The sequence below is a fragment of the Actinokineospora sp. PR83 genome (assembly GCF_021056305.1).
In the GTDB taxonomy this organism is placed as follows: Bacteria; Actinomycetota; Actinomycetes; order Mycobacteriales; family Pseudonocardiaceae; genus Actinokineospora; species Actinokineospora spheciospongiae.
On sequence record NZ_JAJCXD010000072.1, the window covers coordinates 1 to 43,940 of the forward strand.

At 72.3% G+C, this 43,940-nt stretch carries 38 protein-coding genes; 14 read left to right on the top strand and 24 right to left on the bottom strand.

The genetic code is table 11. The features are described 5' to 3' along the window. Window positions 1-27: 27 nt before the first annotated feature. Genes L6E12_RS23405 through L6E12_RS23415 form a run of 3 tightly spaced genes read right to left on the bottom strand, consistent with a single transcriptional unit; the run spans window position 28 to window position 1,756 of the window. Window positions 28-213 (bottom strand): hypothetical protein, encoded by a 186-nt coding sequence (locus tag L6E12_RS23405; protein ID WP_236230077.1) that lies wholly within the window; start codon window positions 211-213, stop codon window positions 28-30. Then, window positions 198-380, bottom strand: coding sequence for a hypothetical protein (locus tag L6E12_RS23410; RefSeq protein ID WP_236230078.1), 183 nt, complete (start codon window positions 378-380; stop codon window positions 198-200). The genes L6E12_RS23405 and L6E12_RS23410 overlap by 16 nt, the downstream gene beginning before the upstream one ends. Before the next feature lie 32 nt (window positions 381-412). Continuing rightward, window positions 413-1,756: an acyltransferase gene (locus L6E12_RS23415; RefSeq protein ID WP_236230079.1), complete on the bottom strand. Its 1,344-nt coding sequence runs from the start codon at window positions 1,754-1,756 to the stop codon at window positions 413-415. A gap of 234 nt (window positions 1,757-1,990) precedes the next feature. On the opposite strand from L6E12_RS23415, the gene L6E12_RS23420 reads away from it, so the two are divergent. From L6E12_RS23420 to L6E12_RS23430, 3 genes are read left to right on the top strand one after another with little or no spacing between them, the layout of a single operon-like run. Beyond that, on the top strand, window positions 1,991-2,836 hold the full coding sequence (locus tag L6E12_RS23420) for an ABC transporter substrate-binding protein (RefSeq protein WP_236230080.1): 846 nt from the start codon (window positions 1,991-1,993) through the stop codon (window positions 2,834-2,836). Next, the gene (locus L6E12_RS23425) at window positions 2,833-3,663 is read left to right on the top strand and encodes an amino acid ABC transporter permease (protein ID WP_236230081.1); all 831 of its coding nucleotides are present in this window, start codon (window positions 2,833-2,835) and stop codon (window positions 3,661-3,663) included. Before L6E12_RS23420 ends, L6E12_RS23425 begins: the two co-directional genes overlap by 4 nt. Continuing rightward, complete coding sequence (locus tag L6E12_RS23430) at window positions 3,660-4,403, top strand: amino acid ABC transporter ATP-binding protein (RefSeq protein ID WP_236230082.1); 744 nt, start codon at window positions 3,660-3,662, stop codon at window positions 4,401-4,403. Before L6E12_RS23425 ends, L6E12_RS23430 begins: the two co-directional genes overlap by 4 nt. Window positions 4,404-4,481: 78 nt before the next feature. Here L6E12_RS23430 and L6E12_RS23435 read toward each other — a convergent pair whose 3' ends face one another. Both L6E12_RS23435 and L6E12_RS23440 read right to left on the bottom strand, forming a co-directional pair. Further along, on the bottom strand, window positions 4,482-4,964 hold the full coding sequence (locus tag L6E12_RS23435) for a hypothetical protein (protein ID WP_236230083.1): 483 nt from the start codon (window positions 4,962-4,964) through the stop codon (window positions 4,482-4,484). After that, window positions 4,955-6,052 carry a hypothetical protein gene (locus L6E12_RS23440; RefSeq protein ID WP_236230084.1) on the bottom strand — a complete coding sequence of 366 codons (1,098 nt, stop codon included), beginning with the start codon at window positions 6,050-6,052 and terminating at the stop codon, window positions 4,955-4,957. Before L6E12_RS23440 ends, L6E12_RS23435 begins: the two co-directional genes overlap by 10 nt. A gap of 234 nt (window positions 6,053-6,286) precedes the next feature. On the opposite strand from L6E12_RS23440, the gene L6E12_RS23445 reads away from it, so the two are divergent. Further along, window positions 6,287-6,487 carry a hypothetical protein gene (locus L6E12_RS23445; protein ID WP_236230085.1) on the top strand — a complete coding sequence of 67 codons (201 nt, stop codon included), beginning with the start codon at window positions 6,287-6,289 and terminating at the stop codon, window positions 6,485-6,487. Between the two features lie 68 nt (window positions 6,488-6,555). Next, a complete protein-coding gene (locus L6E12_RS23450) occupies window positions 6,556-7,188 on the top strand; it encodes a class I SAM-dependent methyltransferase (RefSeq protein ID WP_236230086.1) in 633 nt (210 codons plus the stop codon). 34 nt (window positions 7,189-7,222) lie between these two features. Here L6E12_RS23450 and L6E12_RS23455 read toward each other — a convergent pair whose 3' ends face one another. The 7 genes from L6E12_RS23455 to L6E12_RS23485 form a co-directional block, all read right to left on the bottom strand. Further along, complete coding sequence (locus tag L6E12_RS23455; RefSeq protein ID WP_236230087.1) at window positions 7,223-8,227, bottom strand: TerC family protein; 1,005 nt, start codon at window positions 8,225-8,227, stop codon at window positions 7,223-7,225. Between the two features lie 253 nt (window positions 8,228-8,480). Further along, window positions 8,481-9,473 (bottom strand): alpha/beta hydrolase, encoded by a 993-nt coding sequence (locus L6E12_RS23460; protein WP_374201936.1) that lies wholly within the window; start codon window positions 9,471-9,473, stop codon window positions 8,481-8,483. A 135-nt stretch (window positions 9,474-9,608) separates the two neighbouring features. Then, window positions 9,609-11,210 carry an acyl-CoA carboxylase subunit beta gene (locus L6E12_RS23465; RefSeq protein ID WP_236230089.1) on the bottom strand — a complete coding sequence of 534 codons (1,602 nt, stop codon included), beginning with the start codon at window positions 11,208-11,210 and terminating at the stop codon, window positions 9,609-9,611. Between the two features lie 60 nt (window positions 11,211-11,270). Next, on the bottom strand, window positions 11,271-17,822 hold the full coding sequence (locus L6E12_RS23470) for a type I polyketide synthase (RefSeq protein ID WP_236230090.1): 6,552 nt from the start codon (window positions 17,820-17,822) through the stop codon (window positions 11,271-11,273). Further along, complete coding sequence (locus L6E12_RS23475; protein ID WP_236230091.1) at window positions 17,819-19,612, bottom strand: fatty acyl-AMP ligase; 1,794 nt, start codon at window positions 19,610-19,612, stop codon at window positions 17,819-17,821. Before L6E12_RS23475 ends, L6E12_RS23470 begins: the two co-directional genes overlap by 4 nt. A 363-nt stretch (window positions 19,613-19,975) precedes the next feature. Beyond that, window positions 19,976-20,872 carry a R2-like ligand-binding oxidase gene (locus L6E12_RS23480; RefSeq protein WP_236230112.1) on the bottom strand — a complete coding sequence of 299 codons (897 nt, stop codon included), beginning with the start codon at window positions 20,870-20,872 and terminating at the stop codon, window positions 19,976-19,978. Between the two features lie 112 nt (window positions 20,873-20,984). After that, window positions 20,985-22,604: a CocE/NonD family hydrolase gene (locus L6E12_RS23485; RefSeq protein ID WP_236230092.1), complete on the bottom strand. Its 1,620-nt coding sequence runs from the start codon at window positions 22,602-22,604 to the stop codon at window positions 20,985-20,987. Window positions 22,605-23,123: 519 nt separating this feature from the next. On the opposite strand from L6E12_RS23485, the gene L6E12_RS23490 reads away from it, so the two are divergent. Continuing rightward, entirely contained in the window at window positions 23,124-23,405 is a 282-nt protein-coding gene (locus L6E12_RS23490; protein ID WP_052021076.1) for a hypothetical protein, read from the top strand. A 142-nt stretch (window positions 23,406-23,547) separates the two neighbouring features. Here L6E12_RS23490 and L6E12_RS23495 read toward each other — a convergent pair whose 3' ends face one another. The 4 genes from L6E12_RS23495 to L6E12_RS23510 form a co-directional block, all read right to left on the bottom strand. Continuing rightward, the gene (locus tag L6E12_RS23495; RefSeq protein ID WP_236230093.1) at window positions 23,548-24,156 is read right to left on the bottom strand and encodes a TetR/AcrR family transcriptional regulator; all 609 of its coding nucleotides are present in this window, start codon (window positions 24,154-24,156) and stop codon (window positions 23,548-23,550) included. Window positions 24,157-24,307: 151 nt separating this feature from the next. After that, window positions 24,308-27,241 (bottom strand): M28 family peptidase, encoded by a 2,934-nt coding sequence (locus tag L6E12_RS23500; protein WP_236230094.1) that lies wholly within the window; start codon window positions 27,239-27,241, stop codon window positions 24,308-24,310. 187 nt (window positions 27,242-27,428) lie between these two features. After that, entirely contained in the window at window positions 27,429-28,130 is a 702-nt protein-coding gene (locus tag L6E12_RS23505) for a helix-turn-helix transcriptional regulator (RefSeq protein WP_236230095.1), read from the bottom strand. A 121-nt stretch (window positions 28,131-28,251) separates the two neighbouring features. Next, a complete protein-coding gene (locus L6E12_RS23510) occupies window positions 28,252-28,968 on the bottom strand; it encodes a hypothetical protein (RefSeq protein ID WP_236230096.1) in 717 nt (238 codons plus the stop codon). A 274-nt stretch (window positions 28,969-29,242) separates the two neighbouring features. Between L6E12_RS23510 and L6E12_RS23515 the strand changes: the two genes are divergently transcribed. After that, window positions 29,243-30,829: a carboxylesterase/lipase family protein gene (locus tag L6E12_RS23515; RefSeq protein ID WP_236230097.1), complete on the top strand. Its 1,587-nt coding sequence runs from the start codon at window positions 29,243-29,245 to the stop codon at window positions 30,827-30,829. 30 nt (window positions 30,830-30,859) lie between these two features. After that, window positions 30,860-32,128: a DUF3089 domain-containing protein gene (locus tag L6E12_RS23520; RefSeq protein WP_236230098.1), complete on the top strand. Its 1,269-nt coding sequence runs from the start codon at window positions 30,860-30,862 to the stop codon at window positions 32,126-32,128. 395 nt (window positions 32,129-32,523) lie between these two features. Here L6E12_RS23520 and L6E12_RS23525 read toward each other — a convergent pair whose 3' ends face one another. Continuing rightward, entirely contained in the window at window positions 32,524-32,673 is a 150-nt protein-coding gene (locus tag L6E12_RS23525; protein WP_236230099.1) for a hypothetical protein, read from the bottom strand. A gap of 251 nt (window positions 32,674-32,924) precedes the next feature. On the opposite strand from L6E12_RS23525, the gene L6E12_RS23530 reads away from it, so the two are divergent. Then, complete coding sequence (locus L6E12_RS23530; protein ID WP_236230100.1) at window positions 32,925-33,566, top strand: class I SAM-dependent methyltransferase; 642 nt, start codon at window positions 32,925-32,927, stop codon at window positions 33,564-33,566. Here L6E12_RS23530 and L6E12_RS23535 read toward each other — a convergent pair. After that, window positions 33,543-34,598 carry a cation diffusion facilitator family transporter gene (locus tag L6E12_RS23535; RefSeq protein ID WP_236230101.1) on the bottom strand — a complete coding sequence of 352 codons (1,056 nt, stop codon included), beginning with the start codon at window positions 34,596-34,598 and terminating at the stop codon, window positions 33,543-33,545. The genes L6E12_RS23530 and L6E12_RS23535 overlap by 24 nt on opposite strands. 44 nt (window positions 34,599-34,642) lie before the next feature. Beyond that, window positions 34,643-35,299: a TetR/AcrR family transcriptional regulator C-terminal domain-containing protein gene (locus tag L6E12_RS23540; protein WP_236230102.1), complete on the bottom strand. Its 657-nt coding sequence runs from the start codon at window positions 35,297-35,299 to the stop codon at window positions 34,643-34,645. A gap of 129 nt (window positions 35,300-35,428) precedes the next feature. On the opposite strand from L6E12_RS23540, the gene L6E12_RS23545 reads away from it, so the two are divergent. Next, window positions 35,429-36,790, top strand: a complete 1,362-nt coding sequence (locus L6E12_RS23545; RefSeq protein ID WP_236230103.1) for a DHA2 family efflux MFS transporter permease subunit — start codon at window positions 35,429-35,431, stop codon at window positions 36,788-36,790. A gap of 7 nt (window positions 36,791-36,797) precedes the next feature. Here L6E12_RS23545 and L6E12_RS23550 read toward each other — a convergent pair whose 3' ends face one another. Both L6E12_RS23550 and L6E12_RS23555 read right to left on the bottom strand, forming a co-directional pair. Next, entirely contained in the window at window positions 36,798-37,973 is a 1,176-nt protein-coding gene (locus L6E12_RS23550; protein ID WP_236230104.1) for a kynureninase, read from the bottom strand. Beyond that, window positions 37,970-38,746, bottom strand: coding sequence for a tryptophan 2,3-dioxygenase (locus L6E12_RS23555; RefSeq protein WP_236230105.1), 777 nt, complete (start codon window positions 38,744-38,746; stop codon window positions 37,970-37,972). The genes L6E12_RS23550 and L6E12_RS23555 overlap by 4 nt, the downstream gene beginning before the upstream one ends. 91 nt (window positions 38,747-38,837) lie before the next feature. On the opposite strand from L6E12_RS23555, the gene L6E12_RS23560 reads away from it, so the two are divergent. From L6E12_RS23560 to L6E12_RS23575, 4 genes are all read left to right on the top strand, one after another. Next, window positions 38,838-39,392 carry a DUF4240 domain-containing protein gene (locus L6E12_RS23560; RefSeq protein ID WP_236230106.1) on the top strand — a complete coding sequence of 185 codons (555 nt, stop codon included), beginning with the start codon at window positions 38,838-38,840 and terminating at the stop codon, window positions 39,390-39,392. A 58-nt stretch (window positions 39,393-39,450) separates the two neighbouring features. Then, complete coding sequence (locus L6E12_RS23565; RefSeq protein ID WP_035280458.1) at window positions 39,451-39,933, top strand: cation:proton antiporter regulatory subunit; 483 nt, start codon at window positions 39,451-39,453, stop codon at window positions 39,931-39,933. A gap of 22 nt (window positions 39,934-39,955) precedes the next feature. Beyond that, window positions 39,956-41,137, top strand: a complete 1,182-nt coding sequence (locus tag L6E12_RS23570) for a cation:proton antiporter (protein ID WP_236230107.1) — start codon at window positions 39,956-39,958, stop codon at window positions 41,135-41,137. 66 nt (window positions 41,138-41,203) lie between these two features. After that, window positions 41,204-41,830, top strand: a complete 627-nt coding sequence (locus L6E12_RS23575; RefSeq protein WP_236230108.1) for a thiopurine S-methyltransferase — start codon at window positions 41,204-41,206, stop codon at window positions 41,828-41,830. An 87-nt stretch (window positions 41,831-41,917) separates the two neighbouring features. Here L6E12_RS23575 and L6E12_RS34850 read toward each other — a convergent pair whose 3' ends face one another. From L6E12_RS34850 to scpB, 3 genes are all read right to left on the bottom strand, one after another. Continuing rightward, window positions 41,918-42,265, bottom strand: coding sequence for an Imm1 family immunity protein (locus tag L6E12_RS34850; protein WP_236230109.1), 348 nt, complete (start codon window positions 42,263-42,265; stop codon window positions 41,918-41,920). A gap of 473 nt (window positions 42,266-42,738) precedes the next feature. Next, window positions 42,739-43,494: a pseudouridine synthase gene (locus L6E12_RS23585; protein ID WP_236230110.1), complete on the bottom strand. Its 756-nt coding sequence runs from the start codon at window positions 43,492-43,494 to the stop codon at window positions 42,739-42,741. Next, window positions 43,484-43,940 (bottom strand): SMC-Scp complex subunit ScpB (scpB, locus tag L6E12_RS23590; protein ID WP_236230111.1); only part of this gene is annotated, 457 nt, incomplete at its 5' end. The genes scpB and L6E12_RS23585, both read right to left, overlap by 11 nt.

Genomic DNA, 43,940 nt, shown 5'->3' on the forward strand with positions numbered 1-43,940 from the left:
GGCCGTTGTCGCGTTCGGGGAACCCGGTCAGCCGACCGGGCGGACCCGCCGCACGAGCAGCCCGCCGACCACCGCCACGAACACCTCGCGCCTGCCGACGCGGTCGGACCAGCGGCCGGTGACCAGGGCGGAGACCAGGGCGCCGAGCACGGTGACGGCGGTGACGACCAGCACGCCGCGCTGCGGGTCGTCGAGGGTCAGGTGGTAGAGCACCGGGTGACCAGGGCAAAACCGAGGGTGATCAGGAAGCGGCCTGCCCACGCCCAGGCCAGGTCCGGGGTGATCCGGATGGTCGACTTCCGCCCCGCCCCCACCAGCGCGGGCAGGTCCTCCGGCTCCCGGTACCCGAGCAGGAACGGCACGACCGCCAGAACGGCCACCGCGGCGCAGGCCAGGTAGCCGGGGGCGAGGATCAGGCCAGTTTGCGGATCCGGGCGGCCAGTTCGGGGACCTCGGTGCCCGCCGGGCGGTGCGCGTGCAGGAGGGCCTGCCCGGCGGGGGCGCGGAGCCTGGCCGCCAGCCTCGCCGGGAGGGTCAGGGTGCACAGCAGGCCGGAGTCGTCGAAGCCCTCCACCAGCCAGCCGACCCAGGGCAGGGCCAGGTTGGTGGTGGGGCTGAAGAACGCGGGCGCGGTGCCGTCGAAGACGACGCCGTAGACGCCGAAGCGGCTCCAGTTGGTGATCGACAGGGTGCGGTTGCCCGGGTCGAACCCGGTCGGCACGCACTCCAGCACCCTGGCGGGGCCGACGCGGCGGACGAACTCGCGGTTGGCGCGCAGGTTCAGGTGCCGGGAGGCGAAGGCGTCGACCTCGGTGCGGATGGCCACCGCGTGCGCGGTGCGGTCGGCGGGGGCGGGGAGGAAGACCTCGCTGACGAAGTTGCCGACGACGTCGTCGGGCAGGCCGAGGGTGCGCCGGACGTTGACCGGCATGGCGAACCAGCGCACTTCGGTGTCCTCGTCCAGGGCGCGGACGGTGCTGGCGACGTGCGCGCAGACGACGTCGTTGGTGGACAGCCTGCGGCCCGCGTCAGCGGTGACGGCGGCGCGCAGGGCGTCGACCTCGGGCCGGGGGAAGTGGATCTGGGTGGTGCGGTTGGCCCGGGTGGCGGCGGCCAGGTGCCGGTCGAGTTCCGCGGCGTGCTCGCCCTCGGGCAACGTGAAGCCGGGGCGGTCGGCGCCGCCTTCCGGCAGCACGGTGTCGAGGTAGGTCTCGCGGTCGGTGACCAGGTCGGTCGCCGGGGGTTCGCCGCCCTCGGTGAAGGCCGACCAGGCGCGCATGAAGACCATGAACGCCGCCATGTCGCCGACGGCGTGGTGCCAGGAGCAGCCCAGCGCCATGCCGCCGTCGGAGAGCAGGCTGACCCGGACGGTCAGCAGCGGGTCGGCGCCCGCGCGGGCCCGGGGCGCGTCGACGTGGTCGACCTGGCCCGCGGCGGGCAGCGTGGCCCTGGCGATGGCCTCGGGCAGGGTGTCGTCGAGGTCGTAGACGGCCAGCGGCACGCCCGCGTCGTCGCAGACGATCTCCAGCGAGTCGCCCGCCTGCCGCAGCCTGCCGCCGAAGGCGGGCACGTGGCCCAGTGCCCTCGCCAGCCCGTCCGCGAGGCGCCCGAGGTCGGGGGCGACCCGGTAGAAGAACACCACCGACACCGGCAGGCCCGACAGCATCATGTCGGTGAGGCTGCACGACACGACCGTCCCCAGTGGACTTCCCGAGCGCACCACCCGGGTCTCGCGCAACTCCGGCCAGGCGCTCACCGGCTGCTCCGAACGGCTGCCAGCCGAACGGATGCACCTGTGCCACAACGGTTCCCGGCGTCCACGGGCCCTCCTCCTGCGCGAAGTACGCCGAACCTAGACCGCCCGGCCCGCCCGATCCAGACCCCCGGCGCCGAAAACTCCCGACCGACTCGGCGCCCACCCCGGGACGTGCGGCCGACGCGCCGTCCCGGAGTGCGGGCACCCGGCCGCGGGTGCGCGATGATGGCCCACATGCGTACGACCGCTCTGCTCCTCGCCGCCGTCACCCTGGCGGGCGGGGTCGCCGCCTGCGCCCCGACCGACGAGGGCACCGCCCGCTCCGGTGGTGACTGCGCCAAGTCCTCGCTCAAGACCCGCACGGCGGGCAAGTTCACCTTCGCCACCGACGAGCCGGTGTACCAGCCCTGGTACGTCGACAACGACCCCACCTCCGGCAAGGGCTTCGAGTCCGCGGTGGCCTACGCCGTGGCGGGCGAGCTCGGCTACAGCCGCGAGGAGGTGGCCTGGACCAGGGTCACCTTCACCGCGGCGATCCAGCCCGGCCCCAAGACCTTCGACGCCAACCTCACCGAGTTCTCCATCACCGACGAGCGCAAGCAGGCCGTCGACTTCTCCACGCCGTACTACGACGTGGCCCAGGCCGTGGTGGCGCTCAAGACCTCCCCCGCCGCGGGGGCGAAGTCGCTGGCGGACCTGCGCGGGGTCAAGCTGGGCGCCCAGGTCGGCACCACCTCCTACACCGCGGCGACCGCGCTCGACCCGGAGCAGGAGGTGGCCGTCTACAACACCAACGACGACGCCAAGGCCGCCCTGGGCAACGGGCAGGTCGACGCGCTCGTGCTCGACCTGCCGACGGCGTTCTACGTGACCTCCGCCGAGCTGACCGACGGCGCGATCGTCGGCCAGCTCCCGCGCGGCGGCGGCGAACCGGAGCGGTTCGGCGCCGTGCTGGACAAGGGCAGCCCGCTGACCGCGTGCGTCTCCGGCGCCGTCGACGCCCTGCGCGCCGACGGGACGCTGGCGCGGCTGGAACAGGAGTGGCTGGCCGCGGCGGGCAACGCCCCCGAGTTGAAGTGATCAGCGACCTGCAGCGGGAGCGCCTGGCCTACCGGCGCTCCCGGGCCCGGCGCTCCACCCTGGTCGCACTGGCCTCCACGGTGGTGTTCGCCGCCGCCGTCTGGTTCGGGGTCACCGGCGCACCGGGCTGGCCGCGGGTGCGCGACTCGTTCTTCGACTGGCGGGTCGCGCTGCGCTCCCTGCCCGCGGTGGCCGAGGGCCTGTGGCTCAACGCCAGGGTGCTGGTGGTGTGCGAGGTCGCGGTCCTGGTGCTGGCCCTGCTCGTCGCGGCGGCGCGGACGCTGCGCGGCCCGGTGTGGTTCCCGCTGCGGGCGCTGTCGACGGCCTACGTCGACCTGTTCCGCGGGCTGCCGCTGCTGATCTGCCTGTACCTGGTCGGCTTCGGCCTGCCCGGGCTGCGGCTGTCCGGTGTCCCCACCGACCCGGTGGTGCTGGGCGGGATCGCCCTGGTGCTGGTGTACTCCGCCTACGTGGCCGAGGTGTTCCGCGCGGGCATCGAGTCGGTGCACCCGTCGCAGGTGGCGGCGGCGCGGTCGCTGGGCCTGGACCACCGCCGCACCCTGCGCCTGGTGGTCCTCCCGCAGGCGGTGCGGCGGGTGCTGCCCGCCCTGCTCAACGACTTCGTGGCACTGCAGAAGGACTGCGGGCTGATCTCGGTGCTGGGCGCGGTCGACGCGGTGCGCGCGGCGCAGATCGAGTCGTCGCTGGCCTACGACTTCACCCCGTACGTGGTGGCCGGGCTGCTGTTCGTGCTGTTGGCCGTCCCCTCGGGCAGGCTGGCCGACTGGGCGTCGCGCCGGGCGGCGCGCAGGCAGGGGGCACTGTGACCGTGCTGAGCGTCACCGGACTCGTCAAGGAGTACGGCGGCAAGCGGGTGCTCGACGGGGTGGACCTGGAGGTCGCCGAGGGCGAGGTGGTCGCCCTCATCGGCGCCTCCGGCTCCGGCAAGTCGACCCTGCTGCGCTGCGTGAACCTCCTGGAGGACATCAACGACGGCCAGATCCACCTGCTCGGCCGCGACGTCTCCGACCCCAGGGTCGACCCCGACCTCGCCCGCCGCGACATGGGCGTGGTCTTCCAGGCGTACAACCTGTTCCCGCACATGACGGTCCTGGACAACATCACCCTGGCCCCCCGGGTGGTGCACGGCGTGGCCCCCGCCGAGGCCACCGCCACCGCCATGGAGCTCCTGACCCGAGTCGGCCTGGCCGACCGGGCCACGGCCTACCCCGACCGGCTCTCCGGCGGCCAACAGCAACGGGTGGCCCTGGTGCGCGCACTGGCCTACGACCCGAGGCTGCTGCTCCTGGACGAGATCACCAGCGCCCTCGACCCGGAACTGGTCGGCGAGGTCCTGGGCCTGGTCCGGGAGATCGCCGCGGCGGGCCGCACCATCCTGATGGCCACCCACGAGATGGGCTTCGCCCGCCAGGTCGCCGACCGCATCTGCTTCCTCGACGGCGGGCGGGTGGTCGAGTCCGGCCCCGCCACCCAGGTCCTGGGCAACCCGGAGCAGCCGCGCACCCGCGAATTCCTGCGCCGCGTGATCGACGCGGGCCGTCTGTAGGACGCACGGTGGGGTCGGTCGCACCGGGCGCTGTGCGAACCTGTCGGAGAGCGTTGTGGGCGCGTCTGGCCGCTGCCGTCAGCGGCTGCGTTCCGCGCCCGCGGGCCAGACGACGGTGACGGGTACACCGCGTCGGTGTGCGGCCTCGACCACGTCACCTGTGCCGCCGCTCCCCGCCGACGGCACGCCGTCCCAGACGGCCACGATCGCCTCGACGGTGCCGAGCACGTGTTCGCTCGCCGCCATGTAGGCGGAACGATCCGAGGTGTCGAAGGGCATCGTTCGCACCAGGTGCGCCGCGCCGACGAGGGCGTCGAAGTCGGCGGTGTTGTCGGGTTTGACCTTGCGCTCGCGGTAGTCGGCCGCGGGCAGCACGACCTCGACCACCCCGCCGAGTTCGAGGACGACACGGGCGAAGACCTGATCGGCGCCGCGGGCGAGGCAGGTGACACCGACCAGGTTCGAGCCCCGGTGTGCGCCGAGGGTGTCGCGGAGGGCATCGGCGACGAGGGTGGTGGTGGCGGCGGTCAGGTTGCTGTGACCGGTGATTCCTATGCGCACGGGGTTCCTCGGGAAGGGCGGTGGGTGGGAACGAGATCGGTGATCGCGTCTCGGATTCCGCGCACGGTGGGGTTGCTCGCCAGGACCGCCGATTCGCGGTGGAAGTCGACGAGCCTGGACCCGACGCGCCCGGTGACCCGGGGGACGGCCAAGGGCAGTACCCCGTCGATCAGACCGGTGGCACGGTCGGCGTCTCGGAGACCTTCGCTGTGGTGATCCTCCGCCACGGCCACCGTACGCAAGAAGGCCTTTGACTGGCCTTGACGGGCGTATGCCACTCGGGTGGCCAGCAGCGCCCGCAGGCGCGGGGTGGCGGTGCGCCGGGTGGTGTACTGGGCGAGTTGGACCATCTCAAGTCCGTCATCGGGACTGCCCTGGTCGAAGCACTGGCGGGCCAGGGATGCCAAGGTGACCGCGGCGAGCGCGTCGTCACCGGCGACGTGGGCCAGTTGCACCGCCAAGACGAAGTAGCGCTGGGCTGTGACGGGTTCGGTGGCGTCGGCCGCCATCGAGGCCACGATGTCGGCCAGTTCCGCACCGACCCGGAAGGCTCGGCAGGTGGAGGGCGTCCCCTGCGGCGCTGTGCGCAACCCGCCCATGTGGGAGTGGAGCTGGGCGATCACCGCCGATCGGGCCAGTACCGCGTTGGCGGAGTGCCACGACCGCAGAGTCCGCACCAACTCCTCGGCAGCGATCAGCTCATCGGAGGTGAACGCACTGGTCCCCGCCGCCGCGCGGTCGAGCAGGGGACGCAGGGTGGTGAGCAGCGCAGTCCCCGACAGGGCGGCGGTGCCGGTGAGCAGAGCGCGTCGAGTGGTGGGCATCAGGTCGTCCTGGGTCAGCGTGATCGCGTTCTCCGCCATCGTCGCCGCTGTCCACGTGGCCGTCGTGGGCACCCCCGACCGGGCCGTGTGCCTGCTCGAAGGCCGGAATCCGAGCGCGGCGTCGGTGCGGGCGCCCAGCGCGTGACGCAGCGCGGCGCGATAGTGCGCCCCCGGCCAGCGCACCGCTCCACGCTCATAGCGGGCGATGACACGTGCATCCAATTCGTGAAGTGTGCCGGCTGTCGCCCAGAGCCAGGCGTTCACGGCCTCCGCCAGTTCCCGCCTCGACATCGCCTCGCCCGGCGCACCCCAGAGGCTCGCGTACCCGCCAGGTGTGGGCGTGAAGTACCGCTGACCATATGTGATCACGACATGGACCGGGCTCCCGCAGAGCGAGCCTTCGGGCAGACCGTGGCGCGGCACAGACCCCCGACACCCCGTGGGCCCCACGCCACAGGTCGACAAGGGCATCCACTCGTTCGTGCTCGACACACCCCGGTGCATCGCCTTCTGCCTGGAGCACGCGGCACGTACCCGCACCACCTGCCCGAGGAACGCCCCGGGCAGCCGAAGGTCCTGAAGACCACCATCGCCGCGATCCGGGCCGCGGGCTTCCCCCTCGACGCCGAACTGTGGGGTGCTCCGGACGTGGACTGCCACCAGTGCCACGCCTGCTGCCACGACAGCCCCGAGAAGTAGTCCCCGATACCCTCGCCGCGTGCCCGGACAGTCGAGCACGCGGCGAGGAGTCGGCGAAAGGTGACACCGTGACCTCACCCACCGACGCCTGGGAGCGGTTCGCCCGCAAAGCCACACCCCGCCGCGCGACCAACGCCGCAGGTGCGGACACCTGGTTGAACTGGACCCAGTACCCCGACCACGGCCCCGACGAATCCGTCCTCGGACCGCCTGCGGGCAAGCGGGTGGTCGAACTCGGCTCCGGGGCGGGCGCCAACCTCGCCCACCTCGCCACCCTGGGCGCCGACTGCGTGGGCGTCGACATCGCCCCGACCCGCACCGCCACCGCGAACCACACCTGGGCAGACTTGCCCGGGATCGAGTTCGTCACCGCCGACGCACTCGGCCACCTCGACGCCCACCCGGACACCTACGACATCGCCTACTCCATCTTCGGCGCCATTTGGTTCACCGATCCCCGCGTCCTGCTCCCCGCCATCCACCGCGCACTCCGACCCGGCGGCATCCTGGCCTTCTCCCACCTGCCGCCCAGCAGCACACCGCCACCCGCCGACCGCGTCATCACGCCGCAGCACCTGCCGATCCAGCAGTGGGCGAACCTGCTCGACTCCGCGGGCTTCACCCGGATCGCGGTTGAGCTCATTCCCCCACCCGCGCCCCACCGGACCGGCACGCTGCTCGGGCGCGCCATCCGGAAGTGACCCCCACGGCAAGCGGTGAGGCGGGAACCAGGGGTCAGCTCCGCTCCCCCTCGCGGGGCTTCGAGGCGCGCAGCGAGCCCGGCTTGGCCTTCGCCGCCGGGTCGTTGCGGGTCTTGACCAGGCTGGCCACCGTCACCACGACCAGGATGCCGATGATCACCGTGAGGCTGACCGGGGTGGAGATCTCCGGGACGCTCGGGTTGATGTCCACGTGCGCCCAGTGCAGCACCAGCTTCACCCCGATGAACGCGAGGATGATCGCCAGCCCGGTCGAGAGGTACACCAGGCGGTCGAGCAGGCCCTTGACCAGGAAGTAGAGGGCGCGCAGGCCGAGCAGGGCGAAGGCGTTCGCGGTGAAGACGATGTAGGCCTCCTCGGTCACCCCGAACACCGCCGGGATGGAGTCGAGGGCGAAGAGCAGGTCGATGCCGCCGATGGCGACCAGCACCAGGAACAGCGGCGTGGCGACGCGCCTGCCGGTGACCCTGGTGAACAGCTTGCCGCCGTCGTACTCGTCGGAGACGGGGAAGGCCTTGCGGGCGATCTTGACGACCGCGTTGTCCTCGATGTCGGGTTCCTCGTCGCGGTGGCGGAAGAGCTGGACCGCGGTGAACATCAGCAGCAGGCCGAAGATCAGGAACATGAACGAGAACAGGTTGAGCAGGGCCGCGCCGAGCACGATGAAGATGGCGCGCATGACCAGCGCGAGCACGATGCCGAAGGTCAGCACCTTGTGCTGGTGCTCCTCGGGGACCGCGAACGTGGACATGATGATCACGAACACGAACAGGTTGTCGACGCTGAGGCTCTTCTCGACGATGTAGCCCGCGAAGTACTCGGTGCCGAATTCGCCCCCGGCGACCACGGTGAAGACCACCCCGAAGGCGATGGCCACCAGGATGTAGAACACCGACCAGGCGACGGCCTCCTTGAAGCCCACCCGGTGCGGTCGCCACGCGGCGACCGCCAGGTCCAGGGCCAACAACGCGACGATCACCGCGATGGTTCCCGCCCAGGCGAGCCCACTGACCTCCAGCACCGACAACCTCCGCGTCCGACCTGCACCGACGCTGCCGAGGGTAGTTGAATTCGGACAAATGTGCCGCGCCCGGGGGTTGACACGGCCCGTTCGGGTGCCCCGGGCGGCGAGTCCTTGATCGACTCGGGCAGGGGCGCGAGCGGCGGGGAGGACACAGGCGGTGAGAGGTCGGTGACCGGGCGTCCACACCGGACTTCCCCGGCGGGTCCACGAGACCTCCACCCGCGACCGGCTCCGCGTGGTGCGGGTGGGCTCAGATGCCGAGGCCCTTGGCCAGGACCGGCCAGGAGTTGTGCAGTGCGCGCTCCCAGTAGGGCCAGCTGTGCGTGCCCTTGCCGTAGTAGTCCACAGTGGCCGGGATGCCGAGCTGCTTGAGCCGGTCGGTGAAGCTGCGCGAGGTCAGCAGCGTGGAGGCGTCCAGCGGGTCGCCGCCCTTGCCTGGCGGGTCCAGCGGGCCCACCTCGCCGTTGCCGGAGCTGATGTAGAGGTTGGTGCCGCGGAACTTCTCGATGTTGTTGTACGGGTTGTGCGCCTGCCAGATCCAGAAGGTGACCATCTCGTCACCCCACAGGTCGGCCGGGTTCCAGAAGCCTTCGCGGACCAGGATGCCCTTGATCACGCCCGCGGTGCCGACGAACATGGTGTTCGGGATGCCGCTGTAGGAGGCGACCGAGGCGAAGGTGCCGGGGAAGCGGAAGCCGTAGGCCAGGGCGCCGTAGCCGCCGATCGAGACGCCCGCGACGGCGCGCTTGGTGCCGCCCTTGTAGCCGCGCTCGATGATCTGGAGGACCTCCTTCATGTGGAAGGCCTCCCAGTTCGCCGTCTTGCGCAGGCCGAGGTTCCACCACTCGGAGTACATGCCCGCCGGGCCGTCGGTCGGCATGACCGTGATGACGCCCTTGTCGGCGGTGAACGCCTTGGCGTCGGTCATGGCGTCCCACGACTTGTAGTCGAGGTCCTCGCAGCAGCCGTGCAGCAGCCATAGCTGCGGCCAGGTGCGGGTGGCCGTCGCCGACCAGTCGGTGGGGAGGTAGACGCGGACCATGCCGTTCTTGAGCAGCGCCGGGCTCTGGATCTCCAGGTCCAGGGTGCGCTCGTCGATCCGGGTCTCCTTGACGACCTTGGCACCGTCGTCGGCGGTGACCTGGGGGGCGCCGGAGGGGAGGGTGGCCGCGGGGGCCGCGGTGGTGGTGGGGGTGGGCTTGGTGGGCCACCACGGCCACGCGGCGTTCGCCGGGCTCTGCACCAGGGTCGCCGACACCACAGTGGTCAGCACGACCGCCGCGCCCGCGATCACGCTGCGGCGTAAGCGGCGTGGGCGCGACACGTCACCTCTTTGTGTCCGTGGCATGGGCTGGTACTCCGTTCTTGTCACATTCCCCTACAGGGGGATGTTCCCGTGCTTCTTCGCGGGAAGGGTCTGCTTCTTGGTGCGGAGCGTGCGCAGCGCGCGGGCGACCTGGACGCGGGTCCGCGACGGCGGGATCACCATGTCGACGTAGCCGCGCTCGGCGGCGACGTACGGGGTGGTCTGCCACTGCTGGTACTCGTCGGTCAGCTTGCGGCGCAGCGCTTCCCGCTCGTGCTCGGGGGCGGCGTTGAGCTCGCGGCGGTGCAGGATCTGCACCGCGCCCTGCGCGCCCATCACCGCGATCTCGGCGGTGGGCCAGGCGATGTTGACGTCGGCGCCGAGGTGCTTGGACCCCATCACCGCGTACCCCCCGCCGTAGGCCTTGCGGACCACGACCGTCACCATCGGCACGGTCGCCTCGGAGTAGCTGTAGATGAGCTTGGCGCCGCGCCGGATGATGCCGCCGCGCTCCTGGTCCATACCGGGCATGTAACCAGGAACGTCGACGAAGGTCACGAGGGGAATGTCGAACGCGTCGCAGAAGCGAACAAAGCGAGCCGCCTTCTCCGAGGCGTCGATGTCGATGACACCCGCCTGGTGCAGCGGCTGGTTCGCCACCACGCCCACCGTGCGGCCCTCGATGCGGCCGAACGCGCAGATCATGTTCCTGGCGAAGCCCGCGTGGATCTCGGTGAACTCGCCGTCGTCGAGGACCCTGCTGATGACCTCGTACATGTCGTAGCCCTGGTTGGGCGAGTCCGGGACGATCCGGTCGAGCACCCGGTCGGCGGCGGTGACCTCGGGGTCGCCCTCGAAGTCGTAGACCGGGGCGGGCTCGACGTTGTTCGCGGGCAGGTAGCCCAGCAGCGTCTGCACCCACTCGATGGCGTCGGGCTCGTCGACCGCGCGGTAGTGCGCGTTGCCGGAGACCTCGCTGTTGACCCCCGCGCCGCCGAGCTGGTCCTGGGTGACCCGCTGCCCGGTGACGGCGTTGACCACCTCGGGGCCGGTGACGAACATGTGCGAGGTGTCGTCGACCATGACGGTGAAGTCGGTCATCGCCGGGGAGTACACCGCCCCGCCCGCGCACGGGCCGAGGATCATCGAGATCTGCGGGATGACCCCGGAGGCGTGCGCGTTGCGCCTGCCCAGCTCGGCGTAGTACGCCAGGGAGACCACGCCCTCCTGGATGCGCGCGCCGCCGGAGTCGTTGATGCCGATGATGGGGCAGCCCAGGGTCATCGCCAAGTCCATCACCTTGAGGACCTTGCCGCCGAACACCTCGCCCATGCTGCCGCCGAAGACGGTGAAGTCCTGGGAGAACAGGCACACCTGGCGGCCGTCGATGGTGGCCTCACCGGTGACCACGCCGTCGCCGTAGGGGCGCTGGGCGTCCATGCCGAAGTCGGTGGTGCGGTGCCGGGTGAACATGTCCAGCTCGGTGAACGAGCCAGGGTCGACCAGCAGGTCGATCCGCTCGCGCGCGGTGAGCTTGCCCTTGGCGTGCTGCCGGTCGGCCGCGCGCTTCTCGGCCAGGCGGACGACCTCGTCCTGCCTGCCCGTCAGGTCGGCGATGCGGTCGGCGGTCGTCGGGGCGAAGGAGCGTCCGTCGAACTTGTCTTCTCCGAACATCACAGCCTTCCTTCCTCACTCAGGTCATCAGGGGCACTCGGGTGGGGTGTTCCGTTGTTCCTAGTGAGCTGGTGAGCGCGGGTGGTCGAGGGCGGCGCGCAGCTCCCGCGCGATGACGGCCACGTTCGGCGGGTCGATCATGCTGAGGTGGTCGCCGGGGACCTTGACCACCTCGAGGGCGGGGGCGAACTCGTCCCAGCCCAGGGTGTCGTCGGTGCGCTTGTAGCGCGGGTCGAGCTGCGTGGTGAGCGGGTGCGGTTCCTTGGCCCGGAACAGCACCACCCGGCCGCCGTAGGGGCGCGGCTGGTAGTTCTCCGCGACCCGGGCGTCCACGTAGGACGTGTACTGGTGGTGCAGCACCGCGGCGCCCATGCCGGAGACGTTGGCCGCCAGGGTGTCGATGATGTAGCGGATCTGCTGCTCGTCGTCGAGGCCGCCGAGCTTGTCCGCGCCGAGGTCGAGCTTGACGCCGTAGGTCTCCTCGATGTGCTCGGCGAAGCGGCCGAACCGGTCGAGGAGCAGGTCCTGCTGCGAGATCGGCTCGGCCGATTCCAGCGGCAGGATCGTGTCGATCATGGCGACCAGCTCGACGTGCTCGCCCGCGGCGGTGAGCAGTTGGGCGATCTCGTAGGACAGCAGCCCGCCGAAGGACCAGCCGCCGAGCCGGTACGGCCCGCTGGGCTGGACTTCGCGCAGCAGCTCCAGGTAGCGCTGCGCCTTCTCCTCCAGGGTGTCCACGTCGTCGAGCCGCTCGAACCCGTAGACCGGGACGCCCTCGCCCATGAGCTGCACCAGCGAGCGGTAGACGCTCGTCGGGCCACCGGCGGGGTGGAACAGGAAGACCGGGGTGCCGGTCTCGCTGGCCCGCAGGACGCGCAACGGCTTGCCGCCGTTGCCCTCCACCTGGTCGCGCAGCAGGTCGGCCATGGCCGCCACGGTGGGCTCGCTGAACAGCGTGCCGTAGTCGGGCACCGAGTCCAGTTCGCGTTCGATGGCGGCGTAGACCGCGTCGGCCTGGGCGGCGTCGCCGAGGGCGAAGAAGTTGTCGTCGACCCCCGGTTCCCCGGTCTCCAGCACGTCCTGCCAGATCCGGGCGACCCACCGCTCGGACGGGTCGCGCGGGCCGACCTTCGCCGGGGCGCCCCCGGACCGGCGGGCGGCCCGGTCGGCCGGGTCGGCCTCGCCGAGGCCGGACGCCTCGGCGAGGTGGTCGGCGATCTCGGCGAGGCTGGCGCCGCGCAGCAGCAGCGGCACCGGCAGCGGCAGCCCGAAGTCGCGCTCGACCGCGCCGCGGGCCCGCATGGCCAGCAGCGAGTCGAGGCCGAGCTGGGTCAGCGGCACGTACCGGTCGATCCGCTCGGCGGCGAAGCCCATCAGCTCGGCGATGATGGCCACCAGGTGGTCCTCCAGCGCCTGCCGGGCCGCGGCGGGTTCCAGCGCGCGCAGCTCGGACATGCCCGCCCAGGCCGGGCCACCGGTCGCGGCCGCCTGCTCGGCGGGCCGGACCAGCTCGAAGAACGGGCGGGTGGCGAGCTGCGGGAACAGCGACATGGTGGTGCCCAGGTCGAGCCGGGCGACGCCGGTCGCGGCCCGGCCGCTGGCCAGCACCGCCTCCAGCGCCTCCATGCCCTCCTGCGGGCCGAGCGGGTCGAGCACCGGGTTGTCCCGGCCCACGGCGCCGCCGACCTCGGCCCACGCGCCCCAGTTGACGGTGGTCGCGGTCAGGCCCCGGGACCGGCGCCAGGTCACCAGCGCGTCGAGCCAGGCGTTGGCGGTGGCGTAGGCGCCCTGGCCGGGCGAGCCGAACAGCGCGGCGGCCGAGGAGTACATCAGCCACCAGTCCAGGTCGTGGCCCAGGGTCGCCTCGTGCAGCGCGAGCGCGCCGGTGGCCTTGGCGTGCCAGACCTTCGCGACGTCGGCGCCGTCCAGGGTGGCGGTGGCGCCGTCGGCGAGGACACCGGCGGCGTGCAGGACACCGCGCAGCGGGACACCACCGGCGGTGGCGGCGGCGACCAGCCGGTCGGCCACCCCGGCCTCGGCGACGTCGCCCGCGACCACCTCGACCTCGGCGCCGAGGCCGCGCAGCTCGGCGACCAGCGGTTCGGTCTCCTCGGTCAGGCCGCGGCGGCCGGAGAGCACGACGCGGGTGGCGCCGTTCTCCGCGAGCCACTTGCCCGCGAGCAGGCCCAGTCCGCCGAGACCACCGGTGACGACGTAGCCGCCGTCGCGGACGGTGTGCCCCTCGCCGCGCTCGTCGACCTCGGCCTTGGCGAGCTTGGCGATGTGCCGCACGCCCCCGCGCCAGGCGACCTCGTCGGCGGCGTCGTCGGCGGTCAGCTCGGCCGCCAGTTCGGCGACCCAGTCCCCTTCAGCGGCAGTGTCACCGCCCAGGTCCGCATCCAGGTCCACCACGGTGGCGCGCAGTTCGGGGTTCTCGAAGGCGAGCACCCTGGCCAGGCCGCGCAGGGCGGCGAGGTCGGGCGAACCGGCCTCGTCGGCGCCGACCGCGGCGGCGCCGCGGGTGACGATCCACAGGCGCGGCGGCTGCCACCCGGGGTCGACCTGGTCGGTGAGCTGCGCCACCAGGCTCGACACGGCGAGCACGTGCGCCTGCGCCGCCTGGGGGGAGATCCCGGTGCCAGGTTCGGCCACGAACACCACGCCCGCGGGGGTGCGCCCGGCCAGGGTGAGCTGGTCCACGCGCGGCAGGCACAGCACCTCGCCGCCGGGGAGCCGGTCGCGCAGCCCGGTCAGCCAGTCGCCCGGCTCACCCTCGGCCACGACGACCCAGGTCTGCCCGTCGGCGGCGGTGTCGTCGAGGTCCGCCCGCTCCCAGGAGAACTCGAAAGCCTTGGCGGACAACGGGAGCGGCACCGAAGAGCGCTGCATCCGGCGCACGTAGACACCGGTGACGTCGACGACGACGGCCCCGTCCGCGTCGAGGAGCTGCACGGCGCCGACCAGGCCGTCGAGCCCCTCGTCGAGGGAGTCCAGCCGGGCGTCGACGCGCACGGCGGTGCCCGGGTCGCCGAGGACCCGGACCGCGCCGAGCGACAGCGGCAGGTAGGTGCCGCCGCCCGCGCTGATCTTGTCGAACGCGGCGGCGGCGAGCGCGTGCAGGCTCGCGTCCGACAGCGCCGGGTGCAGCACGTGGCCGGTCGCGCGCCCGGCTTCCCCGGGCAGCGCGATGGCGGCGGAGGCGGTGCCGGAACCCGCCACCACCGACCGCAGGCCGCGGAAGGCGGGGCCGTATGCCTGGCCCATCTCGGCCAGCGCCGGGTAGAGGTCGACGGCCTGGCCGTCGGTGGTCTCCCCCAGCGGGGTCACGGCGGTGTCGCCGCGGCGCACGGTGGCCGAGGCGTGCCGGGTCCAGGTGCCCGCCGCCGACTTGGCCGAGACGGTGACGACGCCCGCGTGCTTGCCGGTCAGCGTCAGCGAGGTGGTGATCTCGGTGTGCGCGGCCAGCGGCAGGACCTGGGTGAGTTCGACGTCGCGGACCTCGACGAGGACCTTGCCGCCGAAGGCTTCCCGGGCGGCGGCGAGCGCCAGTTCCAGGTAGCCGGTGCCGGGGAAGATCGCCACGCCGTGCGCGGCGTGGTCGGTCAGCCACGGGTGGGCGTCGGTGCCGACGTCCGCGCGCCAGACGTGCCGGTCACCCTCGGGCAGTTCGATGTGGACACCCAGTAGCGGGTGCCGCCCGGCCGGGGTGCTCGCCGAGGCGCGCTTCCTCGGCCAGAAGGTGTGGTGCTCCCAGCGCGGGCCGGGCAGCGAGACCGGCGGGGCCGCGGCGTGCCGGGCGGCCAGCGCGGTCGGGTGCCCGGTGGTGTGCAGGGCGGCGAGGCTGGTCAGGAACGTGGTGCGCTCGTCGTCCTTGCGGTGCGCGCTGGGCAGCCCCAGGGCCTTGCCGCCGGAAGTCTGCTCCAGCGCCGCGAGGGCGATCGGGTGCGGGGAGACCTCGACGAACCGGGTGTGCCGGTCCTCGATCGCGGCGGACAGCGCGTGCGCGAAGCGGACCGGGCGGCGCAGGTTCTTCGCCCAGTACTCGACGTCGAACGCGGGCGCCTCCCTCGGGTCGTCCAGCACGCTGGTGTAGCAGGGCACGGTGGCCCGGCTCGGCTCCAGGTCCGCCAGCCCGGCGCGGAACTCGTCGAGCACCGCGTCCACCGCGGGCGAGTGCCCGGCGCCGCCGACCTTGAGGCGCCGCGCCAGGCGGCCCATGCCCTCCACGTGCGCCACCAGCGCGCCGACCTGGTCGGCCTCGCCGCTGACGGTGCACTGGGTGGGTGAGGCGTAGACGGCCACGGTGATGCTGGGCCACTGGGCCTCCAGCTCGGCCAGCTCCGCCGGGGACAGCTCGACCACGGCCATGGCGCCGACCCCGGAGGCGTCGATGCCCGAGAGCAGCCGGGCGCGGGTGGTCATCACCCGCAGGCCGTCGGCGACGCTGAGCGCACCCGCGACGACCGCGGCGGCGACCTCACCCATGGAGTGCCCGACCACGGCCGCGGGTTCGACGCCGTGCGCGCGCCACAGCGCGGCGAGGGCGACCTGGATGCCGAACAGCGTGGGCTGGGTGGCGGCGAGGTCGGGCAGTTGCTGCTCCCCGGCCAGCACCGCGCGCAGCGAGAAGCCGGTGACCTCGACGAAGGCCGGGTCCAGCTCCTCCACGGCGGCGCGGAAGGCGGGTTCGGTGGCCAGCAGGGTGCGGCCCATCCCGTCCCACTGCGAGCCGTAGCCGGAGAAGACGAACACCACGTCGCTGTCATCGCGCCGCGCGGTGCCGGTGCGCACGTCTGGCCGGGGCTCCCCCGCGCCGAGGGCGCGCAGGGCGTCCACGAGGGACTCGCGGCCGGTGCCGACGACGGCGCCGCGCACGGCCAGGTGCTCGCGGCGGCGGGCCAGGGTCGAGGCGACCGCGCCGAGCGCGACCCCCGCGTTCTCCTCGGCGGCGAGCCAGTCGGCCAGGTCGACGGCGCGCTGCGCCAGCGCGGTCGCCGAGCGGGCCGACAGCGCCAGCACGTGCGTGTCCTGCGCGTCGCCGCGCGGGACGCGCTTGCGCTTGGCGGGCCACTCCTCCAGCACCACGTGGGCGTTGGTGCCGCCGAAGCCGAACGCGGACACGCCCGCGCGGGCCAGGCCGGAGTAGCGCGGCCACGGGGTGGGCTCCGGGATGACCCGCAGGCCGTTGCCGTCGAAGTCGATGTTCGGGTTGGGGGCGGTGTAGTGCAGGCTGGCCGGGAGCCGCCCGTACTTCATCGCCAGCACGACCTTGATCAGGCCCGCGATGCCCGCGGCGCCCTCCAGGTGCCCGAGGTTGGACTTCACCGAACCCAGCAGCAGCGGGCGGTCCGCGGCGCGGCCCTTGCCGAGCACCGCGCCGAGCGCGCCCGCCTCGATCGGGTCGCCGAGGAAGGTGCCGGTGCCGTGCGCCTCGACGTAGTCCACACCGGACGGGTCCAGTTCGGCCACCGAGTAGGCGTCGCGCAGCAGCGCGGCCTGCGCGTCCGGGTTGGGCGCCATCATGCCGTTGGAGCGGCCGTCGGAGTTGACCGCGCTGGCGCGGATGACCGCGAGCACCCGGTCGCCGTCGCGGCGGGCGTCGGTCAGCCGCTTGAGCACGACCACCCCGCAGCCCTCGCCGCGCACGATCCCGTCGGCGGCGGCGTCGAACGCCTTGCACCTGCCGTCGGCGGCCAGCACGCCCGCGCTGGTGAAGTTGGCGAACACCGCGGGCGAGAGCAGCAGGTTGACCCCGCCGACCAGGGCGTGGTCGGTCTCGCCGCGCTGCAGGCTCTGCACGCCGTGGTGCACGGCCACCAGCGACGACGAGCACGCGGTGTCGACGGTCATGCTCGGGCCGCGCAGGTCCAACTGGTACGACAGCCGGTTGGCGGCGATGCTCGCCGCCGCGCCGGTGCCCGACCACGCGTCGATGCTGGGCAGGTCGACCATGGTCAGGTGGCCGTACTCGGTCGCGGACAGTCCCACGAAGACACCGGTGCGGCTGCCGCGCAGGGAGGCGGGCGCGATGCCCGCGTCCTCCAGCGCCGCCCAGGAGACCTCCAGCAGCAGCCGCTGCTGCGGGTCCATCGCCTCGGCCTCGCGCGGGGTGATGCCGAAGAACGCCGCGTCGAACCCGGCGACGTCGTCGAGGAAGCCGCCGAGGCGGGGCAGGCCGTCGAGGTCGGCGGCGGGCGCGAAGTCCTCCCACCGGCCCGCGGGCACCTCGGAGATGGCGTCCTCGCCCGCGGACAGCAGCGACCAGAACGCCTCCGGCGAGTCGACGCCCCCGGCCAGCCGCACGCCGAGGCCGACGACCGCGACGGGCTCGCCGGGCGCGACCGCGGCCGCGACCAGGGGCTGGTCGCGGCCGGTGTCCTCGCCGGTGAGCGACGCCACCAGCGCCGAGATCGTCGGGCTCTCCCAGGCCAGCGTCGGCGGGAGTGGTCTGCCGAGCAGCTTGCCCAGGTCGCCCGAGAGCGTCACCGCGTCGCGGGAGGACATCCCCAGTTCGGTCAGCGGCCGGTCCGGGTCCACCTCCGCGACCGGGAGGTTGCGCAGCTCGGCGACCCGGCCCACCAGCCAGGCGAGCAGGTTCTCCTGGGAGGTCATGCTGAGCGTCCGTCCTTCAGGGTGCCCTCGGCCCAGCGCTTGCGGCACACCGCGCGGCTGACCTTGCCGCTGGAGGTGCGCGGGACGCCGCCGGGCTCGACGATGAGCACGTCGTGCAGGGACAGGCCGTGGTGGTGCGACACGGCGGCCTTGACCGCGCTGGTGACCTCCTCGCGGTCGAGGTCGGCGGCCTCGACGACCTTGGAGCGCTCCACCATCACCATGACCTGCTCGGACTGGCCGTCGAACACCGAGAACGCCACCAGTGAGTGCTTGCGCACCGCCGGGTGCGCCTGCTCCACGGTCGCCTCGATGTCCTGCGGGTAGTGGTTGCGGCCGTCGACGATGATCAGGTCCTTCATCCGGCCGGTGATGTAGAGGTCGCCCTCGTGCAGCACGCCGAGGTCGCCGGTGCGGAACCAGCCGCGGCCGTCGACGCCGCGGCCGTCGAAGCCGTCGTCCTCCAGGGTCTGGCCGAAGGACTCCGCGGTCTGCTCCGGGCGGTTCCAGTAGCCCTGGGCGATGTTGACGCCGCTGAGCCACAGCTCGCCGACGACGCCGGAGTCGAGCAGCTTGCCCGACTCCGGGTCGACGATGCGCAGCTCCTGGTCGAACGCCCGGCCGCAGGAGACCAGCTCGGTGGTGCTCGGGGTCTCGGCGGTGGCGACCACGGCCAGGCCGCGGGTGAGCGCCTCGCGGTCGAAGGTGACCGCCTTGGGCAGCTCGCCCGGGGTGCCCGACGAGATCAGCACGACCGCCTCGGCCATGCCCATCGACGGGCGGTGCGCGGTGCGCGGCAGGCCGCACTCGGCGAACGCGTCGGCGAAGCGGTTGATCGACTTCATGCTGATCGGCTCGGAACCGTCCACCAGCGACACCACGTCGGACAGGTCCAGGAAAGCCTTCTCCCGGTCGCTGACCCGCGACGCGGCGTAGGCGTAGGCGAAGTTCGGAGCGGCGGTGGTGGCGCCCTCCGCTCCTGCCATCGCCGCGACCCAGCGGATCGGGCGCTCCAGGAAGGCGATCGGGTCCATCATCACGACCGGGCGCCCCGACCACATCGGCACGGCCACCGCGAGCACCAGGCCCATGTCGTGGAACAGCGGCAGCCAGCTCACCAGGGTGCCGTAGTCGTCCTCGTCGCTCATGTAGCACTCGGTGTTCTGCCTGGCGTTGGTCACCACGTTCCGGTTGGTGATCATCACGCCCGCCGGGATGCGGGTGGACCCGGAGGTGTACTGCAGGTACGACACCGCGTCGGGCTCGGGCACGAACGGCGCGTAGTCGGCGGCCCTGGCGTCGGGCACGGTGTCGATGGAGGTGATGTGGGCGACCCCGATGCCCTTCTCGGCGAAGTAGGAGTCCAGCAGCTCGCGCTGGTCGTCCAGGGTGAGCGCCAGGGTCGGGGAGCAGTCGGCGAGCACCGCGGCCAGCCGGTCGGCGTGCCCGGGCAGGTCCGGCTGGAACAGCGGCACCGCGATCCGGCCCGCGCGCATGGCCGCGAGCAGCCCGACGATGTACTCGGTGGACTGCCGGGCGAGGATGACCACCCGGTCGCCCTCGGCGGTGTGCGCCTGGACCTCCGCGGCGACCGCGCTGACCTTCGTGTCGAACTCCGACCAGGTCAGCGAGGTGGCGACGCCGTCGACGCTGAAGCGGTAGTCCAGGTAGGTGATGGCGACCTCGTCGCCGTGCTCCTGCGCCCACCAGGCCAGCAGGGTCGCCAGGGAGTCGTTGCCGACCACCGGCCCCGCCACGGGGCTGTCGGTCCGCACACCACCAGAAGTCATCGTGTCCCGTCCTCGGGGTTGTCAGGGGTCGAACGCCCGCCGCGAAGCATTCGACCGGAATTCAGATTGCGGCCGAATGTGGATCGACAATTGAGGTCCGACGGATCCGGCCGATCTGAAATAGAATTCGACCACCCACCGCCACCATATTTTCCGGTGCCAGCGGGTGTCAACCATTCGGGTTTACACCGCAAACACGGAATTGCATAAAACAATGTTTTTTAGCGTCCGGAGGAGAAAAAAACGGGTCGTGTTGTCAACGTTGTGACAAGTCATCGACCCTCCCGCCCATTCGTACGACCTACGCGCGCCGGACCACCCCGGGGCGCCGCGGCCGGACCGCGGGCACCCCGGGGACGCCGATCACCCCTGGGCCGCCGCGGCGGTGTCCTCGGTGTGGAACTGCTCTTCGAGCTGCTCGGGGCTGTAGTCCAGGTCGATCGCGGCCACGGACATGCCGCGCGCGCCCTCGATCGCCCCGAGCCTGCGCAGCGCGTGGCCGCCCGCGTACTCCATGACCCCGTCGAGCTTCATGTCGAACGGGTCGCCGTCGAACTGCTTGGTCGTCCACTCGATCTGGGTGATCGCGTGCGGCAGCAGCCGCTGCATCTCGTCCTGCACGATCTGCCAGTTCGCGTCGTCGGCGGCCACGTGCCTGCGGCAGGTGAAGGTGCCCCAGGCCATGTGGCGGCGCTCGTCGGTGCCGATCGAGCGGATGAGCTGCTGCAGGCCGGGCAGGATGCCGTTGCTGCGGCAGGCCGCGTTCCACACGTGGTAGCCGGTGAGCGCCAGCACGCCCTCGACCATGTGGTTGTAGACCACCGAGGCGCGCACCTGGTTGGCCGGGCTCGGGTCGGTGGAGAGCCGGTGCAGGGCGTTGGGCAGGGCGTCGTAGAAGATCGCCCGGTAGCCGGGGTTCTCCTCCACGTGGGAGTGCAGGTCCTCCTTGACCCCCACCGCGTCCAGCCACAGCCGGAACGCCTGGGTGTGCTTGGCCTCCTCGAACAGGAACTGGGTCAGGTACATCTCGTCACCGAAGCGGCCCTCGGCGCCCATGGCCCGGATGAACGGCTGGATGTCCTGGGTGACGGCCTCCTCGCCGCCCACGAACTGGGCGCAGAGCATGGTGGCGATGAACCGCTGCTCGTCGTTGAGGTTGGCCCAGTCCTCGGCGTCCTGCGTGAAGTCGATGGCCGCTGGGTCCCAGAAGCGGCGGTTGCCCTTGGCGAACAACCGCAGCGGGAGGGAGTCCCAGTCCATTCCGCCCTTGCTCAGGGAGTGGAACTGCGTCCGGCGCTCGGTGGCGGCCTGCTCGCTGACGTCGGTCACGGGACTGACTCCTTCGGGGTTCTCGGGGAAGGTCGAGCGGGGGTCACCCGGCGAACGGGACATCGATCCAGGACGGGTCCGCGGGCGAGGACAGGAAGCCCAGCTTGCCGCCGTCGGTGTTCTTGTCGATGAACAGCGCGTCCTTGGAGTCGACCACCAGCGCGAGCCGGTGCCCGGCCGCGAGGTTGTACGCCGTGGGGGTGAACCGCAGGTCGAGCGGCAGCGGTGCGCCGGGGGTCGCGCCGCGCCAGGTGTAGGGGCTGTAGTTGATCAGCTTGCCGGTGCCGAACTGGTCCACGTCGTAGACGTAGGCCACGACGGTGCCCTGCGCCTTCGGGGGGCTCACCACCAGGTGGGCGGTGATGTAGCCGCGGATCTTCTGCTTCGACGCCGCCCTGGGGCCGTTCCACATGCCGCCGCTGGAGCGGTCGAGCACCTGGAGCATCGCCGTGGGCGGGTTGCCGCTGAGCGCCTCCAGGCTGTAGGTCGCCAGCGGGATGCCCCCGTTGGCCAGGGTGTCCTTGTTCGCGTTGACCTCGGTCTTCCACGCCGCCGCGGGCGCCGAGGGCAGCAGCGGGGCGTCGCCGCCGAACATCCCGGCGGGCTTCGCGCCGAGGTAGAGCTTCTGCTGCCGCTGGCCCTGCACCGCGGCCCAGTCGCCCGCGGGTTCGACCTTGTTGGTGCCCGGCCGCGGCACGACCTGCACCGGGGCCTCGGCCGCGATCGCGGTGTCGGTGCCCGCCACGTGGGCGTCGAACCAGCGGTAGACCGAGGTCCACACCCCGCTGGGCAGGCCCAGCAGGCCACCGGACTCGGTGGCGGCGTGGTCGCCAGGCAGGATCTCCAGCCGCTTGGGGCCGGTGAGCTGGGTGTAGAGGTCGGCCATCTGACCGGGCTCGAAGACCGTCTCGCTCCAGGTCTGGATCATCAGCGTCGCCGGGTGGTTGCGGTTGATCTCGGCGACGCGGGTGATCGGCGAGCGCGGCTGCGCCCACGCCTTGATCACCTCGTCCTGCGCGTCGGTGAGGTTCGGGTCGTAGATGCCCGCGAGCATCTGGTCGGACTCGAAGCTGAGCCTGCCGTTCTGCTTGCCGGACAGGTGCAGGACCAGGGCGGTGAGGCTGTGCCTGGTGTTCTCGGTCGACAGCGACCGGACCAGGTCGCTCCAGCCGCTCATCGAGGCCACGGCCTTGATCCGCGGGTCGGTGCCGGACGCGAGGACGCCGATGCCCGCGCCGTAGGACACGCCCGCGACCCCGATCCGGTTCGGGTCGGACTCGGTGTTGGCCAGGCCCCAGTCGATGACGTCGGAGACGTCGGTGAGGTCCAGCGGACCCGCCACCTGCACCTCACCTCCGGATTCGGCGAAACCGCGGGTGCCGTAGGCGAGCACGGTGTAGCCCTTGTTGGCCAGGTTCACGGCGGGGACGGTGTTCTGCGTGACCCCACCGCCCCAGGCGCTGATGACGATCGCCAGCGGGTGCGGCCCCGGCGATTTCGGCTCCATCACCATCGTCCGCAGCAGGACACCATCGCGCGCGGGCAGGTCCACGAAGCGGGTGTCGAACCCGCTCGCCTGCGCCCCGAAGGCACCGGGCACCCAGGCCACCAGCGCGGCGAGCATGGCAACCGCGGCGAGCACCGCAGCACGTTTGCGCGACATCCGAACACCCATTCCGATGTGACGAAGAATTCCCACGCCGCCGCGAATGGCATTGACGATTCGGCCAAGAACATTCGGAGAAGGCGTGGGAACAAACCGCATTCCCTTATAAAACACCGACAATGGAAAGGTAGCATCGGCAAAATTTTGGGTCAAGACTGAGGGGAGGCCGCTACAGATGTTGCGGTTGACACACAAAAAATCCGCACGCCCTGCTCACGATCGAAGCAGCCCAAAACATGAAAAAAACCCGAGCGGTCTTCACTTCCGACCGGTTGTCGCCACTGCGAGTCACCTCCGGTGCACTGGCCGAGACCAGCGGCGCAGGGATTGAGGTACGAAACGGTCCGTTCGGGTACCGCTCAGTCTCATTACTCCCGAGAAGGTCGGATAAAAGATCACAGCGTTATGGAAGGCGTTACGACTGTGTAAGGAACCGCGACGCACCCGGGCCAGAGCGAGCGGGGCGGCCCGATCCCCGGCATCCTGTCTGCCGTCGACCGTACGGAAAGGATCCGAGTGATCAGCACCAAGGCACTGCCGTTCAACAAGTACCGGGTGACCTTCACCCTCGACCGCGACGACCCGCCCGGCCCGGTCAGCGTCGTGGGCTGCTTCAACGACTGGACCCCGGGCTCGCACCGGCTGCGCAACCGCACCGGCGGCCTGCGCTCGACCACCGTCGTGGTGCCCGCGGGCTCCACCGTCTCGTTCCGCTACCTGGCCGCGGACGGCACGTGGAGCGACGACCCGGACGTGGCCGACCGGGACGAGGACGGCAACGCCGTCATCACCGTCTGACACCCGGGCGACCCGGGCGCACGGCCGTCGCGCGGGCGCTTTCGGCGCGGCCCGCGACCCCGGCCCCACCGGACCCCGGCCGTGCCCGCCGAGCAGGCGCGCACCCGTCCGACCGGGTCGGGCACACCGGGCGGGACCGCCCTCACGGGTGCCCCGCCGCGCTGCCGACCTCGCCCAACAGGGCGTCGAAGGCGGCCCGTACCGCCGGGGTGAGCGCCTCCGGGTCGCTCCCGGCCTGCTCCCGGCCCGCCTGGAAGCAGGCCCTGGCCAGCCACGGCGCCAGCACCGCGGTCCGCTGGTCGGCCCGCATCCCGTGCAGGATGTCGCGGGCCAGCTCGACCAGCCGGTCCAGCTTGCGCCCACCGCGGTCGGCCAGCTCGGGGTTGTCGCCGATGAGCTGCTCGCGCAGCCGGTAGTTCTCGCCGTCGACCACCGACTCCGCGCAGATGGACAGCACCAGCCCGCGCATCAGCTCCAGGGCGGTGCGCAGGTCGGGGGCGCGCTGCACCGGCACCGGCTCGTAGCGGGCGCGCACCTCGTCGAGCAGCTCCTGCTCCCCGGCGAAGACGACCTCCTGCTTGTCGCCGAAGTACCGGAAGAACGTGGTTCGGCCGACCTCGGCCCGGTCGGTGATGTCGGCGACGGTGACGCCCGCGTAGCCGCGTTCGGCGAACAGGGCGTAGGCCGCGGCGACGATCTCCTGCCGGGCTCGTTGCCTCTTGCGCTCGCGCAGCGGTGGTCGGTCGTCCATCACAGGAGTGTACTGAGTTCCCATCGGTACGCGGTACCACTGGGAACCGAGCGCATCGAGGCCGCGACGTGCTTGTGTGTCGTGGACCACAGCAGGCGAAAACGCGCGTGCCCCCTCCGACCGGTGGCCGGAAGGGGCACGCGCGGGCTCGCTACGCCGACCGCAGGGAGATGTCGTCGAGGATGAAGCTCGTCTGCAGGGACGAGTCCTCGACACCGGTGAACGTGAGCGCCACCGCCTGCCCGGCGAACTGGCCGACCGGGACGGTCCGCTGGACGAACCCGGCCGCCGCGTCCACGTTCGACAGGGTGGCCACCGAGGTGCCGCCCACGGTGACGGTGAGCCGGTCGTACACGCGGGTGCCGGTCTCGGCGGTGTCCACGTGCGCCCAGTAGGTCAGCACCGCGCCGGTGCACCCGGCGGGGATGGTCACCGTCTGCGCGGCGCTCTCGGTGTTCGCGCTGCCGCGCCCGTTCAGCCACGCCTTCCAGGTGCCGGTGCGCGGCGCCTGCGAGGTGGAGCTGTCGCGGACCCCGGTGCTGAGGGTCCACGGCGTGGTGCCGGACTCGAAGCCGCCGTTGACGACCAGCTCCGCCGGGGTGCAGGTGGTGCCGCCGCCGCTGGAGACCGCCTGCGCCCAGATCGTGTGCGCCACGCCGTCGGCGGTGCGGTCCAGGGCAGTGGCATTGATGTTCGCCGTGGTGTCGCACGCGCTGTGGTAGCAGGCGTCGTACGGGGCGTTGGCGGTGCCGCCCCACTTGGCGGCCTGGGCGCTGGTCTTGCGCGCCGAGGCGCCGGTGGCGTAGCCGGAGGAGGGGATGCCCGCGTTCTTGAACGAGTAGTCGTCCGAGCGGCCCGCGCCCTCCACGTTCTCCTCGGGTGCCAGGCCCAGGGAGTCCCAGTACGCCTTCATCGGGGCGGAGACGGCGGTGGAGATGTTGTTGATGAAGTAGCCGCCGTTCTTCGACCCGACCATGTCGAAGTTGTAGTACGCCTTGATGGCCGACTTCTGCGCCGAGGTGAGCGAGTTGACGTAGAAGCGCGAGCCGAGCAGGCCGGACTCCTCGTCGGTCCACCAGGCGAACCGCACGTGCTTGGCCATGGTCGGGTTCGCCGCGGCCAGTTGCAGGGCGTTCTCCAGCAGCACCGCGGACCCGGAGGCGTTGTCGTTGATGCCCGGGCCCGCCGAGACGCTGTCGAGGTGCGCGCCGAACACGATCGTCTGGCCCGCGTCGCCGCCGGGCCAGTCGGCGATCAGGTTGTTGGAGCGGTGGTTGCAGGTGGTGCAGGTCTGCTCGGCGACGGTGAAGCCCGCCGCCTGGAGCTTGCCCTTGAGGTAGGCGACGGAGGCGGTGTAGCCCGCGGAGCCCGCGCGCCGGGTGCCGCCGTTCTGGGTGGCCAGCGCGTTGAACTGGGTCAGGTGCGCCTGCACCTTCGCCACGTCCACGTTCGGCGCGGCCTGCGCGGAGGCGCCGCCGGGGGCGTCCACCGCGCCGAAGGGGTCGACAGCGCCGATCGAGTCCACAGTGGAGTTGCCTGCGAACGCCGTGCACGTCGGGTCGGCGGCCTGCGCGGGGACGCTGACGGCGTTCCACGCGGCCTTGGTCCGGTTGTAGAGGGCGCAGGTGGCGTCGAGGTTCTTCGCCGCGGTGAGGGTCGCGGTGCGGTACCTCTTGTAGGTCATGCCGCTGGTCTTGAGCAGCATCCCGCCGTAGAAGACCTTGCCAGCCGACTGGATGCCGACCCCGGTCACCGAGCTGCTGTCGCAGGTCGGGCTCACCGGCTTGCCGCCGCCCGGGTTCGAGCCCTCGGCCAGCAGGTAGAACCAGTGGTTCAGCGGGCCCGCCGCCGCGTGCACCTCGGTGCTCGGGATCGACGCGGAGTAGCAGTTGGGGTGGTTGTTGACCAGCGACGGGTTGTACATGTTGCGGATCGGCCCGTTGCCGGTGAGGTTGACCTTCTCGCCGACGAGGTAGTCGCCCGGGGTGTCGTACGGGGCGGGCTCGTTGGCGTAGGCCTCGGTCAGCGCGCCGAAGATGTCGCCGGTGCCCTCCCCGAGCCCGGCCTCGCCGTTGGCGCCGCCGGGGGTGAACTGGTCGAGGCCGTGGCCGTACTCGTGGCCGACGACGTCCATGGCGCCGATCCACTGGCCCGCGCTGTTGCGGCCGATGGTGACGCTGGAGCCGTTCCAGTAGGCGTTGGTGGTGTTGTAGCCCACGCGCGCGGGCCAGCTTCCGCCGGAACCGGTGTGGCCGTTGCGGCCCAACCAGTTCCTGAGCATGTCGAACTCCTTCTGCGCCGCCCACATGACGTCGACGCAGCCGGTCTCCTTGCTGGTGGCGTTGCCGGTGCCCCAGGTGTCGGTGGTCTTGCTGAACACCTGGCCGGTGCTGTAGTCCGCGCACTGCAGGCCCGGGCGGGTGGTGTCCTTGAGCAGGTACCGGCCGCCGGACTGGCTGGTGGTGATGGCCAGCGGGCTGGGGCCGTTCCACTGGCTGGTGCCGGTGCCGTGCTCGACGTCGTCGTGCCGGTCCAGCACGGTGCCGGTGACCGCGTCGACCCAGACCGTCAGGTGGCTCTCGCCCTCGGCGGAGGCGCCGCCGAGCACGGTCTGCCAGGCCAGCTTCGGGGTGTCACCGGTCAGCTTGACCACCAGCGACCGGGACTCGACCGCGTCGACCCTGGCCAGTTCGCGCCGGGCGGTGGCCTCGGCGGCCTCGCCGGTGACCTCCGGCGTGGTACCGATCCGCACCGTGGCACCGCTGGCCTTGGCGCTGGCGCGCACCGACCCGGTGCCGTCGGTCAGCATGGTCGCGTCACCGCCGACGACCGGCAGGCCGCGGTAGGTGCGCTCGTAGGCGACGGAGTAGAGGCCGTCCACCCACGGGGTGACCAGGCCCCGCCGGTAGACCTCGTCCGGACCCGCGCCGAGCGCGGTCGCGGCGGCCCGGTCGGCCGCGCCCAGGGCCCGGGTCTGCGCGTCCGGGACGACGGGGACGACCGGGACGGCGGAGGCGGGGGTGCCCACCGCGGAACCCGCGAGGACGGCCAGGGCGAGCCCGGCCGTCACCGTTCTGCGTGTCATCGATGCTCCTCGTGGCAGGGTTGCACGCCCGGGTCGAGCGGGGGACACGCCTCGACCCGGGCCCTGCGAGCATCCGCACCCGGTGCGGTTCGGGTCAACGCGGTGGCGGCATCCGTCAAAGAACCGTCAAATCCCCTGACGGCACAGCGCAAAGCGGCGAATCCGGCAAAAGCCCTCCGGCGACCGGTCAGGCCGGGACGTCGACCCGGGTCAGCGCGGCCACGTCCCCGAGGAGCCGGGCGGTCGCGCCCGCGTCCCCCGCGGCGGCGGCCCAGGTCAGCCCCTGCCCCAGCCACGCCATGCCCAGCGCGTCCTGCCCCCGGGCGGCGCGCAGCCTGCCCGCCACCCGCGCGTAGTGGGCGGCGAGGGTGAGCAGCGCCCGGGAATCGGCCGGGGCCAACCGGTGCAGCGCCCACTCCACCGGGGCCAGCGCGTCGGTGGCTGCGCAGTCGTGCAGCAGCGCGGTGAGCACGTGCACCAGGTCCGGCCCCGGCCGCTCGCGCCCGAGCCGGGCCAGCAGCGCGTGCGCGCTCCCGGCCGCGGGCACCCGGCAGGCCACCGCCCCGTGCTCCGGGCAGCCGATCCCCGCCGCCGGGAGCACGGCGGGCCAGCGGCGCAGCGGGATCGGCACCCCGCCTGCCGCCGCCCCCGGCAACAGTGACAGCAGTGTCTGTTGTGGACTGTCCTGGATGTCCAGTGCGGCCAGTTCCCCGCCGGTGCCCAGCACCTCGTCCAGCGCCACCGCCAACCCGCGCGGCGGGGTCCTGGCACCGCTCTCCACCTTCGAGATCAGGCTGTGGTGGTAGCCCACCCGCTGCCCCACCTGCGCCTGGGTCAACCGGGCCCGCCGCCGGTGCGCCCGCAACGCCCGCCCGAACTCGGCCGCCACAACCCCTCCCCGGCCCGGCCGGTCGCCGGGTGCACACGGAACGTAACACCGGTGGACGCGCTGCGATAAGGGCTGCTCAGCGGTGGGAAATAAACAGCTCTTTCCCAGTTCCACTGCCCGTTCAGGCTGCGCGGCGGGCGACGAACGCGTGGGTGCCGGACTTGAACAGCCGGAACGGCACCGGCCGCAACTCGGTGTCGACGCCGCGCTCGGCGAGGTCGGCGCGGAGCCGGTCCAGCTCCGGGTACGGCCTGCCCATGGTGTCGACCAGCGGGTAGACCCTGGCCTCCAGGGCGCTCACGCGGACCATCTCGGCGATCGAGGCGAGCAGCAGGTCGTGGCCGAAGTCGTCGGGGTAGGAGAACAGCAGGTGGCTCGACAGGGCGATGCGGAACTCCCCGTCGGCGAACGGCAGGACGGGCAGGGAGGCCGCGCGGTAGTGCGCGGAGTCGGGCCGGTAGTGGGCCTCGAAGCGGCGCAGGTTGTGCTGCCACTCGGCGAGGTGGGCCACCGGCGCGTCGGCGACGTGCTCGGCGTAGAGCTCCGGCCAGGTGGTGATCGCCGTGCGGGCCAGCGCGGCGCCCCGGTCGGCGGCGGCGGTCAGCTCAGCGGCGGGCCGGTGGTAGTGCGGGTCGACCGCGCACCCGGTGCCGCCCAGGGCGACCAGGTCGGCCAGGAAGCTCGACGCGCCGCCCGCCACGTCGAGGACCGGACCGCCGAGCAGGTCCGCGTCGGAGAGCGCGAACATCTCCCGGTACTCCCCCAACCGCCGCGCCGAGACGATCAGGGAGCCGATGCCCTGGTACCGCTGCTGCGCCGTGCCCGGTAAAACCGCCACCGTCTTCCGCTCCTCTGCCCGTGCCGGACCGATCGCGGCAGGTCCGGATCGGCGGATGCGGAGATTAATCAGCGCACCCCGCGCGGGGTGCGACCGGGTCCTGCTCGCGGGCCACCCACCCGCCACCGGGCGAACCGGTACCCACCCACCATTTGTCCCGGAATGGCCTTTCCCCGGGTGACAACTATTGATTCTTGCCGCGCCCCCACATCGCCATTACCGTCGATTGAGCGGCGGGAACAGCGACGTTTTCCGGGCGGGAAGAGGTCAGTCGATGGTTCGGGTCCGACGGGTGTGGCGGGTGGTGTGCGCCGCCGTGGTGGCGGCGCTGGTGGGGGCGGCGGTCCTGGCCGCGGTGCCCGCGCAGGCGATCGGGTTCCCGCTGGTGCGGGTGGACGGCGGCCTGTTGCTCGGCCGGTCTGCCGACGGGGTGGACGCGTTCCGCGGCATCCCGTTCGCCGCGCCGCCGGTGGGGCCGCTGCGCTGGCGGGCGCCGCAACCGGCGGCCGGGTGGTTCGGGGTGCGCGACGCGGAGAAATCCGGGAACAAGTGCGCGCAGACCTACGGCATCGATTTCACCAGGGTCACCACCGAGGACTGCCTGTACCTCGACGTGCACGTGCCCCGCGGCGGCGCGGCGGGCAAACCGGTGATGGTGTGGATCCACGGCGGCGCGTACGTCATCGGGTCCGGCAGCGAGTACGAGACCTCGGAGCTGGCCGGGTTCGGTGACGTCGTCGTCGTGACGATCAACTACCGGATGGGGCCCTTCGGCTTCCTCGCCCACCCGGCGCTCGACGGCGACGGCCAGTTCGGGCTGATGGACCAGCAGGCGGCGCTGCGGTGGGTGCAGCGCAACATCGCCGCGTTCGGCGGGGACCCGGCCAACGTCACGATCTTCGGCGAGTCGGCGGGCGGCGGCAGCGTGTGCTCGCAGATCGCCTCCCCGCAGGCGGCCGGGCTGTTCGCCCGCGGCATCGCCGAGAGCGGCTGCGCGGTGCCCGCCCCCACCGTGGCGCAGGCCGAGAGCCTCGGCGAGGGCTTCGCCCGCGGCGTCGGCTGCCCGCAGAGCACGACCGATGCGTGCCTGCGCGGCAAGTCCACCGGCGAGCTGCTCGCCGGGGCCGGGATCAGCCTCAGCGACATCAACCTGCGCTGGACCCCGCCGGTGGGCGGCGGCATCGTGCCGATGGCGGTCCAGGACGCGTTCGAGACCGGGCGGGTCAACCGGGTTCCCCTGCTCCAGGGCACGAACCGGGAGGAGGCGTCGCTGTTCGTGGCGATCAAGGCGCTGGCCGGTACGACGGTGACCGCGGTGAACTACCCGACCCGGCTCAGCGAGCGCTTCGGCGGCGGCTTCGTCGAGCGGATCGCCGCGCAGTACCCGCTCGGCGGCTTCCCCAGCCCCCCGGATGCGATCAGCGGGGCGCTGACCGACGCGGTGTTCGCCTGCTCGGCGCAGTACTCCAACCAGGCCCTGGCCCGGCACGCCCCGGTCTACGCCTACGAGTTCGACGACCCCGCCGCGCTGCCCCCGGACCTGCCGTTCTACCTGCCGTCGGGTTCCTCGCACGCCGCGGAGCTGCCGTACGTGTTCGGCCGCTCGGTGGGCACGAAGCTGCCGCCGTTCTTCACCCCGGAGCAGCGGTGGCTCTCCACCGCGATGATGTCCTACTGGACGTCCTTCGCCAGGACCGGCGTGCCGACCGGGCCCGCCCCGTGGGCCCCGGTCACCCCGGGCCGCGACGTGGTGCAGCGGCTGAGCCCCACCTTCGTCGGACCGGCGGCCTCGTTCGGCGCCGACCACCGGTGCGGGTTCTGGAAGCAGATGTACGACGACGGCATGGTCCCCAACATCTGAGCCCCTGATCTTCGAGCGAGGAGTTCCCCAGTGCGGATCCGAGTGACCCTGGCCGCGGCGGCGGTGCTGGCCGCGGCCACCACCGCGGCCGTCGTGGTGGCCGAACCGGGCACCGCGAGCGCGGCCGAGCCGCTGGCCCGCACGGTGTGGCTGTGCAAGCCCGGCCTGACCGACAACCTGTGCGGCCAGGCGCTCGACGGCACGCAGGACAAGGCGCCGCACTACCCGAACGGCAGAGCGGTCAACCTCGACGCGAGCACGATGTCCGCCGACGACGAGCCGGTCGGCGTCGAGCCGTTCGCGCCGGGCGGGCCGAAGCCGGTCGACTGCTTCTACGTCTACCCCACCGTCGACGCGCTGCCGAACCCGCTGGTGCAGACCGGGAACATCCCGCCGGAGCGCCGCGAGGAGGGCACCGCGGTGACGCTGGCGCAGGTCGCCCGGTTCACCCACCACTGCCGGGTGTTCGCGCCCAGCTACCGGCAGATCCCCCTGGCGGGCCTGCTCGGCGGCGTCACCGGGCCGGACCGCGAGCGCGCCGCGCTGGACGTGCGCACGGCCTTCGAGGACTACTGGGCGCACGACAACATCGACCCGGCGACCGGTGAGCGGCGCGGGGTGGTGCTGCTCGGGCACTCGCAGGGCACCTTCGTGCTGACCGACCTGATCAAGGCCAAGTTCGACGGGCCGACGCCGGAGCGGGATCGGCTGATCAGCGCGTACCTGCTCGGCGGGTCCGTGCAGGTGCCGGTGTCCGCGGGCGACCAGGACAACCCCGGGGCGTCCTTCCGGACGCTGCGGCCGTGCGCGAGCACGACCGAGCGGGGCTGCCTGGTCGGGTACTCCGCGTTCGCGGTTGAGCCGGGCCAGTCGCCGGGGGCCATGTTCGCGGGCAACCTGGCGCCGGGGGTGAAGTCGCTGTGCGTGAACCCGGCCGCCCTGCTGGCGGGCGCCCCCACCGACGCGACCACGCCGATCGACCCGTACCTGCCGACCAGGACGCTGCTCAAGGGCAACCCGTTCGCCCACGCCGGACCGCTGTCGCTGATCCTGACCGGTGTCCCGGTGCCGAACCTCACGACCGGCTTCGCCCACTACCCCGGCGACGGGCGGGGTGGCTGCCGCTTCACCGGGGACGAGGCGGCGAACCGCTCCTGGATGCAGGTGGACGCGAGCCCGAAGGTGGCGCCGCCGCGGAGCGGGGCGACCTCGTTCGGCCTGCACGTCGGTGACTACAACCTGCTCGCCGGTGACCTGGACCGCCTGCTCGGCGCCCAGGTCGCGGCCTGGCGCGGATGAGGTGCGGTGGTGCCCGCCCGCCCGCCGGGCACCACCGACCCAGGGCCTGTCCCCGAAGCCGGCTCCCCCGCGAACCGCCTGCCCGGCTACCAGCCACCCAAAACCTCACCGGCGCAGCGACAACCAGCCACCCCCGAAACCGCAGGCCCGGCTATGGACGTGCCCGGGTGAGTGGATGTGCTCGACAACCAGCCACCCTCGCAACCGCCGGCCTGGCTATGCCCCTGCCCGGGTGGGTGGATGTGTTTGGTCGGGGGTGGCGATCATGTGCAAGCCTGTCCTGGCGGTGGGGCATCCCTTCAGCCCCACCCTGTCACGCTGGGCCACATGATCGCCGTAGGGGCCCCGGCCAAGCACATCCACCCAGCCGGGCACACCAGCGAAAACCCCGGGGCCTAGCGCTTGGTGAGCAGGCCCTGCCCGACGATGCGGCGGGCGATCCGCTTGAGCAGCGACTTGCGCGGATGGGTCGCCGCGGGGGGTGCGAGGGTCGGCTTCGTGGCCCGGGGGATGGGCGAGAAGCGCACGGTCTGCTCTGCTGACACGGGAGTCTCACGATTCGGTGTAGAGATCGACACGGTTCGATCGTGCCACCCGCTCGCGCCGGTCGGTGACGAACCCACCGCTCACAGTGACCTGCGCCACTGTGTAACCTGCGCCCCGACGCAAACCGGTACTCAGTAATACCCGTTCGGATGACAATTTGTCACGGTGCGCGTTCGGCTTCACCCGATCGCAACGTCAGCCAGCGACAATCACCTCCCCCAGGCGTTCTCACCTCCCGGAAGACGTGGCCATGGACCTCATCGAGGAAAGCGCGGCGCTGTCGGACCTGATGTGGCGGGTGTACCACCACGTCCGCGACGGCGGGGCGGACATGAGCGAGGGCGGCGCCAGCGTCGCCGAGGCGACCTACCTGCGCGACCTGGCGACCCGGCACCGGGCCGGGCTGGTCTTCGAGATCGGCTTCAACCTCGGCTTCTCGGCCATCGCGTTCCTGGAGAGCGGTCCGGACACCCGGGTCGTCTCCTTCGAGCTGGACGACCGGCCGAGCGTGCTGCTGGCCAAGCAGTTCGTCGACGAGCGCTACCCGGGCCGCCACGAGCTGGTCCTGGGCGACTCGCTGAGCACGGTGACCGCGTTCGCCGCCGACCGCCCCGAGCGGGCCGACCTGATCTTCGTCGACGGCGGGCACGACTACGAGGTGGCCGCCGCCGACCTGCGCAACGCCCGCGCGGTGACCCGCCCCGGCGGGCACGTGGTGATCGACGACCTGGTGCCCTGGTACCCGTGGGGCGTCGGGCCGACGCGGGCCTGGACCGAGGCCGCGGGCACCGGGCTGCTGGTCGTCGACGAGTCCTACGTGGACGGCAGGCGGGTCGAGCGGATCGAGGCGCCGGGCGACCGGGCGTGGTCAGCCGGTCGGTTCCTCGCCTGAGGCGCGCGCCCCGGCGGCCTGCTCCGCGGAGACCTGCGCGGGTCGGCTGCCCCGGCCGTAGCGGGCGAGCACGGCGGCGCGCAGCTCCTCGTCCGAGCGCGGCACCGGCTCGATGAAGACCTCCGCCACGTCGGGCTGCGCCGCCTGCAGGTCGGTCGCCATCCGCACGCAGACCCGCTCCAATTCGCCCGCGGTGATGGCGTCGTCGAAGTCGACCCTGGCGCAGACGAGCACCCGGTCGGTGCCGATCAGCATGGTCTGCAGGTCCACCACCGCGTCCACCTCGGGGGTGGAGTTGAACGCGTCCCGGATGGCGAACACCAGGCTCGGGTCCGCCTGCCTGCCGATGAGCAGCCCCGCGTTGGTGCGGCCGAGCAGGAAGGCCACCCCGGCGAGCAGGACGCCGATGGCCACCGAGGCGACGCCGTCCCAGACCGAGGACCCGGTGAGCTGGTGCAGGCCGACCCCGGCGAAGGCCAGCAGCAGGCCGATGAGCGCGGCGGAGTCCTCGTAGAGCACCGTCTTGGACGTCGGGTCGTCGCTGTGGCGCAGTTCGTCGCCGAACGAGCGGCCGGTGGCCCTGGCCTCGCCGCGGACCTGCCGCAGCGCCTGCAACCACGAGGTGCCCTCCAGCAGGAAGGCGATCGCCAGCACGATGTAGGCCACCAGCGGCGAGGTCTGCTCCTCGGGTTCGCCGAAGATCGTCGAGAACCCCTCGTACAGGGCGAAGACGGCGCCCGAGGTGAAGATGGACACCGCGGCGAGCAGCGACCAGAAGTAGCGCGCCTTGCCGTAGCCGAACGGGTGCTCCCGGTCGGCGGGCTTGGTGGACGCCTTGAGCGCGGTGAGCAGCAGGATCTCGGTGAAGGTGTCGGCCACCGAGTGCGCCGCCTCGGAGAGCATCGCCGCCGACCCGGTGATCAGCCCGGCGATCAGCTTGAGCACGGCGATGGCGAGGTTCACCGATCCCGCGAGGACGACGGTCAGGGTGCTCTCGCCCGAGTCGGGGATCTCGGTCTTCTTCTCGGCCACGGGCCGAGGTTAAGCCCGGTGCGGTGCCCGCGCCGGGTGGCCGCTCACGCCCGCTGCGCGCCGAAGGCCGCGAGGAAGGTGTCGACGGCGGCCTCGGCCACCGCCCGGTACTCGGCTTCGCCGAGGGCCTTGGTGCCCATGCGGGAGCGCGCCTCCATCGGACCGGTCAGCAGGGCGGCGAACTGCTCCGCGGCGGCGACCGGGTCCAGCCTGCGCAGCCTGCCCGCCAGCGACAGCCGGGCCAGCCGGTCGGCCAGGGCCTCGGCCACCTGGTCGGCGGCGCCCGCGCGCACCACGTCGAACAGGTCGGGGAACTTGGTGACCTCGGCGTAGAGCAGCCTGCGCAGCGCCCAGGAGCGGTCGTCGCTGTAGCACTCGACCAACCGGGAGCCCACGTCCACCAGCAGGGGCCGGATGTCGTCGCCGGTGTCCTGGAGGCGGTGGACCACGGCCAGGTTCTTGACCACCGCGCGCTCGGCCTCGGCGACGACGACCGCGCGGAAGAGGCCCTCCTTGTCACCGAAGTGGTTGTAGACGGTGGGCTTGGCCACCCCCGCTTCGGCGGCGATGGCGTCCACGCTCGCCGCCGCGTAGCCCTCGCGGGCGAAGACGGTGAACGCGGCGCCGAGGATGGATTCGCGCTTGTCGATGCGCCCGCGCGACGCCGGGCGGGCGGGGTCGGCGGTGCGGGCTGCGGTCACGGCAGCCAGTCTACCCACCCATCCGTCAAACTGAACTGATCAGTTCATTTCACAATCCGGAGCGGTTGCATCTCTACCGATTCGATCACTAGATTGAACTGACCAGTTCATTTCAGATCGGAGCGGAGCATGACCACCGGTTTTGACCCCACCCTCCGCAGGCTGATCGCCGTGCTCCTGCTCGGCGGGGTGATGGGGCTGCTCGACGGCACCATCGTCGCCGTCGGCGCCGACACCCTGGCCGAGCGGTTCGACGTCGGCCTGGCCTCGGTCGGCTGGGTGTCGACCGCCTACCTGCTGGCCGTCACGGTGGCGATCCCGCTGACTGCGTGGGCGGGCGAGCGGTTCGGCACCAAGCGGCTGTGGCTGTGCGGCCTCGCCCTGTTCCTGCTCGGCTCGGTTGCGGCCGGGGCCGCCTGGGACATCGGCAGCCTGATCGCCTCCCGGGTCGTGCAGGGACTCGGCGGCGGCACCTTGGAGCCGATCATGCTGACCCTGCTCGCCCGTGCGGCCGGACCGGCCAGGGCCGGGCGGGTCATGGGGGTGATGGGCATCGTGCTCTCACTCGGGCCGGTGCTGGGCCCGGTCCTCGGCGGGGTGATCATCCAGACCCTCGACTGGCGGTGGATGTTCTTCGTCAACCTGCCGATCGGCCTGCTGGCACTGGTGTGCTCGGCCCGGCTCGTCCCCGCCGACCCACCCCCGCCGGAGCACCCCGCGCGGCTCGACGTGGTCGGGCTCGCCCTGCTCTCCCCCGGTTTCGGGATGATCGTCTTCGGCCTGTCCCGGGTGGAGCACGGCGGCACACCGCTGGTCGGGCTCCTCGGCGCGGCGCTGCTGCTCGCCTACGGCGTGCACGCGCTGCGCACCAGGCGGACGGCGCCGCTGCTGGACCCGCGCCTGTTCCGCAACGGGCGGTTCGCCGCCACCGTGCTGGTCATGTCGGCGATGGGGGCGTGCATGTTCTCGATCCTGTTCGCGCTGCCGCTGCACCACCAGGTGCTCGGCGGGCAGGGCGTGCTGGCCGCCGGGTTGGCCGTCGCGCCGTTCGGCGTGGGGTCGGCGCTGGCGATGCCGGTGGCCGGGCGGTTCAGCGACACCCTGGGGGCGCGGCGGCTCGCTTTCGGCGGGGCGGTGGTCGCCGCTGTGGCGGCGTTGGGGCTGGCCCTGTCCGGGAACGGGCTCCTGGCTTCCGCCGCGCTGACTTTCGTGATGGGGGCGGGGTTGGGGACGGTGGGGGCGTCGAGCATGGGGGCGATGTACCGGACGCTGCCCCCGGAGTCGGTCGCGCAGGGCAGTTCCGCGCTGTTCATCCTCAACCAGCTAGGTGCGTCGCTGGGGATCGCAGCGGTGTCGGTGCTGGCTCAGGGGTGGGGCGTGCACAGCGCGCTCTGGTGGGTCGTGGCGGTGCACGTGGTGATCCTGGCTGGCTCACCACTGCTGCCCGGCAAGCTCGCCGCTGCGCGTCCGGAACCGGCGCCCGCGCGTTAGACCGCTCCTACCGCACCAGTTCTCCCAGCGCGGCCATGGCCGCGCGGAGCTGGTCGTCGCGGAGGTAGGGGGCGGGGCCGAAGCGGAGGTGGTCGCCCCGGCTGTCGGTGGCGACCCCGGCTCCGGCCAGGGCGGTGTGCAGGTGGGCGGCGTCGGGGGTGCGCAGGGACAGGAAGCCCCCGAAAGCCGTGCGCGGGGCCGTGCGGTCGCGGGTGATCAGGTGCTCGGGGAGGTCCATGGCGTCGAACTCCTCGGCGAGGATCGTGTTCTGGCGCAACGAGACCGCGCGCAGGACCTCCGGGGTGAGCCCCTGGCTGTCGGAGAAGTCCAGGACGGCGCAGGCGCGGTAGTGGCTGACCGGGTCGTAGGTGGCGCCCGCGAACCTGGCCGCGCCGGTGCCGTAGGGGACCAGGTCCGGGTTCCGCTCGTCGGCCAGGGCGTCGAACTCGGCGTACCAGCCCGTGATCACCGGGCGGAGGGTGTCGGCGTGCGGGGGCAGGCGGAGGAAGCAGTTGCCCTCGCCGAGCTGGAGGTACTTGTAGCCGCCGCCGACCACCCACGCCGCTTCGAGGCCGGTGGCGTCGAAGGGGAGGGCGCCCAGGGCGTGGTAGGCGTCGACGAGGAGTTCCGCGCCGGTGCGGGCGCAGGCGGCGGCGAGGGAGTCCAGGCCGGGCACCACGTGCGCGGTCTCGAACAGGACGGCGGAGACCAGCACCGCCGCGGTCCGGTCGTCCACTTCGGACGCCAGGCGCTCGGGCAGGTCGGTCACCGGGTGCGCGGGGACGCGGACCACCTCGATCAGGCCCTCGCCGAGGCGGCCCAGTTGGCGGCGCAGGGTGTGGAACTCGCCGTCGGTGGTGACCACGCGGGGGCGGGTGCGCAGCGGCAGGGCGGAGAGGAACCGCAGCACCAGTTCGTGGGTGTTGGTGCCGAGGGCGACCTCGCCGCCGCCGACCAGGGTGGCGTAGTGGTCGCGGAGGCGGTCGGCCTTGGCGAAGGCTCGGGACCACTTGCCGTCGACCTGCTCGGCGGCGTCGGCGAACGCCTCGACCTGCCCGTCCAGGGCCACGTCCGGCCACGCCTGGTGCGAGTGGCCGGTCAGCAGCAGCCGCTCGGCCACCCGGAAGCGGGCGTAGTGCGGGGCCAGGTCCTCCGGGCGCGGCGTTCCCCGATCGGCCGTCACAGCTCGCTCCGCACGGCCCACAGGTCGGGGAAGACCGGGGTGAACAGGGTGCCGCGCAGGTAGGCGGCGCCGGGTGAGCCGCCGGTGCCCGCCTTGGTGCCGATGGTGCGCTCGACCATCTTCACGTGCCGGTACCGCCACTCCTGGAGGCCCTCGTCCAGGTCGACCAGGTACTCCGCCACGGTCGACGGGCCGCTGTCGTCGGCGTAGACGCGCAGCAGCACCTCCTGCAACTCCGCCGACTCTTCCCACGAACGGGTGAAATCCCGGTCGAGCAGAGCCGCCGGGACGGAGTAGCCGTGCACCGCGAGGTAGGCCAGGAACGAGTCGAACACCGAGGGCCGCGACATCGCCGCGACCAGGGCCGGGGACTCGGAGTGGTGCGCCAGGACCCGGGGGTCGCGGCGGCCCAGGACCGCCTCCAGCTCCCGGAACTGGGCCGACTGGAAGCCGCTGGAGGCGTCGAGCCTGGTCCGGAAGCTGGTGAACTGCCTCGGCGTCATCGTCTCCAGCACGTCGACCTGGGCCACGATCACCTTGAACACCGACAGCACCCGGCGCAGCGTCCTGGTCGCGTGCGCGGTGTCGCCCTTGGCCAGCACGTCCTGCAGGTGTCCCAGCTCGTGCAGCATCTGCTTGAACCACAGCTCGTAGACCTGGTGGATCGTGATGAACAGCGGCTCGTCGTGCTCGTCGGAGCGCGGGCGCTGGGCGCCGAGGACCTCGTCGAGGGCCAGGTAGGAGGTGTAGGTCAACGTCGCGTCGTGCGCCACGGTCGTCCTCGCTTCCATCGGGTGCGGTGCCAACAGCCTCACACGTGTGCACGAGTCGTGGAGTGTCGGTCCCGGCTGCCATGATCGGGCCATGACGGACGAGGCGTTCTGGCAGCTGATCGGTCGGGCGGTGGAGCAGCCCGGGGACCGCGACGAGCACGCCGAGTGGCTGACCGAGGAGCTGACCAGGCTCCCGCTCGCCCAGGTGGTGGACTTCGCGGTGCGGCTGGCCGCGGTGCGCGCCCGCGCCGACACCCCGGAGCTGCTCGCCGCCGCCCACCTCATCCACGCCGGGTCCTGCTCGGAGTACTCGTTCCGGTCGTTCCGGCTGTGGCTGCTCACCCTGGGCCGGGAGACCTTCGACGCGGTCGTGGCCGACCCGGACGGGCTGGCCGGGGTGGAGCAGGTGCGCGCGCTCGCCGCCCGGCCGATGCGCGAGTGGTCGGCGCAGGACTGGCCGGAGTGGGAGAGCCTCGACTTCGCCGCGCACGAGGCGTTCGACGAGTCCACCGGCCGCGACTGCGCCCTGGCCGAGGAGCTGGCCAGGCTCGGCGTGGCCGAGTCGACCGGCCCGGTCCCGCCCGGCGGGCCGGTGCGGCTGCCCCGGCTGGCGGAGCTGTTCGAGGGCGCGACCGTCCGGGGCTGAGCGGGGCCCCGGTGAACAGGGGGAACGAATCGGGCGCCGGGCTTGTTACCGTGGTGTGGTGAACGTCGAGGTGACCCCGCTGCCCGGGATAGGCACACGCCAGGACTTCGTCGCGCGTTCCGGCCGCCGGATCGGGGTGATCACCTACCGGGACGGTCACTTCGACCTGATCGTGTCCAAGCACGACGACCCGGACTCGTGCGTGGCGTCGATCCCGCTGACCGTCGAGGAGTCCGGCGCGCTGGCGAACCTGCTCGGCGCCCCGCAGCTCGTCGCGCTGCTGGAGGAGCAGAACCGGGAGGTCGCCGGGGTGAGCACCCGGCAGCTCCCGCTGGCCCCGAACTCCCCGTACGACGGCCGCACCCTGGGCGACACGGCGCTGCGCACCCGCACGGCGGTCTCCGTCGTCGCGGTGGTGCGGGCGGGCACCGTGCACCCCTCGCCGCGGCCGGACTTCGTGTTCCGCGGCAGCGACCTGCTGATCACCGTCGGCACCGCGGAGGGGTTGGCCAAGGCCGTCGACGTCCTCGAAAACGGCTGAGCACGAGGAAGAACCCGAGAACTTGCACAACACCGCCATCTCCCTGATCGAGCTGGGAGCGGTCTTCTTCGGCCTGGGCATCCTGGGCAGGCTCGCCTGGAAGATCGGCATCTCACCCATCCCGCTCTACCTGGTCGGCGGCCTCGCCTTCGGCGCGGGTGGGCTGGTCCCGCTGGAGGGCATCGAGGGGTTCACCGAACTCGCGGGTGAGATCGGCGTGGTTCTCCTGCTGTTGCTGCTGGGCCTGGAGTACTCCGCCGCCGAGCTGGTCACCGGCCTGCGCCGCTCCTGGCTGGCCGGGATCGTCGACCTGGTGCTCAACGCCGCCCCCGGCGCGGTCGTGGCGTTCCTGCTGGGCTGGGGCCCGGTCGGCGCGCTGGCCATGGCCGGGGTCACCTACATCTCCTCCTCCGGCATCGTCGCCAAGGTCCTCGGCGACCTGGGCAGGCTCGGCAACCGGGAGACCCCGGTGGTGCTGTCGATCCTGGTGTTCGAGGACCTGGCGATGGCCCTCTACCTGCCGATCCTCACCGCGGTCCTGGCCGGGACGACGCTGCTGGGCGGGTTCACCGCCGTCGGCATCTCGCTCGTGGTGATCACCGTCGTGCTGGTCATCGCGCTGCGCTTCGGCAAGTACGTGTCGATGGTGGTCGACAGCCCCGAGCCGGAGGTCTTCCTGCTCCGGGTGCTCGGCGCGGCCCTGCTGGTGGCGGGCGTCGCCTCGCAGTTGCAGGTCTCCGCCGCGGTGGGCGCCTTCCTGCTGGGCATCGCCATCTCCGGCTCGACCGCCGAGAACGCCACCAAGCTGCTGGAGCCGCTGCGCGACCTGTTCGCGGCGATCTTCTTCGTGGTGTTCGGCCTCAACACCGACCCCCGGTCGATCCCCCCGGTGCTCGCCTACGCGGTCGGGCTGGCGGTGCTGACCACGCTCACCAAGCTCGTCACCGGCTGGTACGCCGCCAAGCGCCAGGGCATCGCCAGGATGGGCCGGGCCCGCGCCGGGGCGGCGCTGGTGGCCCGCGGCGAGTTCTCCATCGTCATCGCGGGCCTGGCGGTCGCGGCGGGGGCCGTGGACGAGCAGCTCGCGGCGCTGGCCACGGCCTACGTGCTGCTGATGGCGATCTTGGGCCCGGTCGCGGCCCGCGTGGTCGAGCCGGTGGCCAGGGCCGTGCAGCGCAAGGTGGGCTCCCCGGCCGGAACCTGAGCCACCTTCACGTGCTCACCCGGTCGGTCGATTGGCCCACGAAGATCGACGGCATACGGTCACTCGATGGAGTCGACCTTCCGGCAGGACTCGCGGGACCCGGGCACGACCCCCGCCGCCGTGCACCCCTGGGTGGCCGAACTGGCCGCGTCGACCGACCTGTCCGGCGCCCGGGTCCTGGTCCCGCTGCGCGGCGGGTCGGCGGACCTGCTCTACCTCGCCGAGCACGCCGCGGAGGTCATCGGCGTCGCGTCCACACCCCGCGCGGTCGCCGAGGTCTTCGACTCCGCGGGCCTCACCCCGGCGGTCACCGACGGCGTGCACCGGGCGGGCAACGTGACCGTGTGGTGCCGCGACCTGCTCGACCTGGGCGCGGCGGACCTCGGCCCGGTCGACCTGGTCCACGACCGGGCCGCCCTCACCGCCCTCACGGACGCCCCGCGCGACCGGTACGCCGCGCACCTGACCTCGCTGTGCGCCCCCGGGACCCGGTACTTCCTCACCACGCTGGAATACCGCCCCACCGCGCCGGAACCCCCGTTCAGCGTGGGCGCCGACCAGGTCCACGGCCACTTCGCCGAGGCGTTCTCCATCGACCACGCCCACGCCGAACCCCGCCCCGAGCACCGGCTCATGACGGAGTTCGGGCTGGACTACCTGGTGGAGCACGGGTTCCTGATGACCCGGCGGTGAGCGCCGGGTGGCCAAGGCACCTGCGTTCAACCAAGCGGGCCTTTCGCCACAGCGTCACTCGAATCGGGACAGCAGCGATACCGCCTCCTACCATTCGACACACGTCGGCCGCTGTCCGGTGACCAGGAATTCCGCTACAGCGGCATAGACGGTTTCGACCGGCACTTCGGCGTGCGGGGGGATACTGGTTTCATCGAGACCCGCGAGGAAGTAGTCCGACCACGTGCTCTTGGTGCCGGTAGTGGGAACGCAACGGTCCATCTCCACCGCCCACCCGTCCGACCGGTGCGCGGTGAGCGTGCCGAAGCCGCGGCCGTCGATCTCCACATGACCCACGATCGCGACGTTGCCCGTGCCCCGGCGCACCCGTGGCGGGAGGTCGTCGCAGCAGGGCAGCGCTGCCACCGGGTAGCGGTCGCCGTGCTTGTTCTCCACCCCCGGTGCGGGCGACGCGGAACCCGGGATCGAGCGCAGTTGTGCCGGGGTCGGACGCGGTCCCTCCGGCGCCGGGGTCTGTGGCGCACCCGATGACGGCGCACCGTGCCCCGGGCCTTCGCCTTCCACCGAGGCACTCCCGTACCGCCGTCAGTTTCGCCAACACCGCGTGCAGCGCTGCGGTCAGCTCCCCCATGGACATCGAACCATCCTGGAACGCTGGGCGACAGCGACGACGATCATCACCCAGCAGGACATCCGCAGCACCCGAACACGATGCAGAAGGCCACTTTCTGCGCCTTCACGGCCGCTGCGTTCGCTTCGTGGGTCGCCAGGTGGGTGGGCCACCCCCTGGCGGTGAACCGGGGCTGGGGTCCGGATGAGTTCGGACTGCCCATCGCCTGGCGTCACATCCCACGAGACAGGACCGTGCGGGCACAGCCCTACTTTCGGAAACCGGCGGTGAGCGCCGGTCAGAGGTCCACGGCGGCGAAGAGGGAACCGACCTCGGGGCGGCTCAGGGCGCGCAGGGAGCCGGGGCGCTGGTTGCCGAGGCGGACGTCGCCGATCTGGGTGCGGACCAGCTTGAGGACGGGGTGGCCGACCTCCTCCAGGAGCCTGCGGACGATGTGCTTGCGACCCTCGTGCAGCACGACCTCCACCAGCGCCTTGCCCGCGTAGTTGTCGACCATGCGGAACGAGTCGACCCTGGCGGGCCCGTCCTCCAGGGTCACCCCGTCGCGCAAGCGCTTGCCGATGTCCCTGGCGACCGGGCCGGGCACCTCGGCCAGGTAGGTCTTGGCGACCTCGAACGACGGGTGCATGAGCCGGTGGGCCAAGTCGCCGTCGTTGGTGAGCAGCAGCAGGCCCTCGGTCTCGGCGTCGAGGCGGCCGACGTGGAAGAGCTTGTCCTCGCGCTCGCGCAGGTAGTCGCCGACGCAGGGGCGCCCGCGGTCGTCGTCCATGGTGCTGTGGACGCCGCGGGGCTTGTTCAGGGCCAGGTACACGCGGTCCTCGCGGACGATGACCCGGACGCCGTCGACGTGGATGACCACGTTGTCCGGGTCCACGCGCTTGCCCTGCTCGCGGACGACCTCGCCGTCGACGCTCACCCGGCCCTGGTCGATGAGGTCTTCGGCGGCGCGGCGCGAGGCCACCCCCGCACCGGAGAGGACCTTCTGCAGGCGCACGCCGTCGGCGGCGGGGTTGGGCTGGGACCTAGGAGACATCGTCGATCGCTTCCACTTCCGGCAACAGAGGGGCGATCGGGGGGAGGTCCTCCAACGAGGACAGGCCCAACCGCTCCAGGAACAACTCGGTAGTCACGTACAGGATCCCACCCGTTTCCGAGTCGGTCCCGCTCTCCTCGATGAGGCCGCGCACCACGAGGGTACGGATGACGCCGTCGACGTTCACACCGCGCACCGCCGCGACCCGCGCCCGGGACACCGGCTGGCGGTAGGCGATGACCGCCAGGGTCTCCAGGGCGGCCCTGGTCAGCTTGGCCCGCTGCCCGTCGAGCAGCAGCTTCTCCACCACCGGGGCGAACCGGTCGCGGGTGAACAACCGCCACCCCGCCCCGACCCGGCGCAGGTCGATGCCGCTGCCCGCCTCGGTGTAGCGGGCCTGCACCCGCCGCAGCGCCTGCCGGGTGCGGCCGACCGGCTGGTCGACG

Coding starts and splice junctions, on each gene's coding strand:
- L6E12_RS23420 (WP_236230080.1), top strand. CDS start 1,991: ATGCGTACGACCGCTCTGCTCCTCGCCGCCGTCACCCTGGCGGGCGGG.
- L6E12_RS23465 (WP_236230089.1), bottom strand. CDS start 11,210: ATGTTCGGAGAAGACAAGTTCGACGGACGCTCCTTCGCCCCGACGACC.
- L6E12_RS23470 (WP_236230090.1), bottom strand. CDS start 17,822: ATGACCTCCCAGGAGAACCTGCTCGCCTGGCTGGTGGGCCGGGTCGCC.
- L6E12_RS23475 (WP_236230091.1), bottom strand. CDS start 19,612: ATGACTTCTGGTGGTGTGCGGACCGACAGCCCCGTGGCGGGGCCGGTG.
- L6E12_RS23480 (WP_236230112.1), bottom strand. CDS start 20,872: ATGGACTGGGACTCCCTCCCGCTGCGGTTGTTCGCCAAGGGCAACCGC.
- L6E12_RS23485 (WP_236230092.1), bottom strand. CDS start 22,604: ATGTCGCGCAAACGTGCTGCGGTGCTCGCCGCGGTTGCCATGCTCGCC.
- L6E12_RS23495 (WP_236230093.1), bottom strand. CDS start 24,156: ATGGACGACCGACCACCGCTGCGCGAGCGCAAGAGGCAACGAGCCCGG.
- L6E12_RS23500 (WP_236230094.1), bottom strand. CDS start 27,241: ATGACACGCAGAACGGTGACGGCCGGGCTCGCCCTGGCCGTCCTCGCG.
- L6E12_RS23515 (WP_236230097.1), top strand. CDS start 29,243: ATGGTTCGGGTCCGACGGGTGTGGCGGGTGGTGTGCGCCGCCGTGGTG.
- L6E12_RS23530 (WP_236230100.1), top strand. CDS start 32,925: ATGGACCTCATCGAGGAAAGCGCGGCGCTGTCGGACCTGATGTGGCGG.
- L6E12_RS23545 (WP_236230103.1), top strand. CDS start 35,429: ATGACCACCGGTTTTGACCCCACCCTCCGCAGGCTGATCGCCGTGCTC.
- L6E12_RS23560 (WP_236230106.1), top strand. CDS start 38,838: ATGACGGACGAGGCGTTCTGGCAGCTGATCGGTCGGGCGGTGGAGCAG.
- L6E12_RS23575 (WP_236230108.1), top strand. CDS start 41,204: ATGGAGTCGACCTTCCGGCAGGACTCGCGGGACCCGGGCACGACCCCC.
- L6E12_RS23585 (WP_236230110.1), bottom strand. CDS start 43,494: ATGTCTCCTAGGTCCCAGCCCAACCCCGCCGCCGACGGCGTGCGCCTG.